This window comes from Pedobacter psychrophilus (assembly GCF_001652725.1).
In the GTDB taxonomy this organism is placed as follows: domain Bacteria; phylum Bacteroidota; class Bacteroidia; order Sphingobacteriales; family Sphingobacteriaceae; genus Pseudopedobacter; species Pseudopedobacter psychrophilus.
Genome location: NZ_LWHJ01000027.1, coordinates 288357 through 346027, shown reverse-complemented (window position 1 = coordinate 346027; position 57671 = coordinate 288357). Strand labels below are relative to the sequence as shown.

Sequence of the window (57671 nt, the reverse complement as noted above, 5' to 3'; positions counted from 1 at the left end):
ACCTACCCATTTTACTGGTAATGAATTATAGGCTTGCTGTAATTGAAAATTATTTGCCTGAACGCTAAATTCTTGAGGTAAAGTAGGATTTAACAATTTATCAAACACCAGAACTTGTGGACCACGCTGAAAAGCGATAGCACCCGGGTAACTGATGCCGCCGTCTAAAACTTGAACTGGTAGCGAGAAATTCACCTCTATTTTATCGCCTTTATTCCACGTCCTATTTAAAGAAATCATTGCTTTATCTGATACTATTTGTGGTGTTCCGTTTATGGATACTTTATAATCTGTAGCCCAATAAGGTTTACGCAGCAATACTTCAAACTTTTGACTATTTGAAGGATTAACTTCTATGCTGATATTACCATTTTCTGGAAAGCTTGTTTTTGTGTTAAACGCTACGGTTTCGTTATTATTAATTTCAGTTTTATAAACTCCGGGTTGATAAAAAAGTATAGACGGACTGCCATTGATTTTTCCATTTGTGAACAAGGGAATCATGGCGATACCACGTGGAATACTAGACATGCAGCAAGTAATTACAGATTTATAGGGCTTTGCTCCCATTAGTGGCGTATAGTAACTAACTCCACCTGTTTGAGGATTTTCTGCACCTGTTAAATGATTATAAACCGAGCGTTCTAGTTCATCCACATATTTCATATCACCAAAAATACTTAACAATTGAAAATTTAGTTGAATCCAAGTGGTGGTAACGCAACCTTCGCCCATATTATCCTTATTAGATGCAGGTAATAAATGATCATCCTGAAAATGTTCAAAAGAGCTGGTTGTACCTGTAATATACAATCGCTTTTCGGCAATATCTTTCCAAGCAGCTAAAACTGGCTTTAAAAATTGTTCATCGGCAGTTACTCTGTATAATTTAGCCAAACCTACCAAGTTTGATAACATTTCATAAGCTTTAGAATTGGCAGTTTTATCAACCCTACCAATAGAATCAAGGGTTGAAATTATTCTAGGTCCTTTGGGGTTATTGTAACTTTTAGTAATGTAAAAGCAAAAATCTAGATACTTTTTTGCTCCAGAAAAACGGTATAAATCTGTCATGGGATCTATTACACTGGTTGCCGCCATACCCACATGAGAGCCAGATTTGATAATGTCTAACTGCCCAGGTTTATCGCCAAACTTATTGATTAAAATGTCGCCTACTCTTTCTGATGCAGTTAAAGCTGGCTTGTATCCTGTTAATTCGTAATAGCTTAGTAAGCCTATTAAATCATACTTATGCGACCAAACATCCCAGCTTGTCCATTGATTTTCTGGATCATAAGTCCCCAAATAGCCATCGCTTAATTGAGAGGCAATCAATTGCTGTGCAGTACGGTCTATTTGTATTTTAAGTTTAGTATCATTTTTATTTTTGTACGAATTACAAGCGGCTTCTAAAAATTTTCCTACGTGTTCGCCAATCCAAGGATGAACACCAGGTTTATTGATAAAGCCTGCAAGTAATGCAGTTTCTTCTACCTTATACAAACGATTTTCTGTGTTAGCCTTCATTCTTTCGCCTAACCAGCCAGTTACAGTTTGCTGATTTAACAATGCCGAACTAAAAGTTTCTTTTACTTTATATGCCACTACAGGTAAAGTAGCAGTATAGTTTATAGAAACATAACCATATTCATCATTTAAAACGGCTTTATATGCATTTTGGAACCTGAAACCAATATTGGATTTTTAGAAAAGATGATGGAGAAGTATATGGTATTTTAAAAATATTATCGCCTGGTTTTAAACTCACTAATTTTTGAACAGACTTTATTTTTTTTTGATTGATATCGAAAAAATCTGAAGTAATGGAGGCTTCAACGGTATTTAAAGAATTATTTTTAATGGTATTGGTGTACGTAACGCTTTTATTCTTTACTTCATCTTTAGTAGTTGCTCCTTCTGCGGTTGCTTTCATTACAAAAATTTGCTCCGGTTTAGCCGATGCTATTATTGGATTATCGTTAACAGAAGCCCAAGTACCCCAATGTGTTATTCTTATGGCAAATGTGTTTTCTTTATCCCATAAAATATCTTTATCATTTAATATATAAGCCCGTTTAATGTCTCCAGAAGTGCTTTCTCCAATCTTTTTTCCATTAAAATAAGCATTATCTTCTTCGCTAATTCTGCCTAGATATAAAGCTAAAGCACCTGTCTTTTTTTGTTCGTTTTTTAATGATGATGGAATTACCACTGTTTTTCTGATCCAAACTACATAACTGGGTTTTGGAAGCTCTGTTTTTCCCCATTTTAAATTATCGCTTGCTCTTTTTTGCCAAGCAGAATCATCAAAATTTGATGCAGAACTTGCTTTATCATCCTTAAAAGTATAATTCCAGTTTCCATTTAAAGGCAATTGAGCAAAAACAGTAGAGGTAGAAAGCAATAAAATGAATAGGATATTGATTTTAATTTTCATGATGTTAAATGTTCTACAATATTAAATACCTGAATATATAATTAATGCTAAACCTACTATGAAAAATAAAAACATGGCAGTGATTAGATTATTAACGCTTTTAGAAGAATTTTTAAACTCTTTCCAAACAAAAACACCCCACAAAGCAGCAATTAGTGTTGCTCCTTGGCCTAAACCATAAGAAATAGCTGGGCCGGCTTTTCCTGCAGCAATTAAATTTAGCGAGTTGCCTAATCCCCAAATTAATCCACCTAAAATACCTGTTAAATGTGTGCTGAAACTTCCATTAAAATAAGCCTTGTAACTGGTAGGTGTTCCTTCAAACGGCTTCCTAATCAAAATGGTATTGAAAATAAAATTGCTTAAAAATATCCCTACAGAAAAAATGAAAACGGCGGTGTAAGGTGTCATTTTACCTGCTGCCGGAGAAACAAAATTATCTAAATCCATAGATGCGGCTATAAATCGGTAGAAAAACGACATTAAAACACCTGCAATTAATGATAGAAAAATCCCTTTTGCAGATACCTTTGGATCGCCTATACTTTTCTTTTTATAAGCCACGGCATTAAAAATAATAGCAATTGCTACCATTGCAACTCCTAAAAAAAGCATAACAGGATCACCTTTTGCAGCTGCAGAATAATTGACTATAACACCTAAAACCAGCGCTAGTCCAATTGCTACAGGAAAAGCAACTGCCATACCTGCAATAGCTATTGCTGCAGAAAATAAAATATTAGCTGCATTAAAAATCACACCACCAATTAATGCACTCCATATATTTGATGAATCCGCTTGCTTTAAGTCTTCTAAAAAGCTTCTTCCTTCTGTACCGAAGCTTCCTAATGTGAAGGCAGAAATCATCGAAAACAATAAAATCCCGATGACATAATCCCAATAAAACAATTCGAAACGCAAAGTTTTACTGGCTAATTTTTGTGTATTTGCCCAGGAACCCCAGCAAAGCATCGTGATAACACAGAATAATATGGCAATTGAATAGGATGATATAATAAACATATTTTATGAAATTACAGGTTGTTTTAAACTTAGTTCGTTTCTAAATGGTATGGAAGATTGTGCTCCCAACTTGGTTACAGCGATAGCCGCTGCTTTGCATGCAAATTCTGTTGATGCAATCAAGTTCTTTCCTTCTGCCAGTGCTACACATAAAGCTCCGTTAAATACATCGCCCGCGGCAGTAGTGTCTATGGCACTTACTTTTAATGCAGGTACGTGATGGTATTGTCCTTCAGAAAATATTAAAGCGCCTTCTTGGCCAAGGGTAATGATCACATTTTTTACTCCTTTTTGATGGATAATGCTGGCAGCAATTTTCGCTTGCTCTATATTTTCAACCTTTATTCCACTAATCATTTCAGCTTCTGTTTGATTAGGCGTTATTAAATAAAGTTTTTCTAATAAATGATCTGGTAACATACAAGCTGGGGCAGGATTTAGAATAACCTTTGCACTTAACTCGGTAGCTCTATCAGCAACATAAACAACAGTTTCTAATGGGATTTCTAATTGCATAATTACAAAATCAGCTTTTGAGATGGCACCATCAGCTTTTTTTAAATCATCAGGAGATAATGTTGCATTTGCACCCGAAGCAACAACAATGCAGTTTTCTGCTTTATCATCAATTGTGATTAAGGCTACGCCAGATGGATTATGAGGGTCGGAAAAAAGAAAGGTCTCAATTCCCTCGTCCTGAAATAATTGTAAAGATTGTTTTCCGAAAATATCATTACCAGTTTTACAGATAAAAGAAACTTTACCGCCTAATCTGGCGACTGCTACCGCTTGGTTTGCCCCTTTACCACCAGGGTTCATGAAAAATTCTCCTCCTAAAATTGTCTCTCCTGCAGATGGTAAATGAGCCGCTTTAATTACCATATCTGTATTAGAGCTTCCTACTACCAGGATATTTAATTGATCCATAAATAATTTATAAATTGGTTTATTGGTTTGTTGCGCCGATTTAAGTGCTTAATCTGTAATTACATTCTAAAATTTTCTAAGAATATAATACTTATAAGATTTGTCAATTGGTTAGCTAAATGTAATCTCCATTTTAGTAAAATTAAAACCTATTTTTTTTAAAATATATAATCCTAAAAATTATTAAAATATAAAATAATGCTATTTTAGTAAAATTAAAGCTATAATTAATTACTAAATTTTATAACCCTAAAAAGATTGATTAAAAATCAAAGTCTAGTTTTATTAATAAAGTCTTTATCAAAAGGAGAGAAAAGATATTTCAAATTAAGGAGTGCTCTACAAGATGGAGCAAAAGATTATCTTCATTTGTTTGATTTGATAGAGCGTAACAATAATTATTCTGATTTAAAAGCAAATTATTTAAGCTTAAAACCGCAAGCTTCTTTTGAGGTGACCAGCAATTATTTATTTAAGCTGATTATGGATGCGCTTTTTTATCTAAAATCTGATAAGGATTTAGAAGCTAAACTAAACAAAAAAGTGATACAAGTGCAGCTTCTTTTTGAAAAAGGACTATTTGAAGATGGATTTAAATGGCTAAAAAGAATAAAAATAGAAGCAGAAAATACAGAATTAACGCTGATTACTTTTTGGGCAAATAAGCTGGAGTTACAATTTATTACAGAATTGGGTTTTCACACCATATCGGAAGATAAACTGATCACTAAACATGCAAAAACTCAAAGTCTGTTAAAAAACGAATTGAATTTAAATCAACATACTGCTTTATATCAGCTGTTGCGGCATCGCTTAATTTACAAAGGAAACGTAAGAACTAAAGAGCAAAAAGAAGATTTAAATGATTTATTAATAACAGAAGTAGGTTTAATATCAAAATCTACAGCTGGCAAGTTTGAAAGCAAAAAAACGCATTTGCTTTTTCAGGCCTATTATATGATAAGCGTTGGAAACTATCCATCAGCATTGTTAATCTTTTATGATTTGATGGAACTTTTTGAAAAACATCAATTGCTTTGGCAAGATGCTCCGAATGATTATTTATACACTTTAGAAGGGATTCTTGATAGTTTGGTAAATATCCAAAAGTTTGATGAGATGGATTATTTTTTGGATAAACTTAATAGTTTAGATAATAAAGAAAATTTTGGGATTAATATTTCCAGAATCGACTTTACCTATAAAACTAGAAGATATTTAAATAAAGGACTGATATACGATGCAATTGAATTATTACAACATCATAAAATTACACTCTTTGGCAACCTCGCTTTAATTAATCCTCATAAACAAGCTGAGGTACAACTTTATGCTTCAATAATTTATTTTATAAATGGCAATTTAACAGAAGCTAACCAAACCTTAAATAGAGTACTATTAAACAGCAAATCATTTTATGTTTTACCTATTTACCGTACTTTTAGGTTGTTGCATTTATTGGTGCATTACGAATTAAAAAACCACGATTATTTGCTGCATGAAAAGAGGTCTATTAAAAGAAGTATGACTGGTTTTGGGCATCAAAATTATTTAATAGAAAAAATACTTTTTAGATTTCTCTCCCAAAAGAAAGTTTACCAAAGTCCATCAGAAAAAATAATATTTTTAAAAAAAATAAAAAATAATTTTGATAAAATTAAAGTTGATAGATATGAAAATAGGATATTAAATATTTTCAATTTTGAAGCATGGGTAGAAGCAAATGTTTTAAACAAACCGTTAATTGAAATCTTACAAAACCATACTAATTATGAATAATAAAATTCCGGATAGTTTAATTTTCGACATGGATGGCACTCTTTGGGACGCTGTTGATACTTATGCCATTTGCTGGAATATAGTTTTAGAGAAACATCTAATTAAAAGTATTACAAGAGAAAAACTTTTAGGCATGATGGGTTGGGAAAAAGAAAAAGTGATCTCTCATTATTTTAATAATATTTCAGCAGCTATAGCCGATAAAATTTTTGAAGATATTGTAGAGGTACAAGACGAAATAATTCCAAAAATTGGTGGTAAAATATATGACCATGTTGTGGAGGGCATTAAAATATTATCCAAAAAATACAAACTATTTATATTAAGTAATTGCCCTCCTAATACCATTAAACAATTTATAGAATTGGCCAAAATAGAAACCTATATTACAGATCATATTGCTCATGGTTACAATTTGAAACCTAAACACTTTAATATGCAATTGCTGATTGATAAACATAGCCTTAAGAATCCATTTTATATTGGTGACACCTTAACAGACAGCACTGAAAGTAAAAAAGCAAATCTCCCTTTTGTTTATTTAACCTACGGATTTGGTGATGTTGAAACTTATGATTTAAAGTTTGATAATTTCAAAAATTTTGTTGATCATTTTGATGGGTTGAAATAATAGATTTGTCCTACTCCTTTATTCCTTAATAAATCAATATAGTTAAGCTTTAGGCATCATAGTATAAGTTTAATTTCCCCTGAGAGGCTAAATTTGATGTTTAAACCAATTTAGCAAACCTATTTTTTTGACCTTAAAATTCTTTTGCCCTAAATGGGGTTGCTAAGCTTTAACTTGGGATACATTTTTTCCGGCATTCCCTTTATTTTTGCAAACCTATTTTATTAACAAGCACAAAATCGTCAAACGATATTGGATCTTTTCCTGTTATAATTTTAATGCAATCGGTAGTTTTTGGTGTTTTTTGAAAACGAGGTAAATAATGCAACATCATCATTACCAAAATAAACATTAATGGCATATTTTCTTTTCTTTTAGTCAAATAGAACTGCAAAAGATTGGGTGAAATAAAATTGATTTTCCTTCCAATTCCAGCACTCATTTTTTCTGCCATTTCTGTAAAGGTCAAAGTTTCATGGTTTGTTAAATCGTATTTTTTATTAACATGATATGGATAATCAATTATTACTTTTGCTGCAACACAACCAATATCTTTTATATCTATTAAAGTGAATTTGGTATTCCCAGCCGGCAGATAAATTCTATTGTGTTTTACAATGTCATACTTTAAAGTTGTTGTAAAGTTTTGCATAAAGTATGCAGGCCGCAAAAAGGTGAAAGCAATATTACTTTCTATAATTAAATTTTCAATTTTATAGTGTGGTATAATTTCGCTTTTCTCTACTCCTTGTACAGATAAAAAAACAATATGTTTTATAAAAGATTGCTTTGCGAATCCAATTAAAGGTTCAAAATATTTTTTAACATCCGATAATTGCGGAGGTCGTAACAGAAAAAGGATGTCGATATCATGAAAAGCAGGTAAAATAGTCTCACTTTTGGTAAAATCAAATTTTATAAGCTTAACGTTGAGATTTGTTAATTCCTCATTTCTATCTTCCGTGTTTCTTACACCAGCAAATATTTCTAATTGATGATTAAATTTATTTAAAGCAGCTAATACTTCTATGCCAACATTTCCTGTTGCTCCTGTGATTAAAACTTTTAACATTTTTATTATAAAGATACTTTTATGGAGGCAGAATTTAATTTAAAACATCTTTCACCAAGCTCATTGTGATTTTCTGAAATTCTTTTACACGCTGTTGGGCTTTTATAGCTTTTTCAAAGAAAGCAATCGGATTTAATGCCATGTCCAAAACCTGCGGAACTAATAATTTAACTTCTTCTTCTACATCAAAATTAAAAAGCCAATCGCCTAAACCTATATCCCGCCACATTGCACCTTTACTACTTTGTTCTGCCCATCTGCAAACTAAAGCTGGAATACCATGTCCTATACATAAAATTGGGCTATGCATTTCATTACTAAACATACCTGCAGATTGTTTATATACACTTAAAGCTTCATCGGGCATCCAAAATTGAGATCGCCATACTACACGTTTTTGAATATCTGCTGGCAGCTTATCATAAATTTCTTTCTTTCCCAATTCTACTTGGGTAATATCTTCTGCAACTATTAACACTTTTAGTTGTGTTTTACGTACCACTTCTATAATGGCTTGTCTCATTGGTAAATGATCATGCTCCATCATGGCTTCATTTCTTGCGTTTTTTTGTGCATCAAAAGGCTTATTCTTTTGCTCATGCAACCAAACAGGTGTGGCTCTATGTTTTGGAATACAACATAAAAATTGCTTGGTTTCTAATTGATTTTCTTTTAAAAACTGGTTAGCTTTTTCCTTATTTTCAATATCGAAAGCAAAAGCTGCATCGGGTGCAAAACCTGTGATTCTAGCTTTTACACCGTCTTCATTTGCTTTTGCAAGCGAAACAGAATCGCGGAAGTAAACAAATGCCGCATCACTTAACATTTCTTTCTCTGGAACACCATATAAGCCATAAGTTACTCCATAGACGCCGTAAGATTTACCTGTCCGCTTTTTAAAAGCGAGTGCTTCTGCCCAGCCAATTGTTGCGGGACCAGAACAATGCAGAAAAAAGTCTGATTGATTGATTGCTAAGTCTAAGTCTGAAGTTGAGGCCACACCATCAGCAATTAGTATGCCCTCAACAATTTTTAATTTAGGAAAACGACATTTCAACATATCAACCTCTTCTTTAGGCAGATAATGGTAATGTGGCCAAAAAGTGACTATAGCATTTGGAATATATATTTCTAATAAATGAAGCAAACCAGGCGTATGAGATATATCGCCAATGTTTTCAATCTGCCAGCCCGAACGCAATAAGATTTGAGGAGAAGTTTTTGCGTAGGAGCTTAGATCTTTAGTGATTAGCGTTACTATTGCAGCTATAGAAACGGACTTAATAAAATCTCTACGATTTGGATTCATAACTAAAAATATTATTTTTAAATAATATGAGTATTTGATAGCAAAAAAATTGAAGTTGCGATTTATGAATATCAAATACTAAACTTTCATCAATATTAATTTGCTAATAAATAACCCATAAATCCTAAAGTATAGGGCGAAATTACCCTTAATCCACTTCGCTGTAAAATTTCACCACCTTTATTAACTTGGGCGGTTCCAGTCAGTAAACCATCTGGAGTTAAATAATCTTTTAAGGCTTTGGTTGCTTTATCAGAAGCACTTTTTGCTGTTGCATCTAAAACACCAATTTGATAACCATATTTTAATGCTGCTGCAATACCAGCCGTACCTGATGTTTCTAAACCTGTTTCCGGCTCATGCAAAAAACAATACCACATTCCGTTTTTTTGCTGAAACTGAATAACATATTTTGCAGCCCTGATGATTTCTTTTTTTAATAGGTCTGCATCTTGATGATTTTTTAATTGCTCATAAGAACGGATATAACCCAAAAGGTACCAAGCCACTCCCCTGCTCCAATTTTTATAAATCCTTCCCCCATTGCCATCTGTTCGCTGGTAAATTCCTGTCGAGTCTGCCAATGCAGAAGATCTGGCCAAGAGATTTTTAACTGCCAAATTAATCAACTGATTGTCTTTTCTCTGGTTGCCAATTACTGCTAGCGGATAAGAAACCGTATAACATTCCTCGGTTTTAATGATAGGAAAATTGCTTTGCGGATCATCACTAGTTACCCCATTTTTATCGGTATGATTTTTACAAAATGCAATAACTTCATTTAAAGATGGATGCTGAGGATGATATTGGGCATACAGCGCAAATGGTAAAACTGTCTCTACATTCATTACTGTATTAGCAATTGGAGTGTTGTAAAGACCGGTATAATTAAAACCATCTTTGGTAAAATACTGTTTAAATCTACGGTATAAACTACTATTAGCCTCGGGATTATGACCTGTAAAAACCTGTAAACCATCCATTACTACGCCTTCCATCCAGCCAAATGGCTGATAAACCTCTCTGTTTAAAAGGGTTCTTTTTAGCTCGTCAAAATTTGTTTTTATATTATCATATAAGAGCAAATGAGGTTTAAACACTTTTGAAATTTTCTCATCATTAGCGGCAAATACGCCAATGGGTTTTTCTCCTTTTATTTTTTTGAGTGTTATCCCTCCATTTAAAACATCGTTAATATATTTTTGAGGAATTTGTAGCTCATAAACCTGTAAGTAAGTGGCATAACTTAAATCCATTTCTCCAAGCTTAAAATTGTTTTTATTGAGCAGAACCTCTAAAACACATGGTTCTCTTACATCTGTTGCCGTACTGATTCGAAAACGAGCAAATTTAGTGTTAATATTTGCAGCATTAGGCGACCAATTAAAACTAATCCCTTTCTTATCTATTAAATGATAAGCCCAATTAAAAGGGGTTGTTTTACCAGAATCTAATAGCTCAGCCTCGTTACTTAACACATTAGCCTGCAAAATAACGAAAGGCATTTCTTTATGATGTCCTAAACTCTGAAGCCGGTTATTAGAGATGCAAGAAGTTAATATCAAAAATATTAATACAATTACGCATTTTAAATCATTGATGATTAAGTTTTTAGAAATCATTTATAAAAATTAAACTCTTATAAATTTTAAACCTATTTTATAAAATAATTCCCCTTTAACCTGATATCTTCAGAAGAACTTCCAATCATCAAATTAAATTCACCTGGCTCTACCACTTGCTTAAAATCTTTATTTAAAAAGCTGAATGATTTTGGTGTTAGCGTAATGCTTACATTTTTTGTTTCGCCAGCTTTTAAAATAACTCTTGCAAAACCTTCTAAATCCTTCACATTTCTAACTACCGAACTTACCTTGTCTCTGATGTATAACTGGGCAACTTCTGTACCATCTATATTGCCTGCGTTTTTTAAATCAAAGCTTACGGTAATGTTTCCATCTTGTTGATTATTAGATGAATTTATTTTGAGATTAGCATAACCAAAAGTGGTATAGCTTAAACCAAAGCCAAATTCATAAAGCGGTTTTGTGGTGATATCCAGATAATTATTCGCAAAGCGATGTTTCATATCTACCGTATCTAAATCATGTGAGGTACGTTTGTAGTTATAAAAAATTGGAATTTGCCCAGTATTATGAGGAAAAGTAACGGTTAGTTTTCCTGATGGATTATAATCGCCAAAAAGAACATCGGCGACAGCCAAGCCACCCATTGTACCCGGAAACCAGGCCTCTAATACGGCATCAGATTTTTGGCTCAGTTCATTTAAATCAAAAGGTCTTCCATTAAACACCACACTTACAATTGGTTTTCCTGTTTGTGCCAAAGCGTCTAATAATTGTAATTGTGCACCCGGTAATGTGATATTAGAAATGCTACCACTTTCGCCGCTCATCCAATATTCTTCGCCTACAGCTAAAATTATTAAATCAGCTTTTTGTGCTTGAGCCACAGCTTCTGGGATTAATTCTAATCCTTTAGGCTCAAAACCATCTAACTTAATCCCCTCAGAGTAAGTTATATTCACATCTTTACCTGCCCTTTGTTTTATTCCGTTTAACAAAGTAATTACCTCTTCTGATTTACCCTGAGAATATTGACCGCCCCACCAAGCCATTAAATCTTTTTGACGAGTTGCTAAAGGACCAATTACCGCTATATTTTTAACCGTATTTTTAATTGGCAGTAGGTTGCTTTTGTTTTTCAACAATACCATACTTTCACGAGCAGCTTTTCTGGCAATTTCAAGATTTTCTTTGCTTAATAGTACTTCTTTCTCTCTTTTTTCATCTAAGTATTGATATGGATTATCAAATAAACCCAGATCAAACTTTGCTTTTAGCACTTTTAAAACGGCAGCATCAATTGTTGCAACTTTTACTTCTCCTTTTGCTACTAATTTTTCTAGGTTTTTAAGAAATAGCTCACTGGTCATATCTACATCAACACCTGAATTTATAGACATTTTAACGGCTTCTTCTGCGTTTGCAGCTACTCCAATTTTCATTAAGTTTCTGGTAGTTTCCCAATCGGTAATCACCATGTTTTTAAAGCCCAGTTCGTTTCTTAAAATATCTTTTAATAAAAAGCTATTTGCCGATGCTGGTATACCATCATAAGCTGTATAAGCCGACATTAAACTTCCTACTCCTGCATCAATTGCCGCTTTAAAAGGGGGCAAATAAGTCTCTCTTAATGTACGTTCAGAAAAACCATCAATATTATAATCACGCCCAGCCAAAGCAGAACCATAACCAGCATAATGTTTTACACAAGCCATTAAAGAAGTGTTGCTTGTTAAATCTGTTCCCTGAAAACCTCTAACTCTTGCGGCTGCAACTAAACTTCCGTAATATGGGTCTTCACCTGCTGCTTCGCTAATTCTTCCCCATCTTGGATCGTGAGAAATATCTACCATTGGAGCGTAGGTTAATCTAATTCCGCCGGCCGAAGCTTCCTTTGCAGCTATAGAAGCCGTTTCAGAAATTCTATCTAAATTCCAGCTTGCAGATTCTCCCAATGGAACAGGAAAAATAGTTCTATAACCATGAATAACGTCTTCTTGAAAAATTATTGGAATGCCTAACCTGGTCTGCTCGACAGCAATTTTTTGTATTATCAAATTATTTTTAGCGCCGTTACTTTTCAAAATACTTCCCACTTCCCCACGCTTCACTTTATCATCCATTTTATTGGTGGTATTGTTTTCATTTACGTAGGTAACCAAATTTAACTGCCCAATTTTTTCTTTCAAAGTCATTTTAGAAAGCAGGTCTTTAGCCCTTAATTCGGAATTTACTTTTGGATTTTTATAAACCGATGATTGCGTAGTTTTTTGAGCAACCGATACTAAAGGGATCAAGTATATAAAAAAGACGATTAGATTTTTGTAATTCATTATGATGTTTTTTTAATTGTGGATAGATTGATAAGCATTAAAGCTTGTTTTCTATTTCTTTAGTAAAAATTTATATTAGAAATTTGTATTATTTTGAATGATTCGTTACCACGAATAATAAGGAGTATCACTCATCTCAAAATCTATTTTAATACCGCTTGTTAATATTGCATGACTTATCCTAAAGTCGTGATATGGCTTGCCATTAACTTTAACACTTTTTATATAAATATTTTTAGCTGATGCGTTTGGAGCGTTAATAATTAAATTTTTACCATTGCTTAACTTGATAATTACTTTATTAAAAGATGGACCATTTAAGTAATAGAAATCTTGCCCTGCATTTGGGAAAAACCCCATGGCTGAGAACATATATAAGCTACTCATTGCGCCACTATCATCGTTTTCTTTTCCGCCTGTAAGTGAAAACCGTTCTTCCATTATTTTTCTGGTGTATAGGCTTGCTAAGTCAGACCGACCTGCTTCATGAAAGCTTTGTACAGTTAAAAACGCTGGCTCGTTACCAAAGTCAATCAGCTTTTTTGAAAGGGCGTATTTCAATTTCTCTACAAACTGTTCTTTTCCTCCAGTTAGTGAAATCAGTTTACCAAAATCATGAGGAACAAAGTATGAGTAAGTCCAAGAGCTTCCCTCATAAAAATAATCTTTCCAAGAACCCCAATTTTTCTTTATATCTATATTTATAAATTCCCCATTTAATTTTTTTGGTTCTATAAATCCTTTATATCCATCACTTTCCGCATTCGGATTCCAAAGTGCTATCCATTTGCCACTACGTTCTAAATATCTTTGATAATCTTCATCCTTATTTAACCCTTTAGCCATTAAGGCTGCGCAATAATCATTGTAAGCATATTCTAATGTTACGGAATTGCTCATTTTTCCAGCAGGAATCCATCCCAGCTCTTTGTACATTTTACTGCTATCCGGTTGTTTATTGTAGCTAATACCTAATCTTTCTTCATCAGCTAAAAATTTAACTACCTCATAAGCAGCATTCCAATCAACACCTTTTACGCCTTTTACATAAGCATCAACAATAATATTGCTGGTATTATTGCCGCCTTGCTCCACTGTCATCTCTCTTAAAGCAACATAAGCATCTTTTACGGATCTGCTTTTTTTATATCTTGCTATAAAAGAGTTGATGGTGCCACTAACCATTTGACTATTTGTCAAAACTTTAAGAGGATATAAAGTTCTCCAAGTGTCCCACACGGCTAAATGGTCATCCCATACAGGTACGCCAGCGTGAAATCCTTCGGCATCATTTGTTTTATCTCTTGGCATAATTGCCGAGTGATAAGCAGCGGTATAAAACAAAGTCTTCTCTTCTTCTGTACCTCCGCTAACCTTAATTTTTCCTAATTCTTTATTCCATGCTACTTTAGCTTTCGATATAATTTGTTCATAATTCCAATCGGGAATTTCATTGTTTAACCAGGCCGTTGCTTGTTCTTCACTTTTAAAAGAAACAGCAATCTTCATTAAAATATCTTCTTTGTCCGCTGTGTTATATCCAAAAAACACTCCTATCCTATCTTGCTTTTTCTCGGTTTTTTGGAATTGCTTATTTCTATTAATGGTCTCATTTAACCAGGTTCCAAATTTTACTGGTGCTTTATTAAGCTTAGCGCTGAAGTAAACTTTATAAATTCCATTAGAAAAACCTCCAATGTAATTTCCATAACCGGTAATAGCGGTATGAGTTTCATCAGTAAATTTTACCTCACCATCAACAAAGCCAGTTTTACCTTGCTGCATGATAGTTGCAATATCTAATATGTTATGGCTTACATCTAAAATAATGTGAGCACTATCAGATTTAGGGAATGTAAACTTATAAATTGCTGAATGTTGTGTAGGTGTAAATGAAGATTTAATTCCATAGCGGGATAAGGTAACGCCATACTCATACGCTTTTGCAAATTCATCCTTTTTGGGAGAATCATGACCGGTTTCATTGGTTTTAAGACCTATTTGGGGAGAAATTAATAACTGTCCATATTTTCCCCAACCAGTACCACTTACATGTAACTGCCCAAATCCTCTGATGTCATTTCCCATTACGTAACCATCCATATCGTAATTTACGTTTTCGGGATTGGTTTGCGGGCTGGGATTTATGACTGCATTTGGCAATTGCGGACCTAAAATGGTACTTGTATTTTGGTCTCTTACCCCAATAAAATTATCCACATAATTAACAAGTTGTGATTTTTTTTGTGCTTTTAATGATAATGAATATGATAAAAAAGCACCCAGGATAAATGTTATCGTTATAATGTTATTTTTCATATTATTTTTTTTATTAATAAAACCAATGCATCGTTCCCTTTAATTATCACGCTTTTTTCTGTGGGAATTGTACCGTAAAGATTGTTGCTGATTTTCCATCCTTGCTTAAGATTTAACATTGTTTTAGCATCTTCTGGATTATAATTAATGATGACCAAAACCTTTTCATTCTCGCTTAAAGGATGTTCTGTAATTACTATAGATGGATTATCTTGAGTAGCAATTCTTGCAGCAATTAATGGTTGAGCTATGGTTTTATAGATTTGATAATATGGAGGAGCATTTTTATCAAAGGCATCTGCATTATTGCTGAGCTGATTTTCTAATGGAAAAGTAAGTAGAAAAACTTTTCCTTTTCCGTAATTATATGAAACAAAAGCTGGATTTCCATCAGTTTCTTTTGCCAAAATACTGGCTTTTATATTTTTAAATTGATATTTCCTTTCGGCCGAAGTTTTGAAAGAAAGAGAATCACCTTTAAGTGTTGTACCATTAAAGTTTAATGCTCCGGTTCTTTTAATATTTGTAGAAATTTCTAATCCAAAAGGCTCAGAAAAGGAAGGTAAATAAGCATCATCCAAAGACACATAAAGAGTTGCTCCATCCTTTACTTTATTTAATAGTTGTTTCCAATAATCGCTAAAAACAGCATCAATACCTTTAATTGATGGTAATATATATAGCGGCGCATCTTTTAGCTTCTGTCCTGTGGTTTGAAACTCAAAATCAAATCCGGCTTGTTTAGCTAATATATAAATAGAATATGCTACAGCCCAATTGTCCTGATTTTCTGTTAATATGCAAATCGCATCAGATTTCTTTATTGGAAGATTTTTGAATGGAAGACGATCTAAAAAAGAACTGAATTTTTTAAATTCCTGTAAAACAGGTTTTGGTGTTCTGTCTTCTTTTATTAAACCTAGCTCTTGCTCTACAGATGCATAATTATAAGGTGGGAATTTTAGTTTTGTTTGATCGTATGCACACCACCAAAATGTACCTCTACAATCATTTGCCCAGTTAGAAAATAAAATGGTACGAGCAAAGGCTGCTTTTTCTTCTTCGCCACCTGTCATTGGGCCCATTACGCCAGTTTCTTCTGTTAACGCTGCTTTTCCGCCAATATCACCATACATCCGAGTTTCGGCAGCACCGTGTAAAATGGTTCTCATGGTATTAATCCTGTCCTGACTTGCATAAGGTGTCCATAAAGAGTATGGATGTGTTGTTAATACATCTGTTAAAGCGGCTTGATCAACAATTCTCCATTTATCGTTTTTTGAAGCCCCTAAACTATGCATTCCAGAAACAATTGGCCGGGTAATATCGGCACTTCTTATTGCTCCAGAAATAACAGAAGACCAAAGGTATGATTGGTAATGATTTTCCACATCTCCCATCACATTACATTCATTGCCAAAATCCCAGGCTAAAATTGCTGGTTCATTTTTAAATCTGCCAACAAACGATTTTATAAATTTTTGTTGCCACATGATGGCTTCAGGGTCTGTAATTACATTTTTTCCTTCTAGCGCTTTAGGCACATACAATTGACCGCTCATCCATCCGGTAATTAAACCCACTACCAATTTCAAATTGTATTTTTGGGCAAGGTTTGCCATGGTTTTAAAGTGTTGCAACTGCAATTCGCTCATGCCATCGCTACCTTCACCAATTAGCGGAATTGGATCATCGGATTCACCCCTCGCTATATAATTCTTATTTCCCATTCCACCATAAATCTGTTTAATGGGCTGAAAATCTGGCCAAAGTGGAAAAACTCTTAATACTTTAATTCCATTATCAGAAAGCTGTTTGAAATCTGCTTCTACCACTTCTGGTTTCCAATTACTCCAAGTTTTGGTTCCGGCATGGGAAGCCCAATAATTAACCCCAATAGAAAATGAACCAGGGGTTGTTAAAACGTTATTTTGAGCTTTGGTTTGTAAAATTGATAGGCAAAGAATAATTAAAAAAGTAGTTCTTGAAATAAAAATATCAATGGAAGAAGAGGAATGGTTGTTTTTCATTAAGGAAATAATCAAAGCACTTAAATAAAAAAATATTAAATCTCAATAGAACATCTATAAAGACAGCCTATTGAGATAAATAAAAAATGACGGGTATTTTTTTAAGGTACTACTACATCTGCTTCAGCAAAAACTTGGTTTGATGTACCCACCGCACCGGTAGTAGTAAGTCTAACTCTATAAGTACCTGCAGCTGCATACACACGAGATGGAGATCTTGTTGTTACCGCAGGGCTGCCGTCGCCAAAATTCCATGAAAAACTAACGCCATTGGTAGAAGTATTATTAAAAACTGCCGTTCTGGTAATTGTGCCAGCATTATTAACTACATTAACCGTTGAAGTAAAAGAAGCAGTTGGAATTAAAAACGCAGGATTGATAACTATAATAACAGTACTATATTTCACATTAGATGCTACCGTTGCACTTCCCACCTTAACTGCAATTGCATAGTTCCGGGTGGTATTTGCTAATAAATATGGTAAATCAATTGATAAGGTAAATGGTTCAAAATCAGAACCGTCTTTTACAGTTACGCTAGGTTCTATAGTAAATTTATCGGAAGGTATTAACACAGTATTAGTTAAGGTACCTGCAGTTATTAACCTGCCAATAGTATCTGCTGGGGTGGTAATGGTTACGTTTACAGCCCCACCTAAATTGGCCCCACTTCTATAAACCCCTAAAGGCACATTAAACCTGTTTGTGGTATTGTTAATTACATATCTAAAATCTCTTTCTGGTACTGCAACAGTATTGATTGAATAAGGCAAATTCAAATTTGCACCTCCATCTGCTACTGCAGCTGCAGGTATATAAATTTTTTGAGATGCATAAGGGGCATCGCCTACCTCTTTATAATCGCATGATGAAATAATGAAAAATAAAGATGCTATACCTAACATATTTATCAATCTTTTTGAATTTATTTTCTGTAACATCTTTTTATTCTTAAAATTAAAATGAATCAAATAATTACCAATTAGGGTTTTGAACTATACCATTAGCTAAATTTATATCAGCCTGAGGAATAGGGTATAAATACATTTTGTTGGCCACAAAAACTCTTGGTTCAACATCTATCCGAGTATAAGTCATAGTGCCTGAAGGTAAACCGTTACTGCTAGAAATACTTACCCCTCTTAAAGGAACACCTAAAGTTTCTGGCGCAATCATCCATCTTCTTACATCCCATGCCCTATGATCTTCAAAAGCAAACTCTACTCTTCTTTCCTGAATGATTCTTCTTTTTATTTCAGCGGGATCTGAAGTTATAGGTACAGGAGGCATTGTAATCCCAACCCTAGTTCTAACTCGATTAATATAATCTCTGGCTGTGGTAAACTGACCTAATTCGTTTTGTGCCTCAGCATAATTTAAGAATATCTCTGAAAGCCTAAAAATATTCCAACTGTGTATACCTGTAACATTAGGGGCATTATTAATATATTTTTTAATGTAGTAGCCTGTTCTGGTAGCATTTGGGATTGGCTGCCCATCTGCACCGCCAGTATATATTTGTAAATTTCTATTAAAATTTGCGGCAGTAACTAATTGTTTATTATTTACTGCAATGCTGAAATCTAAACGAGGGTCTCTTGCATTAGCTCCTTGACCAGCAGCATAAATGTTTGCAACATGGGTTGGATTATTCCAATCAAAAGCTACAGCTGTTTGTGATGCTCCAGCAGCACCTACCCTAATTTCAAAAGCATCAACTAAGTTTTGAGAAGGATTTGTACCACTATTACCTTGTAAACCAATTGGGAAATTTGCAATTTCAAAATTGTTAGTAGGATTATTTCTTCTGTTATAAATTATTTCTGATTGCTGAAAGCTATTGGCATTAAACTGATTAGGAAAAGTATTAGATAATGTTGGCATCCCATAAGCATTGATAAGCGCTAATGCGGCATCTGAAGCAGCTTGCCACCTTTGTGTTCTAGCTACGCTTGAAACATCTGTATAAGAAATTAGTTCTGGCTTGGCATAACCTCCTGCCCAAGATGGGTTATTAAAAAGATCACTAGCAGCATAAAGTAAAACCCTACTTTTTAATGCCATAGCTGCTCCTCTGCTTACTCTACCTAAATCAGTTTCTGTAGCAGTAAAAATGTAACGTATTGGTAATTGAACAGGTGTTCTAGCTACATCTATGCCTGGTATAGCTACATTAATAACAGCATCACACTCATCAACAATAAATTTTATACATTCTGCTAAGGTATTTCTTGTGGTAGTGGCCACAACCTCGGTACCTACCGTTTTTGTTAAAAGAGGAACACCGCCGTAGCGTTTAACCAATTCAAAATAGAAATATGCTCTTAAAAATCTGGCTTCGTATTTCCACCTTTCAATTTCATAAGCTCTGCGTCTAAAAATGTCTTGCTGAGAAGGAGATGGATCTAATCTAAAAACATCTAAATTTATTTTATCTGTGGATTCTAAAAATAAATTTGCTCTAGCTATTCCTCTGTAATAAGCTCCCCACACATTATTAGGGTTGCTAATTGCATTCCAACTACCATTATTAAAATTTTGAACATCGCTAGTAACTTGTGTATGCTCTGCTTCATCTGTTGCAGAGGCCATCATTGCACCATCTATATTGGTAAAACCAGATTGCACTTCTACATAAACAGAATTTAACAATTGTGAAACACGCTCATAAGAAACTTCTATTTGCTCTTTGCTTAAATCAGTTACCACTTCGCGGTCAAGCTTTTGGCAAGAGAACAATAAAAGTGTGCCGGTTATTAAGGTATAATATATTTTACTTTTCATTTTCTTTCGTTTTAAATAACTTAAAATTGATTTGTTTTAGCTATTTGATATTAAAAACCTACTCTTAAACCCAAAGAATAAGATTGTAAAGGTGGATATCCTGTTCCAAAAGATTCTGGGTCTCCATATGGGATTTTATCAATTGACAATAAATTGGTGCCATTTACAAATACCCTAGCATTGGTAATTTTAATCTTACTTATTAAAGATTTGTTTAGGCTATAGCCTAATTCTAAACTTCTCAATTTAATAAAACTGCCATCTCTTACATAGAAAGAAGAAAAGCGGTAATTATTTTGGTTACCATCTAAAGATAATCTAGGAAACTCTGCAGTTGCTGCTGTTTCTGGTGTCCACCTTTCTAATGCAATTCCTGATGCAGTACCATTGGCATTTTGAAATTGATTAAAGTATGAACCGGTTAGAAAAACAGATCTGTTTGTTACAGCTTGGACTACAAAATCAATATCAAATCCTTTATATTTAAAGCCAGAATTAAGACCTAAACTTAAATTTGGTAAACCTGGGTTTCCTATAACTACGTTATCGTTTCCATCAATTATTCCATCAGGAGTACCATTTGGACCACCTAAATCTGCATATTTAATATCACCTATTTTAACATTTGCACCAATTGGTTTAGGACTTGCATCAACATCTGCCTGACTTTGAAAAAGACCTAAAGATCTTAATCCAAATGGAACCCCAATAGGCAAACCAGTTTTTAATAAGCCTGGGTTTAAACTTGGAGCTTCGGCATTAAAATCTATGTTACTTTTTGCATAAAAAATATTAGCATCAGCATAAAAAGTTAATTTAGAGGACGCTTTTGTAGTATAACCTAGAGTGGCTTCAAAACCTTTATTATTTACTTTACCTTGGTTAATTAAAGGGATTTGATTAAAGCCTAAAAATGAAGGAATTGATCCGTTAGAAACTAAGCCTCCTGAAGCATTAATTTCTGGCAACAAATCATATCTATCTCTGTTAAATGCATCAACTGATAATTTAAGTTGATTAAAAAAGATTGCATCTACACCGATATTTGCTACTTTTTCTTTTTCCCAGGTAATGTTGGGATTGGCTAATCTACCCTGATTAATTGATGCAGATAAAGTAGTTGCATTGGGACCAAAATAGTAAGAGTCTCCATTTGGATACCTCGATTCAAACAAGAAACGACCACCAATATTATCATTCCCGGTTAAACCAAAAGAACCTCTAAATTTAAGAAAACTAACAGTTTGGTTATTTTTAAGAAAACTTTCGTTTGAGGCTATCCAGCCTAAAGAAGCGGCTGGAAAAAATCCCAATCTATTAGATTTTGCGAAATTTTCTGACTCCATAAAACCTAAGGATAATTCTGCAATATATTTATTGCTATTCACATAAGTTACACGACTACCACCTCCATTAGTTTTATAAGGAAATGCGTTGTTTGCCGCCGAGGTTGTAGGCTGTACCCTAATGATATTATTAACATCAGAATTAAAGAAAGCTGTAGCTGTTACGGCATGCTTGCCAAATGTTCTATTGTAATTAAGAGATGATTGTAAACCAAATGTTCTATTTTCACCCGGAAAAAGTTCCTGTCCGCTCAATATTAAATTAGGTTCTACCAATACAGGAACATAAAGAGCATTACCATTGTTATTTAAAACGCTATAACGTTGTACCTGTTTGGTTTTTGCAGACCCACCTTGAAAATAATTATTAAAAGAAACAGCTCCTGAAACGCTTAAACCTTTAGTGATAAAATCAAGTTCATGTTTTAAATTAAAAACAGATTGAAAGGTTGTAGCGCCATATTCAAAAAAACCAGTACCTGCTAAGTTTGCAATAGGATTGGTTAAACCAATTGTACCACCATATGAACCATTAGGGATAGGATTTCCATCAAATGTTAAAGAACCATTTGGTATGCGTACGGGAAAAGCGTTTGGTGGAGTAGAAGCCAATGCAGCAAAAGTGCCGCCAGTAGTTATTTGAAATGGGTTTGCTTTATTTTCTACGTTACCACCTAATAAAAGGGTAGCAGTGAATCTCTTGGTAATATTAACCTCAACGTTTGACCTTAAGTTGTAACGGCTATAGGTAGAATTTCTACTCTCTAAATCATTATCTCCAAAATTCTTTAATAAGCCTTGTTGGTTTATGGCATTTAGGGCTACAAAGTATTTAACATTATTATCGCCACCCTTAAAGTTTAAATTATAATTAGAAATAGGAGCTGTATTTCTTAATGCTTCATCATACCAATTAACATTAGGAAACAATATAGGGTTGCTACCTGTACGGTAAGCTTCTAAGGTAGTAGCATCATAAAAGGGTGCTCGTCCATCATTTACAGATGCTTCATTAAACAAAGTTGCATATTGAAATGAATTTAAGGTTTTAGGTAGCATTGTTGCTTGATTAAAACCTAATTGAGAACTAAAACTAACCGCTAAAGGGCCTTTTTTTCCTCTTTTAGTAGTTACTAACAATACGCCATTAGCTCCTCTAAAACCATAAATAGCTAGGGCCGAAGCATCTTTAAGTAAAGAAATCTCCTCTATCTCTTCTGCTACCAACAATTCATAGCTGCCAATAAAGCCATCAATAATAATTAAAGGCTCACGGTTTACATTACTTTGATAAGAGCTTAAACCTCTGGAAAATAAACCAGCACCGTCTAAACCTGGCTCGTTTCCACCTTGTGCAACTGTTAAACCGGCTAACCTTCCGTATAATTTATTGCTTAAATTGGTGTTAAAATTTTTAGTTAACACGTCGCCTTTTAATGTAGAAATAGAACTGGTTATCAAAACAGAATCTTGCCTATTAAACCCAATGTATCTTAATGGTTTTTCTTTTATGCGGTTTAAAGAATCTTTGTACAAACTATCTGTTTTATAGTCTGGAAGATTTTCAGAAACCTGAGCATAAGATGAACTTGTATATCCAAAAGCCATGATAGCTATTAGCATAAATCTATGGTAATATCTTAATTTCATAATTACTTTATAAAATGTGATGAATTTTTAGGTACTATATCTTACCTTTTGTATTTTTTATTTTAAATGCTAATTAAACTACCAACCCGGATTTTGAATGATATTAGGATTTCTCTGTATTTCATTAAAATCATAAGGATGTAAATAAAGTCGTCTCTGAAATGTTCTTGGTTCTACAATTTGTTCTTCATAGCTAAATTGATCTAGCGCTATGTTTATTGGTCTTATAATAAGTCTGGTAATACCACCATTAAGGATATCTTTATCGGCAATTAACCACCGGCGTACATCCCAAAATCTATAATTTTCAAAAGCTAATTCTATAGCTCTTTCATTTTGAAGTGCCTCTCTAAAAGTATCTCTATCTAAATTTGCCTTCAATGGCGGCATACCAGAACGCAACCTAATTTTGTTTATAATATCATAAGGAGATATTGGTATAGTGGGATATTGAAAATTATTTATATAATTCGCTAATGTAGCGGGGGTAGCAGTAACAGCAGTTAAGCTTGGGGCAAGGCTGGTTCCTGGCCCAGAAAATTCATTTAGTGCTTCGGCAAGATTAAGTAAAAGCTCATTATACCTAAATACACTAATTACTGGTATTACGTTACCTGCGTATAATTGATCTGGAACTAATTTCTTCATCCAAGTACCTGTTCTACAATTTGCTAAATGTATTCCACCTTGATAAAGCTCTAATCTGGTTTGATTTTGGCTATATCTAGATCCGTTATATCCTATTGATTGGGCAAATCTAGAATCTAAATCGCTGTACTTTTGAGTTAAATCATTACCAACTTGCCCAATGGGAAGCCAGGTCTGGTCAACCCCTCTTTTTGTTTGGTAACGTTTAATGAAACGATGATTTACCGCTGTACCAGATGTAAAACCGTCAAATTGAGCTTGCAAGTTAGGAAGTACATGTTGCCAAGGAAAACTAAATCTACCACTAGCTGCATAACCTTTAAAAGCCAAAATTATTTCATTATTGTCAGGCTGTTCCCATGCTTCACGATAATTACCCAAAACTTGTCCGCCAACCACTGTAGAAGTCCCATTAATTGACACGGTTCTACCATTAACTGGTACTGGGCTTCTTTTTGCAGGAACGTCTAATAGTTCGTAACCTTCAGAAAATGCAGTGTTTAGTGCAATTAATGTGGCATCTACTGCTAATTTCCAACGATTAATATCAGGATTTCCATAACAAATCAGATTATTATTCGCAAAACTTATATACGGAGTTGCGGTGTTAAATAATGGGCTTGCAGCATACAATAAGGTCCTTGACTTTAAAGCAGCAATTGCAGCTTTACTAACCCTTCCCTTTTGAGCTGCAACAGGAAAACCGACTGGTAATTCTGCAAATGCTTCATCTAAATCTTTCACTATAAAATTTACACAATCTGCTACACTACTTCTAGGTATTGCATTAGATTCTTGTGCTGTTATTCTCTTATCAACAATTTGAAAGCCGCCATAACGTTTAAACATTTCAAAATTATTCATAGCTCTTAAAAACTTAGCTTCTGCTTTAACTTGTATTTTATACGTATCTGGTACAGGTGCAGCATCTATTCTTTCTAGCAAAATATTAGCTACCCTTAAACCTCTAAAACGGGCAAAATACCAGTGATCTTCAAAGTTTATGATATTTTGTGGCAAAACAGAACCGGTATTAAATTGCTGGGTAGGTACAAAATCTGCTGTAGATTCTGCTTCATCTGTTGCACCAGAAAAAATGGTTTGGGCTTGCCTTGGCAACACACCTGAAGGAGATGTAGCACTGGCGGTAAAAAAGTTAGACCCAGTAGGAACCCCATCTCTATATCCCATAAAAGTAGGAATACTTAATGCATAGCCTGTTGATATATAAAGCTCTATTTCTTGTTGAGAGCTAAAAACTTTATCTTCATCTAAACTTACACCTGGGGGCGTTTCTAAAAATTGGGTAATGTCTTTTTTACAAGATGTAAACGCAATCAGAACAATTGCGAATGCTATTTTATGTGTTAATTTTTTAATATTCATATCCTTAAAAATTAATGTTAGTACCAAAATTTACAGTTTTTACCAAAGGATAAGGTTCAAAATTTGCAGTGGTTGATGGGTTTTCTGGATCAATACCTTTTACCACTTTTGTCCATGTAAGAAGGTTATTGCCGGTTACATAAAATCTTGCCCCTTTTATTTTTAGTTTATTAAATAAAGCAGGTTTTAAACTGTAACCAATCTCTAAATTTTTAAGTCGTAGATAACTGGCATCGGTATAAAACAAGGTTGAGCTTCTGTAATTATTACTTTCTGTAGTATTGTTACCTACTGCAAAACGTGGAAATTTAATAGGCAAACCTTGAGCATAACGTTCTGGTGTCCAACTTTCTAATAAAGTATTAACCGCACCTGTTGGTTGAGCATCAAAGAAAGCCTGAGTGGTTCTTCTTGAGTATTGTAAAGAAACTTGGGCTGCTCCTTGAAACAATAAAGACAAATCAAAACCTTTATAATTAGCTCCAAAATTAAATCCATAGGTTATTTGTGGTACGTCTGAATAACCAATAGGCACTTCATCGTTAAAATCAATGATACCATCACCATTCACGTCTCTAAATTTCACATCTCCAGGCTGTATCCTATTGTTTTGATTAAGATAAAATGGTCTTGAGGCATTGTTTACTTCGGCCCAACTGTTATAAAAACCATCCGCTATTAAACCAAAACCTTGACCAAAGCTATTACCAGTTCTGTTTTGATAAGCAAATAACCTGTTAATTTCATCTTGCTCTAAAATGGTGTTTTTAGCAAATGAGAAGTTACCACCAAAAGAATAATTTAATTCTTTAAATTTATCATTAAACTTTCCGGCTACTTCAAATCCTTTGTTTCTCATTTTCCCGAAGTTTTCTGGTGCTGCCTGAAAACCTGCTGTACCTCCGATAGTTTGAAAGGTGGCAAGTATGTTATCACGTTCTTCTTGGAAAAAATCTACCGTTAGGTTAACTTTTTCATTAATCAAATAGGCATCAAATCCAATATTACTTGCAATTTTTCTTTCCCACGTTAAATCAGGATTACTTCCCCGTCCTTCTCTTGTACCTGCTCTTCCACCAATTAACCCATAACCGCTGTTATTAAAACCAGTAAAGTATCCGTTTTGACGGGTAAAAGCGGTTGGACGATATAAAAAGCGATTATTTGAGAATAAGAAATTATTTCCTATTTGATCATTACCAACCTCGCCATAAGATCCTCTAATTTTTAGAAAAGAAATGATTTTATTCTTTGGAAAAAAAGCTTCTTCTGTAGGCACCCAACCTGCCGAGTATGAAGGAAACAAACCGAATCTTTTACCAGGCGCAAAATTTTCTGATCCGTTATAAGCTAAATTAAATTCAACCAAATATTTGCTCTTATAATCATAAGTTGCTCTACCAACCACACTCTGATAGGTATTTGCTACTAAATCAAAAAAACCGGGGTCAGTTGCTCTTATTTGGTTATATAAAGCCAATCCAGTAACATTGTGGTTGCCAAATTTACGCTTATAGTCTAAAGCAAATTCAGATGTAATTCTGTTATTTTTGCCGGGTGTTATATTAAATCCACCTAGTACCTGTTCATCCCCTAAAAGTACTAATGAAGTTTCTCCATTAATATCCCTTATTGCTCTATAAGTAGGTACCGCACTTGAATAAGTGGTTTGTTGAGAATTAAAGTTTTGGTATGCAATTTCGCCATGGGTAGATAATCCTTTAGTAATAAAATCCAAACTATGGTCTAACCTAAGAGAACCATTTAAGGTATTGTTAAATCTGGTTCTATATCCATTACTATATATAGAAACCAAAGGATTATCACCGCCGTTTGGTAACAAAACTATTTTACCATCTACTATGCCAGGAGAACTTAAAGGAGTTGCCCTTAAAATATTGTCTATCAATGTTCTGGTATCACCAACATTAGTACCTTCCCTATTTTCTGTTTGAGAAGATAACCTAAATGTTGCCTTAAATTTTTTGGTAATATCAAAATCTAAATTTGATCTAAAATTATATCGGTTATATTTAATTTGAGGGCTTAAATCCGTCCCAGTTAACTTAGAATCGTTAAATAAGCCTTCTTGTGTAAACAAACCTGCTGATATAAAATACCTCACTTTATCTGTTCCTCCCCTAATATTTAAATTATGTTGTTGCTGACCAGATGATTTTTTAAAAACCACATCGTACCAATTAACATTTGGGAAAAAAACAGGATCTTCACCAGATTTATATTTAGCTAAATCGGCATCACTAAACCTTGGAACAAAGTTATTTTGGGTACCACTTATATATGCATCGTTAAAAAAAGCTTGATTAAGTGAGTTTGCATAATCAAAACTATTCATGTTTTCTCTGATATCTGTAAAAGAGTTAATGGCATAGTTACCGCTATAACTAAAAGTTGGTGCACCAACTTTACCCATTTTAGTGGTAATGATAAGCACTCCATTTGCACCTCTTATCCCATAAACTGCCGTCGAGGAAGCATCTTTTAAAACGGTGATACTCTCAATTTCATTAGGATCAATGTTGTTATAATTATTAACTTGGATACCGTCTACTAATATTAATGGCTCTTGACTACCATTAAATGTTCCAATACCCCTAATCCTAATGGTTGATTGATCGGCACCTGGTTCTCCACTGGCTTGTACAGCAGAAAGACCTGCAACACGGCCAACCAATGAATTACTAATATTGGCTACTGGAGACTGTAATAGCGCTTTACTATCGATGGATGATTGTGCGCCAGTACTGGTAACTTTCGTTTGAGTACCATAACCTACAACTATTACATCTTGTAAACTGTTTATACCCGTTTCTAAAACAACCTTTATGGTGCGTTGACTTCCAATTTTTACTTCTTTACTGGTAAAGCCTATACTGCTGATTACCAAAGTAGCGTCAGGACTTTTTACAGAAATAGTAAAGAAACCTTGTGCATTTGTTTGAGTTTGATTATTAGAACCCTTTTCAACTATTGATGTGCCAGGTAATGGGAAATTTGTATCATCATAAACATAACCTGTGATGGTGATGTTTTGAGCGTACAATGCATTTGCTCCTAGCAATAAAAAAAGCATAAAAGTTGCAATTTTTATTACTTTTAAAACAGCCAAAAAAGACAATTTTTTACTAAAATTCATATATTATTATTTAATATTTATCATTCTGTTAGAATACAACTGAAGTTGCTTAACTGATGGCTTTATGATTGTAAAACCAATTAAAAAAATCATGTTGGGGTACGGAAATGTATAATCATATCATTAGGTTTATTATTTGGTTTAATTTATTTGGTTTATTAGTTAGCTCTGTTATTAAAAGAGGTATTGTATGTTTTAATTTTTATTGCTTTGTGATTTAATTTTGAGTTACTTGAAATCAAAAAATAATTTATAAACAACTAAAATTTAATATCAATTGGCTAAGTCGTTTTTTAAAATCAATGAACGATTAATCAACATTGGTTTTTTACAATCTACATTAAAACTCGTATCAATAATTGAATCAAAATCTCCTGTATTAATCAATTCATAAAATTCATACCTTAGAAATATGATGTTCTAGGTATAGATCTAATAAATAATTGAATCTCAGAATACTCTTCATTTAATTTTTTTTATGGGACACAATATTGATTTAAAATACAAGAGTGAAATATTGTTAGAAAACTATTTAATTAACTTCATAAGCTCCGCAATCAACAACTCCATTTTTTACTCTTGCTGTTCCTAAAAAATCTACTGTAGGTAACTGAAATTCAGATGTTCCGGCATTAATTGCAGGGCTATTAGTAGCTAATGATAAGTTGAATCCGGTAGGGATATTAAAAATGAACAAAGATATATTGGTATGAACCGCAGAAGCTGGTATTACAGGCAGTTGCAAGAATAGTGGATTACCTTGTATATTACCTTTTGAAACCGCACCTGCTGTAGTGGTGATGTTATAAAAAGCTCCATTAAAATAAACATTATTAACATATTGAGCAGATCGATCATTCATGTTACATTCACCTACGGTTTTTTTATCAACGTTTTGGGTTGCTCTTGCATACATGATGTTATTATATATTTTAATATCACTTCCACTTTGACCAAAAATTTCTCCATAACCTACAATTGCACCATTATTAAAGGCAGTATTATTTCTAATATCAACATGTGCCGACTGAAATGAATGAATCCCGCTCCCACCGTTATTATGGCTAATATTATTCTCAACCAAGGTTCTTCCATTGTAAACACCTGTTCCTTGTGTTCCTTGATTGGCATCAATAATAATTCCGTTACCATCAGAAAGCCTATAATTTCCGCTACCTGCTTTCCATGGGATTAAAGTCTTATTGTTATATACCAAATTATTTCTCACAATCATTTTATAACCTGTATTCGCATCAATATCTTTGCTATTAATGGTGCTAATACCACTTGTGGCGTACATGGTAAACCAAGAATTGTTATAAATGGTATTCCCTTCATAGGTTATATAATCACTACGGCTAGTTCCTAATCCTCCAGCAGGAAAATCGTGAATTTTACAATTACGAATAGTTACATGATGAGGTTCAAAACCGTCTCTCCCAATGGTTATACCGTTGGTATTGTAATTAGCATCTGGTGGTATTAAACCTGCAATATTATCATCATAAGCTTTTCTGGCACCGACATAAGTCAAATTAGCATTGTTACCTTCTAATTCTAAACCTTCAAAAATTATATAGTTAGCGTTAATTACTACTGCATCCCAAACGTTTCCAGAAGCTGTAATTTTAGGATTGGCACCGGGCATTGGTTTATAGGTGATATATTTACCATCACTGCCAGATCTATTTATGGTTATTACGGGACCAGAATTAGAGTTAAACACTCCATCCATTAATAAAACTATGTCTCCTGGGTTGGTAACAGAGACTGCTTTTTGTAGCGTTCTGAATGGTGCTGCCTGAACTAAACCAATATTAATATCTGATCCTGAAGTTGGTGAAACATAATAAGTTTTTGAGGTAACTACAGGAGGTGTTACAGGCTTAGTAGAATCATCTGAAATACTTTTCTTTTTACATCCTATAAATGTAAGGCAGAACAATAATACTAATAAATAGTTAAATATCTTATTCATACGTTTTTTATAATTGGTTAAATAGCTATTATGCTTTGGGCTTTATAATAACTACACAAACGTAAAAAATCCTTTAAATCTGAAATTTCAGTATTTTTGCAATGTATTGAACAGAATTTGCAAGAAAATTTAAATTTAAAAGAATAGGTGTTAGTATTGGAAAACGTTTTCTGATTAATTTGTTATCAGCTTGTAATTAACTACTTAACGTATTAACAATTAATTAGAATAACTTTACTTAAAGTAAAAAATAATAATTGAGGAGATACTTTGAAAGGACTATCTATCTAATTTAATCTAAAATTTCCTAAGCACTAAATTTAATATTGTTCAAATATTTAAGCCTGTAATCTGATGGTGTATAACCTTTAACTTTTTTAAATTGTCTATTAAAATAGGATATACTTTGGTAGCCGCAAGAATATCCTATTTCTGCAATGCTTAGGTCAGAATTTATTAATTTTTTACAAGCAATCCCAATTCTAATATCATTTAAACTATCAGAAAATGTTTTAGAGGTCACTTTCTTAAAATATCTGCAAAAAGCAGATGTATTCATATTCGCAAAATTAGCAACATCAGATAAAGATAAATCATCATGATGATTTTGTATTAGATAATTGTATATACCAGTAATCCTATCTTCATTATTAGATTGATGATAAGAATTAGAAAAGCTTTCTGATGCAATGGTTTTATACTCCCCTTCTGCCATCATAGATAGAACAGAAACAAGCTCGGTAATTTGCAGCCAATCAGTTTTTTCTGGTATCGCTAAAAGTTTCTCGCCTAAAATCATGGCAACATCTCTGGAAAAATGTATGCCCCTATTTGCTTTTGATAAAAGAATTTTAACTTGATTCATTTCAGGAATATCAAAAAAATCCTGTCCTAAAAAATCCTTTTCAAAATGTATTACAATAACTTTTGCTTTTAAATCTTCGTTATTTTGGTAATATTCTACATCGCTTTGCCAATAATGGGGCAGCCCTGGCCCTACCAAAACAAGGTCATGGTCATTAAAAGATTCTATACTATCTCCAATAAATCTTGTTCCATTATTTTGTAAAATGTATAATAATTCATATTCTTTATGATAGTGAAATTGATCATAAGTGTAGGGTACTTCTGCATATCTGCAATAAAAAGAATGCTCGGGAGTTTTGGTGTTCTTTCTTAGAAACTGTGGTTCCATTTATGCCTAATTTTATATATCGCAGTTAAATTAAGCAATTATAATTCAAATGCAAAATAATGAATTTAAATATTTATAAAAATATGGGTTTATATTATGAAAAGTGTATTGTGAAAAAAATGCAATTCAATGATGAAAAATTTAGTGTTGCGCAAATGGAGTTCAATTATTTGCAAACAGATTTTAATTGGCATTAAATTAATGACAATACTTTTGTTTATAACCAAATTATTAAATCCCTTATTGATTTTCTCATAAAAGGTATCAGTTTTTTTATTGTGTACAGTTAATATATGAAGCTTAATGTTTTTAAATTATGTTAGATAAAGATTTTCTTTTGAGTAATAAGATATCTAAAGAGCTTTATTACAATATAGCAGAGAAATTACCCATTATTGATTATCATAACCATCTAAATCCATCTGCCATGGTTTTAGAAAAAAAGTTTAAAAATTTAACAGAACTTTGGATTAATGATGACCAATATAAGCACCGTTTGATGCGGATTTTTGGTATTGAAGAAAAATATATTACCGGTAATGGTTCTGATAAGGATAAGTTTTTTGCATGGATGGAAACCTTTCCGCATACTTTTGGAAACCCATTGTACCATTGGTCGCAATTAGAAATATCATCAGTTTTTGGTGAAGAAATTGATTTAGAAATAACTCCTCATGAAGAAATTTGGGATAAATGCAATGAAAAGTTAGGAGATAATGGTTTAAGCTGTATTGATATTTTAAAACTATGGAATACGGAATTATTATGTACTTCTGATGATCTTTGCGATGTTTTAGATCCTCATATCCAAATTACAAAAAACCAAGAAAATATTTCTGTCTTTCCATCATTAAGGAGCGATTCCATTTTAGCCTTTGATAGTCCCTTATTTTTAGAATGGCTAAAAAATTTAGAAAATCAAACTAAAATCAAAGTAGGTAATCTTTCCGATTACGAGTCTGCAATAAATATTAAACTAGCAAACTTTAAAAGTGCTGGTTGCAATTTATCAGATCATGGTTTAGATTCTGGTTTTACTTATGTGCTACCTTCAAAAAAAGATGCGGAAATTTATTTTAATAAAATAATTGCAAAAGAAACTCTGAAAGAAAATGAACTAGTTGCATTAAAATCTTATTTACTCACATTTTTAGGAAAAGCTTATGGACAGCTGGATATGGTAATGCAATTACACATTGGCGCTCAAAGAACCACCAGCTCTCGTTTAAAAAATATTGCGGGAAAGTTTGGTGGCTTTGCAACAATTGGCAATCCTGTAGATATACAAAGTATTTGTTCCTTTTTAGACAGTATTGAAACTGGTGGTAAATTACCACACGTTATTGTTTATACATTAAACCCATCTGATAATGAAAGAATTGCCACTTTAACCGGTTCTTTTTCAGAAGATGGCAAAGGAGGTAAAATACAATTTGGACCTGCTTGGTGGTTCAATGATCATTTTGAAGGGATTATGAAACACTTAAAAGATGTGTCTAATTACAGCCTTTTGAGCCAGTTTATTGGGATGACCAGTGATTCTAGAAGTTTTCTATCCCTATCCAGACATTATTATTTTAGAAGAATACTTTGCCATTTTATAGGAGACTATGTAGAGAAGAACATGCTACCAAATAACATGGTATACTTATCAGAATTGGTAACTAAAATTTGCTATCAAAACGCAAAAAACATCATTACAACAGGAAAAATATAAAAATGACATACGCAAAAAATCAAGTAGCGATTGTAACCGGTGCAGGCGGAACTTTATGTTCTGAAATGGCTAAAGACTTAGCAAAAAATGGAGCAAAAGTAGCCCTGTTAGGAAGAGACATTAACAAACTAAAAATAGTTGAAGAGGAAATTATAAAAGATGGTGGTATTGCCATATCTATAAGTACTGATGTTATTGATGAACAATCCTTAGAAAACGCCAAATCTATCATCCTAGAAAAATTAGGTCCAATTAGCATTTTAATCAACGGCGCAGGTGGTAACCAAAGTACAGCGATAACCACTATTAATAAATTTGAACCACAAGAACTTAACAATACCGATCCAAACTTTAGAGGTTTTTTTAATCTGGATATGAACCAGTTTATGAATGTGATCCAAACAAACTCTATGGGCTCTATTTTGCCTTGTTTTGTTTTTGGGAAAATAATGGCAGAAAACGGCGGAGGAAGTATTATCAACGTAGCAAGTATGAGCAGTTTTAGGGCTTTATCTAGGGTTGCAGCTTATGCCTTTGCAAAAGCTGGAATGGTAAGTTTTACACAATGGCTAGGTGCTTATTTAGCTCCAGCAAATATTAGGGTAAACGCCATAGCACCCGGTTTCTTTTTAAACGAAAGAAGTACAAAATTATTAACCACACCCGATGGTGGCTTTACTGAAAGAGGAGCTTCAATCATCAACATTACTCCAATGAAAGAATTTGGCAAAGCCGAGCAATTATTAGGTACCATGAATTATCTTTTAGATAACAATGCATCAGGTTTTGTAACGGGTACAACCATTGCTGTTGATGGTGGTTTTTTAGCATCAGCAGGTATTTAATACCATTAGAATTATTAATAGGTGAAAAAAATATTATCTCTTTTTATTGTTTGTTTAAATCTTGCTGTGTGTGCACAAGATTTACCAAAGAATGTTCGGATGATGAGTACTGGAAACGTAATTCATCGTTTTTTCGACACCTCTCCTATTAGTCCCTCTGGCAAATATTTGGCACTTTTTAGATTTCCTTACAACGATCATTCTCCAGAACCAGGCGATAATGGGGAAGTAATACTTGTAAATATTAAAACAGGAAATGAAAAAGTTATCGCAAAAACTAAAGGTTGGGAATTTCAATTAGGAGCCAATGTACAATGGGGCGCAAGCGATAAAGAGCTCTACTTTAATGATGTCGACACTTCAACCTGGAAAGGTTTTGCCGTAAAAATGAATCCTTTTACCAGAGAGACAATTAGAATGGCAAGTACAGTATTTATGGTATCACCAAACGGAAAAAAATTGGCTACCTATAATCTTGAAAAATCAATTTTTGCGCAAGTGGGTTATGGAGTAATTATCCCAAAAGAAATAAACAAAAAGAATATAGGTTTAGTAGATGATGATGGGATTATAATAACTGATATCGCTACAAATACCTCAAAATTAGTGGCTTCTGTCAAACAGATTTATGAAAATACTAAGCCTTCTATTAAAGTCGAAAATCCTGATAATTACGAATATTATTGTTTTCAGGTAAAATGGAACCCACAGGGCACAAGATTACTTACTACTATACAATGGACACCTTCAGGAACTTACAATAGAAACAGAGCAGTTATTACCATGCTACCTGATGGATCTGATATTAGAACTGCAATTAGTAGCGAACAATGGTCTAAAGGCGGACATCATGTAAACTGGGCTGCAGATGGCGAACATCTTACCATGAATTTGAATGTTAATGACAAATCTGGTCTTGAGATCATTAGCGTAAAATATGATGGGACAGATTTAAAAACAATTTATTCACCTGGTTCTGGACATCCATCTAGCAATCCAAAAAAATCTAATTATATAATTACTGATGCTTATGCAGGTGAAATGCCTACAAAAGCCGGATTTGCCCCTATTCGCCTAATTAATTTAGCTAATCAAACAGAAACAACAATAGCTGGTGCAGACTTACCAGAAATCAAAAATTTTGAATTTAGGGTTGATGCGCACCCAGCTTGGGACAAAACTGGTAGATATGTAGTTTTCAATGGAACCTATAATGGCACCAGGAGTGTTTACATGGCAGATTTGAAGAAATTATTAAAGGCTAAATGATTATTTTGAGTCACATTTTTGAAGGAAAAAAACCATTGATGCTACAATCAAATAAATAAATTACTAGGTCAGTATTATTAGACAAATTTAAAATCTTAATTAAATTTAAATAAATGAAAAATCTCCAAAATCTCGACTATCTAGCAATTGTGATCTACATGTTGTTAATGGCTGGGATAGGATTGTTTCTAGGGAAATTCGTCAAAAATATTGGAGATTATTTTAAAGGTGGAAATGCCATCCCCTGGATTTCTGGAGCAATTAGCAATTTCATGACCAAATTTAGCACATTCATTTTTGTTGCTTATGCAGGTATTGCCTACACCGACGGAATGGTTGCCATCACATTAATATGGAGTACCGTTGTTCCGGCATTAGTGGGTGCCGCAGTATTTGCAAAAAGATGGCGAAGGGCGGGAATTATTACACCAATGGAATACTTAGAAACCAGATTTAATCCAACAGTTAGACAGGTTTTTTCATGGTCGGGTGTGGCGTTTAAAATTTTAGATAATATGGTAAGGCTCTATGCGCTAGCTTTATTTGTAAATGCAGCAACCGGGGTTAGTTTAGAGGTTTCCATTTTAACCTGTGGGATAATTGTTGCTTTGTATACTATTGCAGGTGGCCTTTGGGCAGTGGTGATTACAGATGTTGTACAATTTGTAATTTTAATTGTTGCCACTTTAATTTTATTACCGCTTACCATTAAAGCTGGTGGCGGCCTAAGCAATATTTTTCATAGCATCCCACTTCAGTTTAATTGGTTTAAAGGTCCTAAAGGAATGCCTTTATACATCATGGTTTATTATTTAATGATATTGATTAAATATAGTGGCAACTGGACTTTTATCCAAAGATTTTATAGTGTTAGGGATGAAAAAGCTGGTAGAAAACAGGCGCTTTTAAGTGCTGCATTCTTTTTTATCTTTCCATTTATTTTTCTTTTCCCTTCTATTGTAGCTAGACAAATTATTCCTGATTTAGCAAACCCAGAAATGGCTTATGTAAGCATTTGCCTCAAACTTTTACCTACAGGTATTATGGGTTTAATGGTAGCCGCAATGTTTGCTGCCACCATGAGTGTGTTAAGTGGAGAATACAATGTAACAGCAGGGGTATTAACAAAAGACATCTATCAAAGGGTTTTTAAAGCTAACGCATCTGATAAAGAATTACTTTGGGTAGGTAGAATCATGACTTTATTTCTAGGTTCTCTGATTACCGTTGGGGCTTTATATGTTGGTGGTTTTGGAGGTGCTTTTGAAGCCAATAAATTATTTACGGGACTTTTTGCGTTACCCATGACGATTCCATTAGTATTAGGAATTGTTATGAAAAAACCTAAACCAATTGGAGCCTTGGCTACGGTTATAGTTGGGATAATTGTGGGATTGATTTTAAACTCTACTAAATCTATAAGTTGGGAATTGGGAACGCTTATAGAAATATTAGTTTGTGTTTTCATATTTGTGGTTTCATCCTTTTTACCAGCAAAAAATCAAGAATATATTGATAGAGTAAAACAATTTTTTAAGCGTTTAAAAACTCCGTTAAGAGAAGATGAAAAACCGGTAGAGGATTGGAGCTTTCAACGTTCTATGAACCGTCTATATGCCATAGCTTTATTTGTAGTGGGATTATTATTTATGGCGATGAGCATCCCTTCTCTAGGTAACTCTAGTGGAATTTCTTCATTTGTCGCCGGTATTCTTTGTTTATTATTAGCCACTTTTATGTGGTTTTTGGTTAATAAAAATAAAATAACTCCTGTAAAAGCAGATTAATATGAAATTAAGTTTTTTGTTTTTCGGGAATAAGCCTGATGAAAAATGGGTGCTTGCAAAACAGATGGGTATTAATTACGCTATTGCCAAATTAGCGCCAGAACTTACCGGTGATTTACCTCCATGGGATTTAGCATCGCTACAAAAATCTAAAGCCATATACAATGATCACGGCTTTGAATTAATTGGTTTTGAAGGAGACCAATTTGACATGATGAGAATTAAACTTGGCTTGGAAGGTAGAGACCAAGATATAGAAAATTATTGCCTCATGTTAGAAAACATGGGTAAACTAAATATCAAATTACTGTGCTATAATTTTATGGCAACAGGCTGGTTTAGAACCGCAAAAGCTGTACAAGAAAGAGCTGGAGCTTTAGTTTCTGGCTTTAACTCAAAGGATGCAGCACTTTTACCCGATACTAAATACGGGAAAGTTTCTGCAGAAAAAATATGGGAAAATTATCAGTACTTTTTAGCTAAAGTTTTGCCTGTTGCAGAAAAAGCTGGAGTAAAAATGGCAATGCACCCTGATGACCCACCAGTACCTGAATTACAAGGAATTGGAAGAATTTTTATCAATGCAGAAGCAACCCGTAAAGTATTAAGTTTATATGATAGTCCGTCTCATGGCCTAACGTTTTGCCAGGGAACTTACACTACTATGGGAGAAGACGTGAAAAGTTTAATCAGAGAATTTGGTCAGCAAGAAAAGATATTTTTTGTTCACATCAGAGATGTAGAAGGAACAGCTGATAATTTCAAAGAAACCTTTCATGACAATGGCCCAACTGATATGGTGGATATGTACAGAACTTACCAAGAAGTTGGATTTGATGGTCCAATAAGATCGGATCATGTGCCTACGATGGCCGGCGAATCTAACCAGATGCATGGTTATGAGATGAAAGGTAACCTATTTGGTATAGGATATATGAAAGGTATTATGGACGCCTTAGAAATAAAATAGAATTAATTAAAAATATATTATCATGAGTGTAGATCAATACAAAAAAGAAGTTGGAATGATGAACCTGGATGAACTCATCGAGTTTAGAGAAAGTAGATCTAATGCAACTTTCCCAATTCCAGATAAAGAATTATTAAGCAGGTTTGAGAAAATGTATACCGGAGCCATTAATGATGTTTTAAGGGAATTTTGTTTATTAAACCAAGCTTTACCCGGACATATAATCCCATTAAGAGAATATCGTACAATTGCTGGCTTTGCTTTTACTGTAAAAAGTGCTCCTAACGCCATTGTAAAAGGTGAAATGGAATTTAGAACCAAAATGCTGGATGCCATGCATGAAGATAGTTTTGTGATTTGGGATACCACTAACGATGCAAAAGCAACCTTATGGGGCGGCGTTATGACTGCAACTGCAAAAGGCAAAAAAGTAAAAGCTGCTTGTATTGATGGCGGAATAAGAGATACACACCAAATTTTAGAAGCAGATTTTCCTGTATTTTACAAGTATAGAATTTCTAATGGCAGCTTAGGCAGATGCTTGATTACTCATTACCAAACTACTTTGCAAATTGCAGATGTTACTATAAAGCCAGGCGATGTAATTATGGGCGATATTGATGGCGTTTTAGTAGTACCAAGAGATATTGCTTATGATGTTTTGCTTAGGGCCGAAGAAATTATCGAGAATGAGAAAAAAATATTTGGTTGGGTACACGAAGGAAAAACAATTCATGAAATTACCGAGAACGGAGGTTATTTTTAATTAGTTAAATAAAAAGAAATAAAGGATGTTAAATAATTATTTTAGCATCCTTTACTAAAGCTTTTTAGATCGATTACATGATATGCCTTTATCCTCCCCTCTTCCATTTGATTTATTAAGCAAAAAACTTAGTGGCAAAATATTTTTTGATTTATCTCCAGAACATCAAACCCAACTTTTAGCGTATTCAACAGATGCTTCTGTTTATCAGGAAAAACCTGTAGCAGTTGCCCTGCCTAAAAATAACAAAGACCTTATTTTGTTAGTTGAGTTTGCAAATCAACATCAACTAACGTTAATTCCAAGAGCAGCTGGAACTTCTTTAGCAGGCCAAGTAGTTGGTAATGGAATTGTTGTGGATATTTCTAAATATTTTCTTGAAATTATTGAGCTGAATGTTGCAGAAAAATGGATTAAAGTGCAACCAGGAGTAATTAGAGACGATTTAAATTTCTATCTAAAACCTTTTGGATTAATGTTTGGACCCGAAACTTCTACTGCAAATAGGGCGATGATTGGTGGGATGATTGGAAATAATTCTTGCGGATTACATAGCATTGTTTGGGGAGCCGTAAGAGATCATCTTTCAGAAGTTAAAGCTATTTTAAGCGATGGATCTGAAGTACTTATTAGTAATGATAACCTAGAAACAGAAAATTCATTTTATCAGCAAATTAAAACTGGTTTAAATAGTTTGTTAACGGATGTAAATCATCAAAATTTAATACATCAAAACTTCCCCAATAAAAAAGTAACTCGTAGAAATACAGGTTATGCCTTAGATGCACTTTTAGGAATGCAGCCTTATCATCCGCAAGGAAAAACTAATAACTTATGCGAATTAATTGCTGGTTCTGAAGGTACTTTATGTTTAATTACCGAAGCGAAACTAAACCTGATAGATTTACCACCCCAAGAAATTGCGCTTGTTTGTATCCATACAAATTCTATTGATGAAGCTTTAAAAGCAAACATCATTGCTTTACAACATCAACCTTATGCTTCAGAATTGGTTGATAAATTTATTTGTGATTTCACTATTAACCATCCCGAATATCATAAAAACAGATTCTTTATAGTTGATGATCCTGCTGCTATTTTAATGGTAGAATTTATGGGACATACTGCAAATGAAGTAGCATTAAAAGCTAATCATTTAATTACCGAACTTAAGCTTTTAAACCTGGGTTTTGCCTATCCAGTTTTAAAAAATGGGGATACCAAGTATGCTTGGGATATTAGAAAAGCTGGATTAGGTTTGCTTAGAAATTTAAGAGGAGACATTCAGCCAGTAAATTTGATTGAAGATTGTGCGGTTTCTCCAAATGATTTACCCGATTATATTAAAGATTTAGAGGCACTTTTAGCATTTTATGAAGTTAAAGCCTCTTACTATGCCCATGCGGGAGCAGGTGAACTTCATGTTGAACCAATGATAAACCTTAAAAGTGAAGAAGGTTTAGTCAAATTCAGATCAATTTTAAATGATACAGCAAAACTGGTGAAGAAATACGGTGGTTCTTTATCTGGAGAGCATGGTGATGGAAGATTGCGTGGAGAATTTATAGAAAGCATGGTAGGTAGTGAAACCTACGATTTGTTTAAAAAAGTTAAAGCCATTTTTGATCCAAATCAAGTTTTTAACGCCGGAAAAATAACTAATACACCACCAATGGATACCCATTTGAGGGTAAAGCCAAATCAAAATATCAAGTTAATAAATACCACTTTAGATTTTTCTGAAAGTGGAGGTATTTTGGCTTTAGCCGAGAAATGCTCGGGTTCTGGCGATTGTAGAAAAAGCGCCATTTCTGGAGGAGTGATGTGCCCAAGTTATATGGCAACCCGATTAGAAAAAGACACTACCAGAGCAAGAGCAAATGTTTTAAGACAATATTTAAGTTTACCCGCAAACGAAGCTTCATTTAACCATCCTGAAATTAAAGAAGTGATGGACATGTGTTTAAGTTGTAAAGGCTGTAAAACAGAATGCCCATCTGGAGTTGATGTCGCAAAAATGAAAGCTGAATTTCTTCAAAATTATTATGATGAAAACGGATCTTCATTTAGGGCTAAACTTATAGGAAATTTTAGGGGTCAAATGAAACTTGCTTCAATTGCACCATTTATTTATAATGCTATTTTCCAAAATATTACTTTAAGGAGAGTGTTAAATTCTCTTATCGGTTTTCACCCAGATAGAACCTTACCAAAACTTGCCAATCAAACCTTAAGAACTTGGTTTAAAAAGCATCAAAAGCCACAAGCCTCATCTAAAAAAGTTTATTTATTTTGTGATGAGTTTACCAATTATAACGATGTTGAAATTGGTAAAAAGTCTATCCTTTTATTAGAAAAACTAGGTTATGAGGTTATTATTCCAAATCATTTAGAAAGCGGAAGAACTTATTTATCAAAAGGATTTGTTAAAAAAGCTTTGGTTATAGCAAATCAAAATATTGCATTGTTAAAAGATAAAATCACTGAGAATTCGCCATTAATTGGAGTAGAACCATCAGCCATATTAACCTTTAGAGACGAATATATAGATTTAGCAAATCCTCAGCTTAAAGCTGATGCGATAAGACTTTCTAAAAACTGTTTCACTGTAGAAGAGTTTATTGCCAAAGAGATAGAAAAGGGAAACATCAAATCTGATTCCTTTCATCAAGAAGCAAAAAACATTAAAATTCATGGGCATTGCTATCAAAAAGCTTTATCCTCACAAAAATATTTAGAAACTATTTTAAGCCTGCCCAAAAATTACAGAACAGAACTTATTGCATCAGGCTGTTGTGGTATGGCTGGTTCTTTTGGTTATGAAAAAGAACATTATGAAATTTCGCAACAAATAGGCGAATTGGTCTTATTCCCAGAAGTTAGAAATGCAGCAAAAGAAACCATTATAGCTGCTTCTGGTACTTCATGCAGACATCAAATTAAAGATGGAACCAATAAAACTGCATTACATCCCGTAGAGATATTGTGGGATGCTTTGGTAAATTAAAACTTGAAGATGAACAAAAAAGCTGTAAAAATTTTTCTCTTTCTCTTCAGTATTTGTTTGATTGCAAAAGCACAAACCAATTACCACAGCTATGTTGATCCTAAAATAGGAACTCAGGGTTACGGAAATGTAATTATTGGCCCATCATGTCCTTTCGGGATGATAAAACCCGGACCAGATAATAGCAAAACTGCTAACAGTGGCTATAAGGCAAATCCAAAATTACCTTTAATAGGTTTTAGTCAGCTGCATGTAAGTGGTACAGGTGGCGGAGCAAAATATGGGAATATTTCTGTCATGCTTTTCGCAAGTAATCAAGACGAAATTGAACAATCATCGTTGATTAAAGATGAAAAAGTAGCCTTAGGTTATTATGGTATAAACTTGATAAAAGGCGATATAAACGTAGCGATTACAACCGCCCCAAAAACTGCTTTTTACAAATTTGAGTTTAAAAATAAAAGTGAAAAAGCCTTAAAAATTGATGCTGGTGCGTTTTTAAACGAAGGTAAAAGCTTAAGTGAAGAAGAAGCTCAATTTTTTATAGGGTCGGAAATTGAAATTATATCAGACCATGAAGTGATAGGGCATAACAGCGTAAGAGGTGGCTGGAATGCAGGTGGCCCATATACTGTTTATTTTTACGCCACATTTGATCAACCTTTTGAAAACTTTAGCACTTGGAAGGGCAGCACAATTACTGCCAATCAAAAACTACAATACAATACAGGAGAAAAAACTGGGGCATTACTTCATTTTAAAAAATCAGGTTCGTCTATTTTAAAAATGAAAATTGCAATATCATTTATCAGCACCGCTAAGGCAAAACAAAACTTAGTAACCGAAGTGCGGCATTGGGATTTTGATCAATTATTAAAAGAAACGGAACAAAGGTGGGAACAAGAATTAAGTAAGATTAAAATTGATGAAAAAGCCCCAATAGAACACAAAAAAATGTTTTATACAGGCTTATATCATACGCTATTAATGCCTGTTGATAGAAGTGGAGAAAATCCGCTTTGGAAATCTGACTTACCTTATTATGATGATTTTTATGCCATTTGGGATACATTTAGGTCATCAAGTCCACTATTAACTTTAATAAATTCCGAAAGGCAAACTGCTATTGTCAATTCCTTATTAGATATATATCAGCATGACGGTTATATGCCTGATGCCCGTAGTGGGAATAGCAATGGTAGAACACAAGGAGGCTCTAATGCAGATGTGGTAATTGCTGATGCTTTTGCTAAAGGCTTAAAAGGAATTGATTATAACCTCGCTTTAAAAGCAATGATTAAAAATGCAACTGTATCTCCGGGTGGAAATGAAGAAAAAGAAGGAAGAGGCGGTTTACAAGATTATTTAAGTTTAGGCTATATCTCTGATAAATATCCAAGGGCAGGAACCAGAACGGTTGAATATGCTTACAATGATTACTGTATAGCTCAACTTGCAAAAGGTTTGGGTGATTCTACAAATTATTACTGTTACAAAAAACAATCAGGAAACTGGAAAAACCTTTGGAGAGATATAGAAAACAATGGCGCTAAAGGATTTATAATGCCAAAAGATAGTAATGGACAATGGATTGATTCTATTTCATGTACGTTAAATAAAAAAACAAAAGTACCTTTTGACCCTACCAATAACGTTGCAGGTGAATGCGTGTGCTGGTGGTGCGGCTTTTTTTACGAAGGGAGTGCATGGGATTATTCGTTTTACGTTCCGCAAAATATTCCCGAACTTATTAAATATACTGGTGGAGCAGAGTCATTTAAATCTCGTTTAGATACCTTTTTTAATAAAAACCTTTATGATGTTAGTAATGAACCTGATTTTTTAACTCCTAATCTTTACCATTGGATAGGCAGACCTGATTTAAGTTCACAAAGAATTAACGAAATTATAAAAAAGGAATACAATAGCAGCCCCAAAGGAATTCCTGGTAATGATGATTCTGGTGCGATGTCTTCTTGGTTGGTATTTCACATGATGGGCTTATATCCAAATGCAGGGCAAAACTATTATTTAATTAACTCGCCAATTTTGAAAGAAAGCTTGATTAAGTTAGAGAACAACAAATCATTTAAAATAATTGCCAAAAATTTAAGCTCAAAAAATAGTTATATCAAATCGGCAACCTTAAATAATAAACCATTTACCCATACTTGGTTAACCCATAATGAGCTAGTAAATGGTGGCGTTTTAGTATTAGAAATGTCTGATAAAGCAGGTGATTGGGGAAAAAATGTTGTACCACCCACACAAGAATAGTTTATTTTTAAGAGGTCTTAATCCATGGACTGTGTCCTCACAGATCATTCACCTATCTATTAAAATCTTTGTTTTTTCGTTCTGTGGGGATACAGACCGAGGGAAAAGTTGTTTTTTATAGGTTTTGGTTTAAAAGTTTACGTATTTAAGATTAAATGTGCCAGAGGTAATTTTTACAGTTTGTTTAGTTTTTTCATTATAAGCGTCATAAAAGAAAGTGCCTGTCATTCTTCTATTAACTGAATCAATGCTTTTAATCTCTACTTGTCCAGTATAATTAGAATTTGTTTCAAAATAGTCGCCAGGTCCTGAACTATTTGAATCATAAGTCCCGCTCAAAAACATCTTACTATTAATTGTGTAAGATTTTGTGGAAATTAAGATCCCTGGAGTTGAAACTAATATTCCCAAATGCTCTCTACTATTGGTATTCCTTGCTTTAATAAATAAAGTTTCCCCATTATTTGTAAGATGACATTCCGTTTCCTGTAATTTAAAATCATCAGCAAAAGGTCGTCATCTTTCCCCATTAACTTTGCAGGTAAAACCAGTATCTATTTCATCTTTTTTGCAGGATGCTGCAGATAAAAAAATGATGAATGGTAAAAAAATCAAAAAATTTATAGCGTTTTTCATGATATAAGGTTTTATAACCTAAATCTATATGATTCATTTTTAATAAAGGGTACGGAATTTTAAAAATTTGTAGATTAAGTTTTTATTAAGAATAAGTATGGTTAATTACTAAAAATAATATTGCCACATTAGGTTATAAGTCTCTTTTATAATCACTCGCACATGCAGGTTTTAATCCATGGTCTGTGTCCTCACAGTCCATTCAACTATTTATTAAAATCTTTGTTTTTCGTTTTGTGGGGACACAGACCAAGTGAAAATGGCAGCCCCAAAGGCATTCCTGGTAATGATGATTCTGGTGCAATGTCTTCTTGGCTGGTATTTCACATGATGGGCTTATATCCAAATGCAGGGCAAAATTATTACTTGATTAACTCGCCAATTTTGAAAGAAAGTATCATTAAGTTAGAAAATAACCAATCATTCAAAATAATTGCCAAAAATTTAAGTCGTAAAAATACTTTCATCAAAGCAGCAAGCTTAAATAATAAACCATTTACCCATACTTGGTTAACCCATAATGAGCTAGTAAATGGTGGCGTTTTAGTATTAGAAATGTCTGATAAAGCAGGTGATTGGGGAAAAAATGTTGTACCACCCACACAAGAATAATCTATTTTTATGAAGTCAATAAATAAGGTTTCTCATCCATTATTTTAATAATCATCTCCCCAAATAACGTATTTGCCCAAGCAAACCATTTACGAGTAAATCCAGTTGCATCATCCTTATAAAAAGCTTCATGCATAAAACCTGTACCTGCATGACTTGCTTTTAACATGGCAAGGCATTTCTTAATTTCATCATCGTTATCAGATGTCATTGCTCTAATGATTATCCCCATAGGCCAAATCATATCTTTACCTACATGCGGACCTGTTGTACCTTCTGCAACTTTACCAACTGCATAATAAGGATGATTATTTGAATCAAATAAAAATTTACGGGTGCGTTTATATAAAGGGTCTTTTGTACTTATACTCTCTAAATATGGAAGTGAAATTAAACTTGGGATGTTAGAATCATCAATCAAATATTGTGCTCCATAACCATCAATTTCATAAGCCAAAATTTTACCCGCTTTATGATGATTAATAATGGCGTATTCCTTTAAAGCGTTTTCTACTTCGATCGCAAGAGCAAGACATTCTATAGAAAATTCTTTTTCATTTAAAATAAGAGCTATTTCTGCCAATTGTTTAAGAGATTTTACAGCAAAATAGTTTGATGGAATTAAGAATGGAAAAACAGTACCATCATCTGAAGGTCTAAAAACAGAACATATTAAACCCACCGGATTAATTGGAGAACCTGCACCACCACCTGCAGCTGTATCTGTTGGGCGGTTGGTAGTGCGTTTAAAATTATAAGCACTTTTACCATTTTTTCTTTGTTCTAATTTAAAGGTTGTCACAATTAGCCTCATTGCTTTTAACCATTCTGCATCAAAACAAGAAACATCATTGCTATGTTTCCAGTAGCCATACGCTAACCTAATTACATAACATAAAGAATCAACTTCCCATTTACGTTCATGTACCCAAGGTTTCATATCTGTTTGATCATCATGACCTTTACGGTTGGGATCATTAAAAAAAGCGTTTGCGTATGGATCTATCATAACATAAAAAGCATGTCGATTTATCACTCCAGCAATCATATCCTGTAACTTTTTATCCTCTTTCATTAGAGGAAGATATGGCCAAACTTGTGCAGAAGAATCCCGCAACCACATGGCATCAATATCTCCAGTAATTACATAAGTATCTGGTTTGCCATTTTTTGAACCCGTAAAAACGGTGGTATCTAAAGTATTTGGGAAACAATTTTCGAACAGCCAAGCCAATTCCTTGTCTTTAATTTTCGACTTTACATCTGCTATTTTTTGATCAACAGCCAAGCTTACAAAATTACGTTTGGCTGGTAAAGGGCGATTAGAAACAAAATCATCAATTGCTAAATTAACTGCCCAAGAAAAACTTGGAATTTGACTTAAAGTGAGTGCCGCAGCTGTAATACCTGCGTTTTTGATAAATATTCTACGTTTAATCATTTGATTTATCTAACTAACATTCGGTTTTTCAAATTACGAATTGCCTTTTATTAATCAAATTAATTTGACTTCACTTTAATCTTATCAAACAACCAATTATTGAGCAACGTATATTGTTCGCCGTATGCCCAATGCCCAGTTTCTAAAATAGGCACAAATTCTTTTGGTGATGTAATAGAATTATAAGCCGCAAACATGGAACTTGGTGGAACTACCTCATCATTATATCCCCAGGTAAAGAAACTTGGAACTATTAATTGTTTGGCAAAATTTACTACATCGTAATATCCACAGGTTTTAATTTTATCGGGCTTGTTATTAAAAGCCATATTCCATTTATCAAAATAACGTGGCCAACCTCCTGCTCTTCCTTTTAAATCTGCAGTAAGATCACACATTGCCGGATACATTGCTGCTAAAAATTGAACTCGACTATCTAAAGCAGCGGTAACCACACTTAGACCTCCGCCTTGACTACCGCCGGTGACCGCCAAATTTTTACCATCATATTGTGGTAACGAAACCAAAAAATCATTTGCTCTTATACAATTTAAATAAACCCGTTTATAATAAAACTTATCTCTATCATCTAAATTAAAATTAGGATAGTTTAATAATGCACCGTTTGCTAAATTGGTATAAACTACAGGATCCATTGTAACTGGAATACCATGGATGCCAATTTCTAAAGTAATCACTCCAAGTTCGGCAGTAGCTATATCGCCATTATATGGCCTAACCCCTGCACCCGGAACTTTTAAAAGTGCTGGATATTTTCCTTCTTTTTTTGGAACACATAAAATACCATACACCCTAGATCCTTTCCCAAAACCTTGAATATTTAGTTGATAAACATTAACTTTTTCTGTACATCTTTCTGGCAGTAAAACCATTTTAGCATCTAAAGGATAAGTTGCAAGCTCTTTTTTTCCACCCTCCCAAAACTGATTAAAATCTGCAGGAAGCTGAGCAAATGGAATAATGTTTTCAGGCTCAAAACCTGCCGTAGCTAAATTTCTATACTTTACGCCATTAATTTCTGTACTTATTATACACCTTAAAAAACCAGGCTGCTTCATGGTTCCACCATCAATCTTTAGCGTTCCGTTTGCTAATGTTAACGTCTTTTTTTGGGTAGGCTCAAATTTCTCTGGTCCAACTTCATAATCTATTTTTATATTTTTTAAAGGGATGCTGTTTTGACTTACTGAAATGGCAAACTCTACTTTCTCCCCAATTTTATAGGTCCAATCATCATGGTTAGGAGCTACCACAATTTTTATCAGCTTTTCTGGCGGAATTTGACTATGGCTAATAGTTGCTACTAGCGTAAGAAAAAAGGTGAAGACAAAGATTAGTTTCATCCCCAAATATTGCTGTTGTTTAATTATTACTTTTCTCATTATAAATTGTTTATTGATACTGAAAATCCTATCTATTTAATAAATTTAGTAACGGATAATTTACCCTCATTAATAAAAGTTAACACATAAATACCACTTACCAAATCTGATAAATTGATTTTTGTAACAGTGCTATTCGGAAGAAGTTTATAAGTTTTAATATTCACTCCTCTGCTATCCACTATACTTAATTCGGCATTTAAATTGGTTAATGGATGCGAAATTTCTACTTTATCAATAACCGGAACTGGGCTAATTGAAATGTTGCTTTTTACTTCATTAGAATTTTTTACAGAAACGATATGGCTTAATTTATAAGAACCATCAAAATCTACAGATTTCAATCGGTAATAAATATAACCAATTGGTAATTGAACATCATGAAACATATAAGTTGCTCCGGTAGATTTATTTTTTGAGTTTACCTTACCTATTTCTATAAAAGTTTTTCCATCAGTTGTTCTTTCAATTATAAATTCTTTAGCATTAATTTCTGATGATGTGCTCCAATTTAATATAACTTCCTTCCCAGAAAGTTGCGCTTTAAACTCGGTTAGTTCAATTGGCAAAGTGGAAAATTGAGATGGAGAAAAAGCGACACCCTTAAAAAGATAATTTGCACCAGCAGATGCAATATTTGTAAACGTAGGGTTAGTGGTAGAAATGCTACCTGTAAAACTAGCTTCATCTGTAAGAGCAACAATTACATTGTTTGATGCTGTACCTTTTACTGCAAAAATTTCTGCTTTACCACTAGCATTTAATCGAGCTGTTAAAGCATACAGACCTCCTGTTACACCCGAAACTGTAGGATTAAAACTTCCCGCTAAAACCCAGGTACTACCACTCCAGTAAAATTTTACCAATCCTAAACTGGCGTCGGCACAATATAAAACATCATAGCCTGTAGATAAATAACTCGCGGTAGCATCTAAATCTATTAAAGCTAATGATTGATAATTATGACCAGAGATATTCACACCAGGAAATGTAACATTTGCTGCGAAGTTATTTGCACCAGGATTAGGTGTTAAAGAGCCGACTACATTTCCGTTTACATAATAAACCTGATCTTTAAAAATAGCTAAAGACCTTACACCCGTATTAAATGCTGTACTGGTAATATTAGTTCCTGATGCGTAGCTTAAAAACCTTGTTGAATTTGCAGAAGCGGGTGATGTTGTACTTCCCGTAAAATAAAACCTGGAACCATCGCTACTTACAGCACTTCTTACTGTTCCGTTATTAGTATTCGAAGATATTCTGGTCGTATAATCAGGTTCCCCTAAATAGTTTACTCTAGCAATCACTTTTTCATTTGCTTTATAAATTGCCTGTACATCATTAATGTTAGTTTCATAACCTGTTAAAGTTAAAAATCGTCCATCATTGGATAAATTAAGCTGACCATCGAGATTACTCGCATCTCCACTTAGCAATAATCTATTTTGAGATGTAGAATTTTCGTTTCCGATAGTAAGATTTATACCACTTGGATTTCCATTTAAATTATATTCTAAAATGTTCACCGATGTTGCATTGGTATTTAATGAGGTAATTCCATCCCCTACTCTTAAAACAGAAATATTTCCGCTGATAAAAGAATTTTGTGTATTTGGCGTTCCACTAAATTCATAAGCACCACGATCTGGTTTTGCACCAACAGGTCTTGAAACTCCTAAAATATCATTACTACTATATTGTCCGTTTATATTGCTGCCTGTATTAATAGCCGGACTATTATTTTTTAAACTGAAATTTGCTGTACCATCCAAGGCCAAGTTTACAAATTGTGGATTAGCGACAATATCGTAGGGGCCTTGTAAAAAAGCTGGTCCGTTATAGTATAAATTATAATTGTATGTGGCAGTATTATCATTGGTATTGCAATTGCCTCCGTTTCTAGCATACATGATATTATTAGTGATGCTAACATTTGCCCCTTGTTGCCCATCAATTTCAGGATATCCAACTACAGTACCGTTATTGTAAGCAGTATTATTAATAATATTTACGTTTGATGCTTTGTAGGCATGTACACCTCCACCACCGTTATTATAACAAACATTATTCTCTACCCATGTTTTCCCATTATATCCCGAATAAGTAGAAGTAGGAATATTAACATCTATAATGATTCCATTACCATCGCTTAAAGCTCTTATTTGCTCCCATGGAACCAGTGTTTTATTGTTATAACAAATATTGTTTCTGATAAAAATTTTATATCCTATAAAGGTATCGTAGCTATATGGGGTTAGTACACTGATACCACTTGTGGCATACATAGTATACCAGGAATTGTTATAAACAATATTATTTTCTATCGTTACATAATCAGCTGTAGAAACTCCAATTCCGCCAGCAGAGAAATCATGAACTTTACAATTTCTAACAGTAATGTGATGATAATTTCCTGTGGCAGCAATAGTCATGCAATTTGTATTATAAAAAGCTTGAGGTGGCACCCTGGTAGGATCTGATAATGGTTTAATATAATCATCATAAGCTTTTTTTGCATTAGCATAAGTAATGTTATCATTATTGCCCTGCATTTCTATCCCATCAAAAACAATATAATTAGCATTAATTTCTATCATATTCCATACATTTCCTGTGGCTGTTATTTTTGGGAAATGACCTGTGTATGCTTTGTATGTGATAGATTGAGTATTATTTCCGCTTCGGGCAATTTTTAAAATTGTGCCATTGCTGGTGTTATAAGTTCCATTCATAATGTAAACATTATCTCCCGCATTTGTACGATCTGAAGCATACTGAAGAGTTGCATAAGGAGTTAATGGTGAGATTCCATTATAACTATTGCTGCCAATTAATGCAGATACATAATAATCTGTAGCATAAGATTTAAAAGCAAATACAAAAATAAGAAGGCATCCAGAAAGTATTTTTTTCATGTAAATAAATGGTCAGTTTAAAATTGATTTGGGCTTTTTTACCAAATAATTATATTGGCTAAGTACTGCCCAGAAGCAATCAAAACTATCCTAATTTTATAAACACAAATTCTCTTTTATTTGCTAATAGTTGAACTGAAATTGCTTATTGATAAAGCAATTTCAGTTCATGCGAAGTTTATTCTAAAATGTAGAGATTATTATTTTTAAATTTCATTTACACTTTAATTATTATATATAAACAAGCTAGGTTTTAGTACTTTTTATTTTCCTTAAAAACTAAACATCGCATAAATTTGAAATCTTGATAAGGAAATGTTCATTTTTTTAAAGTAATAATTATTCTATTTTCCAGTAAATTCTTTAATAATAGGCTTAGCTGATTTTACCTGATTACTCACCTGATGTATTATTAATTGGATAGGTAAATAAAAAGAAATTACTTGTTTAATAGCTCTGGAAGATACACCAGCACTAATGGTGTATCTTCCTTCTTCTGCTATCCAAGCGGCTTTTGAAGAAATGTAAGAAGATAAATCATCAGCGGTAAGCGTAAACTTTATTTTTTGAGATTGGCCAGGTTTTAAAAGTTTTGTTTTAGCAAAAGCTCTTAATTCTTGAGTAGGTTTATCAATACTTTTGGCTGGTGCCGATAAATAAATTTGAACAACTTCTTTACCTGCTACGCTGCCGGTATTTTTTATAGTGATACTTGCTTTTATTTTCTTATCAAAGTTAACTTTATCTAATGTTAAGTTATTTAATGAAAATGTGGTGTAAGATAAGCCGTAACCAAATTCATAGGCTGGTTTAACCATATAGGTATCAAAATACCGGTAGCCTGTATATATTCCTTCCTCATAAACAACATTTAGTGGGTCTACGCCTTGCGTCCCAGGGAAATTTTTAGCAGAAGAAACATCCACATATTTTTCGGGAAAAGTAATGGCTAACTTACCCGATGGATTTACTTTTCCGGTTAATATATCTGCAATTGCGTGGCCACCTTCTTGCCCGGGTTGCCAAGCTAATAAAATAGCATCGCTATAATTTTGCCAACTAGCCAAATCTATCACTCCTCCTATATTTAAAACTACAACAGTTTTCTTTCTTTGCGCCTTAAATGCTTCATAAACTCGTTTAATTAAGGTTATTTCCGAATCCATTAAATGGTAATTATTATCCAAATTTCTATCTGCACCTTCACCAGCATTTTTTCCTACAGAAATTATGGCCATATCAGATAGTAAAGCCTGTTTGATGATCAAATCATCCGAAATTTTGAGCTCGGGTATTTGTGGTCTTCCGGCTGCTGGGTTTTTAGGTTTGAGTCGGCTTGCTTCTACACTATCAACATATTTTGTATAGCGCTGTTCTATTTGAGGGTCTAATGTAAAACCTGCTGTAGTTAAACCTTGCGCCATTGAAACCACATATGCTTTGTTAACCATTCCGCTTCCGGTGCCGCCTGTAATCAGGTTATAAGTAGTGTTGCCAAAAGTGGCTATGGTTTTAATATTTTTTGCAATGGGTAAAGTATTATCTAAATTTTTTAAAAGTACCATTCCCTCGGTTGCAGCCGCTCTAGAAACTTGCGCATGTTCTACAAGGTTTGGTTTGTTAGAAAATTTGTAATTTTTAAATGTGGGTGTTTTTACAATTAATGCTAACAATTTTTCTACTGCTTGGTCTATTATTGCAACATCCAATTTGTTATTTGCCATTGCATATTCTAAACCCTCAACCTGAAAATACTGCCCAGGCATAATGAGTGAATGTCCGGCTTTTACTTGATCGACCACATTTTTTGCAGCTCCCCAATCTGTTACTACTAATCCTTTATAATTCCATTCGTTTCTTAGTATTTCTGTAACAAGGTCATATCTTTCTGCGGTGTATGTTCCATTCAATTTGTTATAGGAAGTCATCACTGTCCATGGTTCTGATTCTTTTAAAGCAACCTGAAACGCCTTAAGATAAATTTCTCTTAATGCCCGCTCGCTAACCTCGGCATTGGTGCTAAAACGTCTTGTTTCGTGGTTATTTGCTGCAAAATGTTTTAAAGATGTACCAATTCCATTTGATTGTAAACCGTTAATCATAGCAGCTGCCATTTTTCCTGAAACCAATGGATCTTCAGAAAAATATTCGAAGTTTCTCCCATTAAGTGGGTTACGCTGTATGTTGTTGCCGGGTGCAAGTATAATATCTATACCGTATTCTAGTACTTCATTTCCAAAGGCTTTACCTACTTTATTAACTAAGTCAGTATCCCAAGTGGAAGCTAGTAATGTGCCCACAGGAAAAGCAGTAGCGTAATAAGTGGCAGATTCATTAGGGCGGGTAGGAGAAATTCTTACTCCAGCAGGCCCATCTGCAAGTACAATTGCCGGAATTCCTAACCTAGGTATTGCAAAAGTAGTCCCTGCAGCTCCAGCCACTTTCTTATCGGTATAACCAATAATTCCATTAGATTCGGCAACATCAGCTTTTGGCTTTTTTAACTCTGTCTCACTACCCAACAATATCCATATTTTCTCTTCAATGGTCATCGCAGCAATTACATCCTGAATAGAATTTTTACCTAATTGAGGGAGATTGTTTTTTGTAGTTTGAGCAAAAGATGTCAAACTACAAATGCATAATATTAAACCTGATTTTAATTGATTAATGATTTTCATAGGAATTCTTCATATTATTTGATACATCGAAAAGAACAACAGTTATTGTATACGATTTTTTATTTTGATTTGAACACTTGAACCACACCAGTATAATTAGCACATAAATCTGTTTTTTTCAATTCTTATATTATAGATTAGATGATCATCGTTAAAACAAATAGACTTTAAATCTTTCGATAGTAAAGGAGGTTAAAAACAAGAATCTTTTTATTGAATACAAACAATATCTTTTTCGCCTTCCCGCTTAATGGTCAATTTTATCCAGCTCAAAGGTAATTTTGCTTTTTCCTGATATATACCACTTTTACCAATATTCAGTCCTGCAAAGCCAAAAAGAACTGTTTGCAATATGCCGCCATAACCTGTACAAAAAACTGTTGCACTTGGTCGTGGTTTTTCAGAAATGAAACCAAAAGGTGGTTTACGGTTAGGCTGATATGATTTTTTGAATAATTGGTAGGCTTTATCAGAATTGCCTAAACGGGCATATGAAGTTGCTAAAACGCTATAACTCATAGATGGTCCGTTTGGATCTATTTTAGGCTCATAATAATTCAAGTCCCTTTCAATTTGTGCTTTATCTTTAATATACTCTAGCGGAAAAGCTAATAAATTAACATCAGCTTGTTTAATTTTTTGACCTGTATATTGAGCGTTTTGTAATGTATAGCCATCCATATGATTTAATACAATAAGATTTTTTGATACATCTATCCACCTTTTATCAATATCCTCATCCATAATTTTTGCACTTTTAATGGCCGCATTCAATACCATTTTAACAGCTCCATTTGTAAAAGCATCATCATCAACATCTTCAAAATATTCATCTGGACCAACTACGTTTTTTATGTGATAAATACCTTCCAAATCCTTTTGAGACCTCGATACCCAAAAATTTGCCACTTCTTTTAATATAGGAAAGCCTTTTTCTTTTAACCAAATCTTATCTTTTGTAACCTGATAGTAATTCCAGGCAGCAATTGCAACATCTGCGGTAACATGATGTTCATTCATATCTAATTTATATGAAATTGGTGTACATTCATTTCCTTGTAAATCAGACTCCCAAGGATACATTGCTCCTTTATAGCCAAATTGAGCTGCTCTTTTTTTTGCTTGAGCTAAAGTGTTAAACCTAAAATCTATCATAGATTTTGCAAAATCTGGCTTCATCAACAAAAGCGGTGGATACATCCACAATTCGGAATCCCAAAAAATATGACCACCCCAGCCTGTTTCTGATAAGCCACAAGGAGGAATGCTGAGGTCAAAGCCATCAGTTATGGAAGAATACAAAGAATAAAGCCCCAATCGTACATCAATTTGTGCTTCATCATCACCCTCTATTTCAATATCACTTTTCCATAAGTTTTCCCATGCTAACTTATGGGCTGTTACTAATTTAGGATAGCCCAAATTATAATCTTTACTACAAATTCTTATCACGTCATTATAAACATCGCTAGTAAAACCAGAGTGTGTAAAAGAGCTCAACATAGCAAAAGAAAATTTATCTCCCTTTTTAAGCTTAACTACAAAAGAACACTGCTGACTATTAGGGTTTAATTTGATGTAATTTATTTCTGGTGAATTACCGTTAAAAAAATAGGTGTTGGCACCAGCTAAACAATCTTTTCCAGATTCTGTTGGGAAGCCTGCAGACATGATCGCTATTTTTTCTTTGGAGTTATTACCTAATCGGTATAATCCATAATTAAGATTGGTTTTATAACTACTGAAAGTTTTACTACGATCTGGAATACTCATTACATTTTTTATTGTAAATTCAATATCCTCAATAGCAGTAAATTCATAAAGACCCAACGTGGTCATTGGTAAGTTTCTTAAAGCCATTAATTGGCTTTTTACGTTTAACATCCCTGCATAATTATAGGAAGTTTCTAAGGTTGCTTCCTTTAAATTTAGATGCTGCTGCCATTCACTAACATTTATTCCAAATTTTAATTCTGAGTTATCCTTGAAAGTAATACTCAGATTTATAGGATTAAAGTAATTAACTAATCTTATGTTATCACCTAAAGGACTATGATCATATAATCCATTTATAATTACTTTTTCTGCTCCTAAACCATTTTTTAAACTTTTAAATCCAATAATTCCATTTCCTAAATAAGCCGGATTATAATTGCTGGTATCTGTAGCTTTAATTATCCATAAATTTTTAGATTGAGCATATGAGACCACATTGTTAACTAAGCCAATAAGTATTAAACAGCTTATTAAGCTCTTAACAATTTTTAAACTTTTGCCTTTCATGTTGTTGTTTGTATACTTTGATATTAATTATTATAAATAGGATGCTAATTTGATAGTTAAGAGCTTTTAGCATGAGAAATTGACTTTCCTTGAATAAAAAGGCTATTTAATCAATTCAATTTTTAGCTTTTTATCGCCAGCATAAATGTAAAAATCACCTTCTTCTAAAATCCGATTTCCATTGGCATCACTGTAGCTTAAATCCTTTATTGGATCTATTTCAAATTGGTAAATTACTTTTTCTCCAAGTTTTATCGCCTTCTTTTCAAAATATTTAAGCTCTTTAATAGGTCGGGATATGCTAGCCACAGGATCCGAGATATACCATAAAACAGTTTCTTCACCATCCATCTTTCCTATATTACTGACTGTAACACTCACTTTGATTTTTTCTTTGGCGGTGAATTTAGTTTTAGAAACAGTTAAAGATTCATAATTATAATTTGTATAGCTTAATCCATGTCCAAACCAATATAAAGATTCTGTAGAAATATCCTGATATTTCCCTTGGTCAGGACGAGCACTTTGCCTCATATTGTAATATATTGGGATTTGGCCAGTAGTTAAAGGGAAAGTGATTGCTAATTTACCAGAGGGGTTTATTCTACCGGAAATGATACCAGCGAATGCACTTCCGCCTGCAATTCCTGGTTGCCAAATTTCTAAGATGGCATCTGCTAAAGGTTCTATCCTTTGCAGTTCTAAAGGTCTGCCGTTCGATAAAACAAGGATTACTGGTTTACCTAACTTTTTAAGTTCCATAATCAGTTTTTCCTGAATTGCGGGCAAGGATATGGTTGATCTTGATGCGTTCTCTCCGCTCCATGTTTTCTTTTCGCCCAAACAAAGCACAATAACTTCGGCTTTTTTTGCCGTTGCTAATGCTTCTTCAAAACCGCTTTCATCATCCTTGTCAAAATCACATCCTTTAGCATATATAATTTGACTAGGTTCATTAAACTCTTTCTTTAATCCTTCATATAAAGATTCTACATCAGCATCTCTCCCGTTGAAAGACCAAGAGCCTAACAAATTGGTTTTATCTTTTGCCATCGGGCCTATCAATGCAATTTTAGTTTCTTTTCGTAATGGTAAAATCTGTTTGTTTTTTAGCAAAACCATGCTTTCCGCAGCCATTTTCTTTGCAAGTTCAACATCCTCCTTTTTTAAGTACCTAGCCTTTTCGTCGGTAGTTGCTGTGTATGGCTTATCAAACAATCCCAGTCTAAATTTTACTCTTAAAACCCGTGAAACGGCATCATCAATCATGGCTATTGATACTTTGTTTTCTTTTACCAGTTCCTCCATAAATTCAAAATAGATATTGTCTTTCATATCCATTTCTACCCCGGCTTTAAAAGCTTTTAAGCCTGCTTCTTTCCTGTCTTTAGCAACTCCTTGGTCAATCAGCTGTTCAATAGCATTCCAATCTGATACCACAAAACCATCATGCGCCCATTTTTTCT

The 57671-nt window shown here is 33.6% G+C and carries 34 protein-coding genes and 1 pseudogene (2 of these 35 cut by a window edge); 11 read left to right on the top strand and 24 right to left on the bottom strand.

The window, feature by feature from the left end:
• From A5893_RS09980 to rbsK, 4 genes are all read right to left on the bottom strand, one after another.
• A protein-coding gene (locus A5893_RS09980) for a beta-L-arabinofuranosidase domain-containing protein (protein WP_068822415.1) crosses the window boundary here: on the bottom strand, positions 1-1608 show its 5' portion. It extends 123 nt beyond the left edge of the window; only the first 1608 of its 1731 coding nucleotides appear in the window; the start codon lies at positions 1606-1608; its stop codon lies off the left edge, out of view.
• A 61-nt stretch (positions 1609-1669) separates the two neighbouring features.
• Entirely contained in the window at positions 1670-2440 is a 771-nt protein-coding gene (locus tag A5893_RS09975) for a glycoside hydrolase family 2 protein (RefSeq protein WP_068822414.1), read from the bottom strand.
• A gap of 21 nt (positions 2441-2461) precedes the next feature.
• Entirely contained in the window at positions 2462-3463 is a 1002-nt protein-coding gene (locus A5893_RS09970; RefSeq protein ID WP_068822413.1) for a GRP family sugar transporter, read from the bottom strand.
• Between the two features lie 3 nt (positions 3464-3466).
• Complete coding sequence (rbsK, locus tag A5893_RS09965; protein WP_068822412.1) at positions 3467-4390, bottom strand: ribokinase; 924 nt, start codon at positions 4388-4390, stop codon at positions 3467-3469.
• Between the two features lie 258 nt (positions 4391-4648).
• Here rbsK and A5893_RS09960 point away from each other — a divergent pair, with 258 nt between their 5' ends.
• Positions 4649-6169 (top strand): hypothetical protein, encoded by a 1521-nt coding sequence (locus A5893_RS09960; RefSeq protein WP_068822411.1) that lies wholly within the window; start codon positions 4649-4651, stop codon positions 6167-6169.
• Positions 6162-6800, top strand: coding sequence for an HAD family hydrolase (locus A5893_RS09955; RefSeq protein ID WP_068822410.1), 639 nt, complete (start codon positions 6162-6164; stop codon positions 6798-6800). The genes A5893_RS09960 and A5893_RS09955 overlap by 8 nt, the downstream gene beginning before the upstream one ends.
• A gap of 202 nt (positions 6801-7002) precedes the next feature.
• On the opposite strand, the gene A5893_RS09950 is transcribed toward A5893_RS09955, so the two are convergent.
• The 13 genes from A5893_RS09950 to A5893_RS09890 all read right to left on the bottom strand — a co-directional run bounded on the left by A5893_RS09950 (position 7003) and on the right by A5893_RS09890 (position 31593).
• Entirely contained in the window at positions 7003-7872 is an 870-nt protein-coding gene (locus A5893_RS09950; RefSeq protein WP_068822409.1) for an NmrA family NAD(P)-binding protein, read from the bottom strand.
• A gap of 34 nt (positions 7873-7906) precedes the next feature.
• Complete coding sequence (locus A5893_RS09945; RefSeq protein WP_068822408.1) at positions 7907-9181, bottom strand: polysaccharide pyruvyl transferase family protein; 1275 nt, start codon at positions 9179-9181, stop codon at positions 7907-7909.
• Between the two features lie 95 nt (positions 9182-9276).
• Positions 9277-10686 carry a glycoside hydrolase family 88 protein gene (locus A5893_RS09940; RefSeq protein WP_198342300.1) on the bottom strand — a complete coding sequence of 470 codons (1410 nt, stop codon included), beginning with the start codon at positions 10684-10686 and terminating at the stop codon, positions 9277-9279.
• A 149-nt stretch (positions 10687-10835) separates the two neighbouring features.
• Positions 10836-13100 carry a beta-glucosidase BglX gene (gene bglX, locus A5893_RS09935; RefSeq protein ID WP_068822406.1) on the bottom strand — a complete coding sequence of 755 codons (2265 nt, stop codon included), beginning with the start codon at positions 13098-13100 and terminating at the stop codon, positions 10836-10838.
• A 105-nt stretch (positions 13101-13205) separates the two neighbouring features.
• A complete protein-coding gene (locus A5893_RS09930) occupies positions 13206-15419 on the bottom strand; it encodes a GH92 family glycosyl hydrolase (protein ID WP_068822405.1) in 2214 nt (737 codons plus the stop codon).
• A complete protein-coding gene (locus A5893_RS09925) occupies positions 15416-17449 on the bottom strand; it encodes a glycoside hydrolase 5 family protein (RefSeq protein WP_068822404.1) in 2034 nt (677 codons plus the stop codon). Before A5893_RS09925 ends, A5893_RS09930 begins: the two co-directional genes overlap by 4 nt.
• A 101-nt stretch (positions 17450-17550) precedes the next feature.
• The gene (locus tag A5893_RS09920; RefSeq protein ID WP_068822403.1) at positions 17551-18390 is read right to left on the bottom strand and encodes a PKD domain-containing protein; all 840 of its coding nucleotides are present in this window, start codon (positions 18388-18390) and stop codon (positions 17551-17553) included.
• Positions 18391-18424: 34 nt separating this feature from the next.
• Positions 18425-20233, bottom strand: coding sequence for a RagB/SusD family nutrient uptake outer membrane protein (locus A5893_RS09915; RefSeq protein ID WP_068822402.1), 1809 nt, complete (start codon positions 20231-20233; stop codon positions 18425-18427).
• 50 nt (positions 20234-20283) lie between these two features.
• Positions 20284-23229, bottom strand: a complete 2946-nt coding sequence (locus A5893_RS09910) for a SusC/RagA family TonB-linked outer membrane protein (protein ID WP_068822401.1) — start codon at positions 23227-23229, stop codon at positions 20284-20286.
• A 78-nt stretch (positions 23230-23307) separates the two neighbouring features.
• On the bottom strand, positions 23308-25263 hold the full coding sequence (locus tag A5893_RS09905; protein WP_068822559.1) for a RagB/SusD family nutrient uptake outer membrane protein: 1956 nt from the start codon (positions 25261-25263) through the stop codon (positions 23308-23310).
• A 4-nt stretch (positions 25264-25267) separates the two neighbouring features.
• Positions 25268-28420, bottom strand: a complete 3153-nt coding sequence (locus tag A5893_RS09900) for a SusC/RagA family TonB-linked outer membrane protein (protein WP_068822400.1) — start codon at positions 28418-28420, stop codon at positions 25268-25270.
• A gap of 532 nt (positions 28421-28952) precedes the next feature.
• Entirely contained in the window at positions 28953-30398 is a 1446-nt protein-coding gene (locus tag A5893_RS09895; RefSeq protein WP_068822399.1) for a right-handed parallel beta-helix repeat-containing protein, read from the bottom strand.
• Between the two features lie 307 nt (positions 30399-30705).
• On the bottom strand, positions 30706-31593 hold the full coding sequence (locus A5893_RS09890; protein ID WP_068822398.1) for an AraC family transcriptional regulator: 888 nt from the start codon (positions 31591-31593) through the stop codon (positions 30706-30708).
• A 316-nt stretch (positions 31594-31909) separates the two neighbouring features.
• Between A5893_RS09890 and uxaC the strand changes: the two genes are divergently transcribed.
• From uxaC to A5893_RS09850, 8 genes are all read left to right on the top strand, one after another.
• Positions 31910-33310 carry a glucuronate isomerase gene (gene uxaC / locus A5893_RS09885; RefSeq protein WP_068822397.1) on the top strand — a complete coding sequence of 467 codons (1401 nt, stop codon included), beginning with the start codon at positions 31910-31912 and terminating at the stop codon, positions 33308-33310.
• A gap of 2 nt (positions 33311-33312) precedes the next feature.
• The gene (locus A5893_RS09880; protein ID WP_068822396.1) at positions 33313-34155 is read left to right on the top strand and encodes an SDR family NAD(P)-dependent oxidoreductase; all 843 of its coding nucleotides are present in this window, start codon (positions 33313-33315) and stop codon (positions 34153-34155) included.
• Between the two features lie 21 nt (positions 34156-34176).
• On the top strand, positions 34177-35424 hold the full coding sequence (locus A5893_RS09875; protein WP_157687537.1) for a hypothetical protein: 1248 nt from the start codon (positions 34177-34179) through the stop codon (positions 35422-35424).
• 113 nt (positions 35425-35537) lie between these two features.
• Positions 35538-37211, top strand: a complete 1674-nt coding sequence (locus A5893_RS09870) for a sodium:solute symporter family transporter (protein WP_068822394.1) — start codon at positions 35538-35540, stop codon at positions 37209-37211.
• A 1-nt stretch (position 37212) separates the two neighbouring features.
• The gene (locus A5893_RS09865; protein WP_068822393.1) at positions 37213-38181 is read left to right on the top strand and encodes a mannonate dehydratase; all 969 of its coding nucleotides are present in this window, start codon (positions 37213-37215) and stop codon (positions 38179-38181) included.
• Positions 38182-38203: 22 nt separating this feature from the next.
• Positions 38204-38947 (top strand): RraA family protein, encoded by a 744-nt coding sequence (locus tag A5893_RS09860; RefSeq protein WP_068822392.1) that lies wholly within the window; start codon positions 38204-38206, stop codon positions 38945-38947.
• A gap of 82 nt (positions 38948-39029) precedes the next feature.
• On the top strand, positions 39030-41954 hold the full coding sequence (locus A5893_RS09855; protein ID WP_068822391.1) for an FAD-binding and (Fe-S)-binding domain-containing protein: 2925 nt from the start codon (positions 39030-39032) through the stop codon (positions 41952-41954).
• Positions 41955-41963: 9 nt separating this feature from the next.
• Positions 41964-44231, top strand: a complete 2268-nt coding sequence (locus A5893_RS09850; protein WP_068822390.1) for a GH92 family glycosyl hydrolase — start codon at positions 41964-41966, stop codon at positions 44229-44231.
• A gap of 129 nt (positions 44232-44360) precedes the next feature.
• Here the strand turns inward: A5893_RS09850 and A5893_RS09845 are convergent.
• Positions 44361-44684 (bottom strand): annotated as a pseudogene (locus tag A5893_RS09845) (DUF6252 family protein); the annotation flags it as partial.
• Positions 44685-45029: 345 nt separating this feature from the next.
• Between A5893_RS09845 and A5893_RS09840 the strand changes: the two are divergent.
• Positions 45030-45479: a glycoside hydrolase domain-containing protein gene (locus tag A5893_RS09840; RefSeq protein WP_082911392.1), complete on the top strand. Its 450-nt coding sequence runs from the start codon at positions 45030-45032 to the stop codon at positions 45477-45479.
• A 7-nt stretch (positions 45480-45486) separates the two neighbouring features.
• On the opposite strand, the gene A5893_RS09835 is transcribed toward A5893_RS09840, so the two are convergent.
• The 6 genes from A5893_RS09835 to bglX (A5893_RS09810) all read right to left on the bottom strand — a co-directional run.
• Positions 45487-46920, bottom strand: a complete 1434-nt coding sequence (locus tag A5893_RS09835; protein WP_068822387.1) for a glycoside hydrolase family 125 protein — start codon at positions 46918-46920, stop codon at positions 45487-45489.
• Positions 46921-46979: 59 nt separating this feature from the next.
• The gene (locus tag A5893_RS09830) at positions 46980-48323 is read right to left on the bottom strand and encodes an acetylxylan esterase (RefSeq protein WP_232456836.1); all 1344 of its coding nucleotides are present in this window, start codon (positions 48321-48323) and stop codon (positions 46980-46982) included.
• A 32-nt stretch (positions 48324-48355) separates the two neighbouring features.
• A complete protein-coding gene (locus A5893_RS09825) occupies positions 48356-51241 on the bottom strand; it encodes a choice-of-anchor Q domain-containing protein (RefSeq protein WP_068822386.1) in 2886 nt (961 codons plus the stop codon).
• 344 nt (positions 51242-51585) lie between these two features.
• On the bottom strand, positions 51586-53922 hold the full coding sequence (locus A5893_RS09820; protein ID WP_068822385.1) for a glycoside hydrolase family 3 C-terminal domain-containing protein: 2337 nt from the start codon (positions 53920-53922) through the stop codon (positions 51586-51588).
• Positions 53923-54132: 210 nt separating this feature from the next.
• Positions 54133-56205: a glycosyl hydrolase family 95 catalytic domain-containing protein gene (locus tag A5893_RS09815; RefSeq protein ID WP_068822384.1), complete on the bottom strand. Its 2073-nt coding sequence runs from the start codon at positions 56203-56205 to the stop codon at positions 54133-54135.
• Positions 56206-56307: 102 nt separating this feature from the next.
• Positions 56308-57671, bottom strand: the 3' portion of a protein-coding gene (gene bglX / locus A5893_RS09810; protein ID WP_068822383.1) for a beta-glucosidase BglX. The gene runs 850 nt beyond the window's last position; the window shows 1364 of its 2214 coding nt (coding positions 851-2214); its start codon lies off the right edge, out of view; its stop codon occupies positions 56308-56310.

Excerpts from the sequence above, each read along its gene's own strand:
- A5893_RS09815 (WP_068822384.1), bottom strand. The coding sequence starts at position 56,205 with ATGAAAGGCAAAAGTTTAAAAATTGTTAAGAGCTTAATAAGCTGTTTA.
- A5893_RS09925 (WP_068822404.1), bottom strand. The coding sequence starts at position 17,449 with ATGAAAAACAACCATTCCTCTTCTTCCATTGATATTTTTATTTCAAGA.
- A5893_RS09945 (WP_068822408.1), bottom strand. The coding sequence starts at position 9,181 with ATGAATCCAAATCGTAGAGATTTTATTAAGTCCGTTTCTATAGCTGCA.
- A5893_RS09870 (WP_068822394.1), top strand. The coding sequence starts at position 35,538 with ATGAAAAATCTCCAAAATCTCGACTATCTAGCAATTGTGATCTACATG.
- A5893_RS09930 (WP_068822405.1), bottom strand. The coding sequence starts at position 15,419 with ATGAAAAATAACATTATAACGATAACATTTATCCTGGGTGCTTTTTTA.
- A5893_RS09835 (WP_068822387.1), bottom strand. The coding sequence starts at position 46,920 with ATGATTAAACGTAGAATATTTATCAAAAACGCAGGTATTACAGCTGCG.
- A5893_RS09860 (WP_068822392.1), top strand. The coding sequence starts at position 38,204 with ATGAGTGTAGATCAATACAAAAAAGAAGTTGGAATGATGAACCTGGAT.
- A5893_RS09970 (WP_068822413.1), bottom strand. The coding sequence starts at position 3,463 with ATGTTTATTATATCATCCTATTCAATTGCCATATTATTCTGTGTTATC.
- A5893_RS09850 (WP_068822390.1), top strand. The coding sequence starts at position 41,964 with ATGAACAAAAAAGCTGTAAAAATTTTTCTCTTTCTCTTCAGTATTTGT.
- A5893_RS09895 (WP_068822399.1), bottom strand. The coding sequence starts at position 30,398 with ATGAATAAGATATTTAACTATTTATTAGTATTATTGTTCTGCCTTACA.
- A5893_RS09865 (WP_068822393.1), top strand. The coding sequence starts at position 37,213 with ATGAAATTAAGTTTTTTGTTTTTCGGGAATAAGCCTGATGAAAAATGG.
- A5893_RS09950 (WP_068822409.1), bottom strand. The coding sequence starts at position 7,872 with ATGTTAAAAGTTTTAATCACAGGAGCAACAGGAAATGTTGGCATAGAA.
- A5893_RS09940 (WP_198342300.1), bottom strand. The coding sequence starts at position 10,686 with ATGCCTTTCGTTATTTTGCAGGCTAATGTGTTAAGTAACGAGGCTGAG.
- rbsK (WP_068822412.1), bottom strand. The coding sequence starts at position 4,390 with ATGGATCAATTAAATATCCTGGTAGTAGGAAGCTCTAATACAGATATG.
- uxaC (WP_068822397.1), top strand. The coding sequence starts at position 31,910 with ATGTTAGATAAAGATTTTCTTTTGAGTAATAAGATATCTAAAGAGCTT.
- A5893_RS09975 (WP_068822414.1), bottom strand. The coding sequence starts at position 2,440 with ATGAAAATTAAAATCAATATCCTATTCATTTTATTGCTTTCTACCTCT.
- A5893_RS09905 (WP_068822559.1), bottom strand. The coding sequence starts at position 25,263 with ATGAATATTAAAAAATTAACACATAAAATAGCATTCGCAATTGTTCTG.
- A5893_RS09840 (WP_082911392.1), top strand. The coding sequence starts at position 45,030 with ATGCAGGTTTTAATCCATGGTCTGTGTCCTCACAGTCCATTCAACTAT.
- A5893_RS09920 (WP_068822403.1), bottom strand. The coding sequence starts at position 18,390 with ATGTTACAGAAAATAAATTCAAAAAGATTGATAAATATGTTAGGTATA.
- A5893_RS09900 (WP_068822400.1), bottom strand. The coding sequence starts at position 28,420 with ATGAATTTTAGTAAAAAATTGTCTTTTTTGGCTGTTTTAAAAGTAATA.
- A5893_RS09825 (WP_068822386.1), bottom strand. The coding sequence starts at position 51,241 with ATGAAAAAAATACTTTCTGGATGCCTTCTTATTTTTGTATTTGCTTTT.
- A5893_RS09955 (WP_068822410.1), top strand. The coding sequence starts at position 6,162 with ATGAATAATAAAATTCCGGATAGTTTAATTTTCGACATGGATGGCACT.
- A5893_RS09915 (WP_068822402.1), bottom strand. The coding sequence starts at position 20,233 with ATGAAAAGTAAAATATATTATACCTTAATAACCGGCACACTTTTATTG.
- A5893_RS09830 (WP_232456836.1), bottom strand. The coding sequence starts at position 48,323 with ATGAGAAAAGTAATAATTAAACAACAGCAATATTTGGGGATGAAACTA.
- A5893_RS09880 (WP_068822396.1), top strand. The coding sequence starts at position 33,313 with ATGACATACGCAAAAAATCAAGTAGCGATTGTAACCGGTGCAGGCGGA.
- A5893_RS09820 (WP_068822385.1), bottom strand. The coding sequence starts at position 53,922 with ATGAAAATCATTAATCAATTAAAATCAGGTTTAATATTATGCATTTGT.
- bglX (WP_068822406.1), bottom strand. The coding sequence starts at position 13,100 with ATGAATTACAAAAATCTAATCGTCTTTTTTATATACTTGATCCCTTTA.
- A5893_RS09855 (WP_068822391.1), top strand. The coding sequence starts at position 39,030 with ATGCCTTTATCCTCCCCTCTTCCATTTGATTTATTAAGCAAAAAACTT.
- A5893_RS09890 (WP_068822398.1), bottom strand. The coding sequence starts at position 31,593 with ATGGAACCACAGTTTCTAAGAAAGAACACCAAAACTCCCGAGCATTCT.
- A5893_RS09910 (WP_068822401.1), bottom strand. The coding sequence starts at position 23,229 with ATGAAATTAAGATATTACCATAGATTTATGCTAATAGCTATCATGGCT.